General features: G+C 40.6%; 58 protein-coding genes, 1 pseudogene and 1 riboswitch (1 of these 60 running past the window's edge). Of the genes and pseudogenes, 45 read left to right on the top strand and 14 right to left on the bottom strand.

The features are described from left to right. The 10 genes from DET59_RS08250 to DET59_RS08205 all read left to right on the top strand — a co-directional run. Positions 1-44: the 3' portion of a DUF294 nucleotidyltransferase-like domain-containing protein gene (locus tag DET59_RS08250; RefSeq protein ID WP_113969220.1), read on the top strand. Its footprint begins 1,852 nt before the window's first position; the window shows 44 of its 1,896 coding nt (coding positions 1,853-1,896); its start codon lies beyond the left edge, outside the window; its stop codon occupies positions 42-44. Positions 45-51: 7 nt separating this feature from the next. Then, positions 52-711, top strand: a complete 660-nt coding sequence (locus tag DET59_RS08245; RefSeq protein WP_113969219.1) for a 3'-5' exonuclease — start codon at positions 52-54, stop codon at positions 709-711. Positions 712-1,097: 386 nt separating this feature from the next. After that, positions 1,098-1,358 carry a sporulation transcriptional regulator SpoIIID gene (gene spoIIID, locus DET59_RS08240; protein ID WP_032086905.1) on the top strand — a complete coding sequence of 87 codons (261 nt, stop codon included), beginning with the start codon at positions 1,098-1,100 and terminating at the stop codon, positions 1,356-1,358. A gap of 521 nt (positions 1,359-1,879) precedes the next feature. Continuing rightward, positions 1,880-2,890: a rod shape-determining protein gene (gene mreB / locus DET59_RS08235; RefSeq protein ID WP_113969218.1), complete on the top strand. Its 1,011-nt coding sequence runs from the start codon at positions 1,880-1,882 to the stop codon at positions 2,888-2,890. Positions 2,891-2,956: 66 nt separating this feature from the next. Further along, a complete protein-coding gene (locus DET59_RS08230) occupies positions 2,957-3,778 on the top strand; it encodes a flagellar hook-basal body protein (RefSeq protein ID WP_113969217.1) in 822 nt (273 codons plus the stop codon). 60 nt (positions 3,779-3,838) lie between these two features. Beyond that, a complete protein-coding gene (locus tag DET59_RS08225; protein WP_113969216.1) occupies positions 3,839-4,681 on the top strand; it encodes a flagellar hook-basal body protein in 843 nt (280 codons plus the stop codon). 15 nt (positions 4,682-4,696) lie between these two features. Next, positions 4,697-4,975 carry a DNA-directed RNA polymerase subunit beta gene (locus DET59_RS08220; protein WP_113969215.1) on the top strand — a complete coding sequence of 93 codons (279 nt, stop codon included), beginning with the start codon at positions 4,697-4,699 and terminating at the stop codon, positions 4,973-4,975. Positions 4,976-5,360: 385 nt separating this feature from the next. Beyond that, on the top strand, positions 5,361-5,792 hold the full coding sequence (fabZ, locus tag DET59_RS08215; RefSeq protein ID WP_113969214.1) for a 3-hydroxyacyl-ACP dehydratase FabZ: 432 nt from the start codon (positions 5,361-5,363) through the stop codon (positions 5,790-5,792). A 201-nt stretch (positions 5,793-5,993) separates the two neighbouring features. Then, complete coding sequence (locus tag DET59_RS08210; protein WP_113969213.1) at positions 5,994-6,290, top strand: hypothetical protein; 297 nt, start codon at positions 5,994-5,996, stop codon at positions 6,288-6,290. Positions 6,291-6,885: 595 nt separating this feature from the next. Further along, positions 6,886-6,979: riboswitch (cyclic di-GMP riboswitch) on the top strand. 107 nt (positions 6,980-7,086) lie between these two features. After that, positions 7,087-7,224, top strand: coding sequence for an anti-repressor SinI family protein (locus DET59_RS08205; protein ID WP_181778095.1), 138 nt, complete (start codon positions 7,087-7,089; stop codon positions 7,222-7,224). Between the two features lie 34 nt (positions 7,225-7,258). Here the strand turns inward: DET59_RS08205 and DET59_RS08200 are convergent, their stop codons facing one another. Continuing rightward, the gene (locus DET59_RS08200; protein WP_113969211.1) at positions 7,259-7,579 is read right to left on the bottom strand and encodes a helix-turn-helix domain-containing protein; all 321 of its coding nucleotides are present in this window, start codon (positions 7,577-7,579) and stop codon (positions 7,259-7,261) included. 96 nt (positions 7,580-7,675) lie between these two features. Beyond that, positions 7,676-8,116 carry a YwpF-like family protein gene (locus DET59_RS08195; protein WP_113969210.1) on the bottom strand — a complete coding sequence of 147 codons (441 nt, stop codon included), beginning with the start codon at positions 8,114-8,116 and terminating at the stop codon, positions 7,676-7,678. Positions 8,117-8,383: 267 nt separating this feature from the next. Here DET59_RS08195 and DET59_RS08190 point away from each other — a divergent pair, with 267 nt between their 5' ends. Together DET59_RS08190 and DET59_RS21625 are read left to right on the top strand one after the other, a co-directional pair. Further along, entirely contained in the window at positions 8,384-8,761 is a 378-nt protein-coding gene (locus DET59_RS08190) for a single-stranded DNA-binding protein (protein ID WP_113969209.1), read from the top strand. Positions 8,762-8,785: 24 nt separating this feature from the next. Next, positions 8,786-8,959 carry a hypothetical protein gene (locus DET59_RS21625; protein WP_181778094.1) on the top strand — a complete coding sequence of 58 codons (174 nt, stop codon included), beginning with the start codon at positions 8,786-8,788 and terminating at the stop codon, positions 8,957-8,959. A gap of 293 nt (positions 8,960-9,252) precedes the next feature. Here DET59_RS21625 and DET59_RS08185 read toward each other — a convergent pair whose 3' ends face one another. The 6 genes from DET59_RS08185 to DET59_RS22015 form a co-directional block, all read right to left on the bottom strand. Next, positions 9,253-12,078 carry a DEAD/DEAH box helicase gene (locus DET59_RS08185; RefSeq protein WP_113969208.1) on the bottom strand — a complete coding sequence of 942 codons (2,826 nt, stop codon included), beginning with the start codon at positions 12,076-12,078 and terminating at the stop codon, positions 9,253-9,255. Beyond that, a complete protein-coding gene (locus DET59_RS08180) occupies positions 12,071-13,714 on the bottom strand; it encodes an SWIM zinc finger family protein (protein ID WP_113969207.1) in 1,644 nt (547 codons plus the stop codon). The genes DET59_RS08185 and DET59_RS08180 overlap by 8 nt, the downstream gene beginning before the upstream one ends. Before the next feature lie 482 nt (positions 13,715-14,196). Further along, positions 14,197-15,816: an alkaline phosphatase gene (locus DET59_RS08175; RefSeq protein WP_113969206.1), complete on the bottom strand. Its 1,620-nt coding sequence runs from the start codon at positions 15,814-15,816 to the stop codon at positions 14,197-14,199. Between the two features lie 155 nt (positions 15,817-15,971). Then, positions 15,972-17,207, bottom strand: coding sequence for an efflux RND transporter periplasmic adaptor subunit (locus tag DET59_RS08170; protein WP_113969205.1), 1,236 nt, complete (start codon positions 17,205-17,207; stop codon positions 15,972-15,974). A gap of 22 nt (positions 17,208-17,229) precedes the next feature. Then, positions 17,230-17,895, bottom strand: coding sequence for a hypothetical protein (locus DET59_RS08165; protein ID WP_113969204.1), 666 nt, complete (start codon positions 17,893-17,895; stop codon positions 17,230-17,232). 129 nt (positions 17,896-18,024) lie between these two features. Continuing rightward, a complete protein-coding gene (locus DET59_RS22015; protein ID WP_258549614.1) occupies positions 18,025-18,153 on the bottom strand; it encodes a hypothetical protein in 129 nt (42 codons plus the stop codon). A gap of 284 nt (positions 18,154-18,437) precedes the next feature. Here DET59_RS22015 and DET59_RS21620 point away from each other — a divergent pair, with 284 nt between their 5' ends. Then, complete coding sequence (locus DET59_RS21620; protein WP_181778093.1) at positions 18,438-18,593, top strand: YwzD family small protein; 156 nt, start codon at positions 18,438-18,440, stop codon at positions 18,591-18,593. Positions 18,594-18,739: 146 nt separating this feature from the next. Here DET59_RS21620 and DET59_RS08160 read toward each other — a convergent pair whose 3' ends face one another. After that, on the bottom strand, positions 18,740-19,153 hold the full coding sequence (locus DET59_RS08160) for a helix-turn-helix domain-containing protein (RefSeq protein ID WP_113969203.1): 414 nt from the start codon (positions 19,151-19,153) through the stop codon (positions 18,740-18,742). Positions 19,154-19,350: 197 nt separating this feature from the next. On the opposite strand from DET59_RS08160, the gene DET59_RS08155 reads away from it, so the two are divergent. The 11 genes from DET59_RS08155 (at position 19,351) to DET59_RS08105 (ending at position 30,007) form a co-directional block, all read left to right on the top strand. After that, a complete protein-coding gene (locus DET59_RS08155) occupies positions 19,351-19,572 on the top strand; it encodes a hypothetical protein (protein ID WP_113969202.1) in 222 nt (73 codons plus the stop codon). Positions 19,573-19,741: 169 nt separating this feature from the next. Further along, complete coding sequence (locus tag DET59_RS08150) at positions 19,742-20,335, top strand: transposase (RefSeq protein WP_258549613.1); 594 nt, start codon at positions 19,742-19,744, stop codon at positions 20,333-20,335. Between the two features lie 90 nt (positions 20,336-20,425). After that, positions 20,426-20,908 (top strand): hypothetical protein, encoded by a 483-nt coding sequence (locus DET59_RS08145; protein ID WP_113969201.1) that lies wholly within the window; start codon positions 20,426-20,428, stop codon positions 20,906-20,908. 253 nt (positions 20,909-21,161) lie between these two features. Further along, entirely contained in the window at positions 21,162-21,608 is a 447-nt protein-coding gene (hutP, locus tag DET59_RS08140; protein WP_258549612.1) for a hut operon transcriptional regulator HutP, read from the top strand. 271 nt (positions 21,609-21,879) lie between these two features. After that, entirely contained in the window at positions 21,880-23,412 is a 1,533-nt protein-coding gene (gene hutH / locus DET59_RS08135) for a histidine ammonia-lyase (RefSeq protein ID WP_113969200.1), read from the top strand. Further along, a complete protein-coding gene (hutU, locus tag DET59_RS08130; protein ID WP_113969199.1) occupies positions 23,405-25,075 on the top strand; it encodes a urocanate hydratase in 1,671 nt (556 codons plus the stop codon). The genes hutH and hutU overlap by 8 nt, the downstream gene beginning before the upstream one ends. A gap of 1 nt (position 25,076) precedes the next feature. Next, positions 25,077-26,363: an imidazolonepropionase gene (gene hutI, locus DET59_RS08125; protein ID WP_113969198.1), complete on the top strand. Its 1,287-nt coding sequence runs from the start codon at positions 25,077-25,079 to the stop codon at positions 26,361-26,363. Further along, positions 26,341-27,285 carry a formimidoylglutamase gene (gene hutG, locus DET59_RS08120; protein WP_113969197.1) on the top strand — a complete coding sequence of 315 codons (945 nt, stop codon included), beginning with the start codon at positions 26,341-26,343 and terminating at the stop codon, positions 27,283-27,285. The genes hutI and hutG overlap by 23 nt, the downstream gene beginning before the upstream one ends. 290 nt (positions 27,286-27,575) lie before the next feature. Beyond that, positions 27,576-28,142, top strand: coding sequence for a sigma-70 family RNA polymerase sigma factor (locus tag DET59_RS08115; RefSeq protein WP_258549611.1), 567 nt, complete (start codon positions 27,576-27,578; stop codon positions 28,140-28,142). Then, complete coding sequence (locus tag DET59_RS08110; protein WP_113969196.1) at positions 28,135-29,448, top strand: hypothetical protein; 1,314 nt, start codon at positions 28,135-28,137, stop codon at positions 29,446-29,448. Before DET59_RS08115 ends, DET59_RS08110 begins: the two co-directional genes overlap by 8 nt. Before the next feature lie 238 nt (positions 29,449-29,686). Next, entirely contained in the window at positions 29,687-30,007 is a 321-nt protein-coding gene (locus tag DET59_RS08105) for a hypothetical protein (RefSeq protein WP_113969195.1), read from the top strand. A gap of 65 nt (positions 30,008-30,072) precedes the next feature. Here the strand turns inward: DET59_RS08105 and DET59_RS08100 are convergent, their stop codons facing one another. Next, positions 30,073-30,396 (bottom strand): hypothetical protein, encoded by a 324-nt coding sequence (locus DET59_RS08100; protein WP_113969194.1) that lies wholly within the window; start codon positions 30,394-30,396, stop codon positions 30,073-30,075. A 738-nt stretch (positions 30,397-31,134) separates the two neighbouring features. Next, the gene (locus DET59_RS08095; RefSeq protein ID WP_113969193.1) at positions 31,135-31,383 is read right to left on the bottom strand and encodes a hypothetical protein; all 249 of its coding nucleotides are present in this window, start codon (positions 31,381-31,383) and stop codon (positions 31,135-31,137) included. A gap of 204 nt (positions 31,384-31,587) precedes the next feature. On the opposite strand from DET59_RS08095, the gene DET59_RS08090 reads away from it, so the two are divergent. Together DET59_RS08090 and DET59_RS08085 are read left to right on the top strand one after the other, a co-directional pair. Further along, a complete protein-coding gene (locus tag DET59_RS08090) occupies positions 31,588-32,466 on the top strand; it encodes a helix-turn-helix domain-containing protein (RefSeq protein WP_113969192.1) in 879 nt (292 codons plus the stop codon). A 51-nt stretch (positions 32,467-32,517) separates the two neighbouring features. Next, a complete protein-coding gene (locus tag DET59_RS08085) occupies positions 32,518-33,207 on the top strand; it encodes a hypothetical protein (RefSeq protein ID WP_113969191.1) in 690 nt (229 codons plus the stop codon). Positions 33,208-33,291: 84 nt separating this feature from the next. Here the strand turns inward: DET59_RS08085 and tagU are convergent, their stop codons facing one another. Further along, positions 33,292-34,230, bottom strand: a complete 939-nt coding sequence (tagU, locus tag DET59_RS08080; protein WP_113969190.1) for a polyisoprenyl-teichoic acid--peptidoglycan teichoic acid transferase TagU — start codon at positions 34,228-34,230, stop codon at positions 33,292-33,294. Positions 34,231-34,431: 201 nt separating this feature from the next. Here tagU and DET59_RS08075 point away from each other — a divergent pair, with 201 nt between their 5' ends. Next, positions 34,432-36,171 carry a cell wall-binding repeat-containing protein gene (locus DET59_RS08075; RefSeq protein WP_142675574.1) on the top strand — a complete coding sequence of 580 codons (1,740 nt, stop codon included), beginning with the start codon at positions 34,432-34,434 and terminating at the stop codon, positions 36,169-36,171. Between the two features lie 43 nt (positions 36,172-36,214). Here DET59_RS08075 and DET59_RS08070 read toward each other — a convergent pair whose 3' ends face one another. Further along, the gene (locus DET59_RS08070) at positions 36,215-37,465 is read right to left on the bottom strand and encodes a C40 family peptidase (RefSeq protein WP_113969188.1); all 1,251 of its coding nucleotides are present in this window, start codon (positions 37,463-37,465) and stop codon (positions 36,215-36,217) included. Positions 37,466-37,564: 99 nt separating this feature from the next. Then, positions 37,565-38,362 (bottom strand): SGNH/GDSL hydrolase family protein, encoded by a 798-nt coding sequence (locus DET59_RS08065; RefSeq protein WP_113969187.1) that lies wholly within the window; start codon positions 38,360-38,362, stop codon positions 37,565-37,567. Positions 38,363-38,566: 204 nt separating this feature from the next. Between DET59_RS08065 and DET59_RS08060 the strand changes: the two genes are divergently transcribed. From DET59_RS08060 to DET59_RS07980, 18 genes and pseudogenes are all read left to right on the top strand, one after another. Then, a complete protein-coding gene (locus tag DET59_RS08060; protein WP_113969186.1) occupies positions 38,567-39,316 on the top strand; it encodes a YveK family protein in 750 nt (249 codons plus the stop codon). After that, entirely contained in the window at positions 39,309-40,004 is a 696-nt protein-coding gene (locus tag DET59_RS08055) for a CpsD/CapB family tyrosine-protein kinase (protein WP_113969185.1), read from the top strand. Before DET59_RS08060 ends, DET59_RS08055 begins: the two co-directional genes overlap by 8 nt. 104 nt (positions 40,005-40,108) lie before the next feature. Further along, complete coding sequence (locus DET59_RS08050; protein ID WP_113969184.1) at positions 40,109-40,876, top strand: tyrosine-protein phosphatase; 768 nt, start codon at positions 40,109-40,111, stop codon at positions 40,874-40,876. Between the two features lie 320 nt (positions 40,877-41,196). After that, on the top strand, positions 41,197-41,337 hold the full coding sequence (locus tag DET59_RS21615) for a hypothetical protein (RefSeq protein ID WP_181778092.1): 141 nt from the start codon (positions 41,197-41,199) through the stop codon (positions 41,335-41,337). Between the two features lie 88 nt (positions 41,338-41,425). Next, the gene (locus DET59_RS08045; protein ID WP_113969183.1) at positions 41,426-43,246 is read left to right on the top strand and encodes a polysaccharide biosynthesis protein; all 1,821 of its coding nucleotides are present in this window, start codon (positions 41,426-41,428) and stop codon (positions 43,244-43,246) included. A gap of 12 nt (positions 43,247-43,258) precedes the next feature. Then, a pseudogene (gene galU, locus DET59_RS08040) lies at positions 43,259-44,098 on the top strand (UTP--glucose-1-phosphate uridylyltransferase GalU). 161 nt (positions 44,099-44,259) lie between these two features. Continuing rightward, positions 44,260-45,498 carry a DegT/DnrJ/EryC1/StrS family aminotransferase gene (locus DET59_RS08035; protein WP_113969182.1) on the top strand — a complete coding sequence of 413 codons (1,239 nt, stop codon included), beginning with the start codon at positions 44,260-44,262 and terminating at the stop codon, positions 45,496-45,498. Continuing rightward, a complete protein-coding gene (locus DET59_RS08030) occupies positions 45,491-46,120 on the top strand; it encodes a sugar transferase (RefSeq protein ID WP_113969181.1) in 630 nt (209 codons plus the stop codon). Before DET59_RS08035 ends, DET59_RS08030 begins: the two co-directional genes overlap by 8 nt. Before the next feature lie 13 nt (positions 46,121-46,133). Further along, positions 46,134-46,856: a GNAT family N-acetyltransferase gene (locus DET59_RS08025; RefSeq protein WP_113969180.1), complete on the top strand. Its 723-nt coding sequence runs from the start codon at positions 46,134-46,136 to the stop codon at positions 46,854-46,856. Positions 46,857-46,984: 128 nt separating this feature from the next. After that, a complete protein-coding gene (locus tag DET59_RS08020) occupies positions 46,985-48,217 on the top strand; it encodes a glycosyltransferase family 4 protein (RefSeq protein ID WP_113969179.1) in 1,233 nt (410 codons plus the stop codon). A gap of 23 nt (positions 48,218-48,240) precedes the next feature. Then, positions 48,241-49,425: a glycosyltransferase family 4 protein gene (locus tag DET59_RS08015; protein WP_113969178.1), complete on the top strand. Its 1,185-nt coding sequence runs from the start codon at positions 48,241-48,243 to the stop codon at positions 49,423-49,425. A gap of 27 nt (positions 49,426-49,452) precedes the next feature. After that, a complete protein-coding gene (locus tag DET59_RS08010) occupies positions 49,453-50,001 on the top strand; it encodes an acyltransferase (protein WP_113969177.1) in 549 nt (182 codons plus the stop codon). Between the two features lie 106 nt (positions 50,002-50,107). Beyond that, complete coding sequence (locus DET59_RS08005) at positions 50,108-51,490, top strand: nucleotide sugar dehydrogenase (protein ID WP_113969176.1); 1,383 nt, start codon at positions 50,108-50,110, stop codon at positions 51,488-51,490. 1 nt (position 51,491) lies between these two features. After that, a complete protein-coding gene (locus DET59_RS08000) occupies positions 51,492-52,466 on the top strand; it encodes an SDR family oxidoreductase (RefSeq protein ID WP_113969175.1) in 975 nt (324 codons plus the stop codon). Positions 52,467-52,617: 151 nt separating this feature from the next. Then, the gene (locus tag DET59_RS07995; protein WP_113969174.1) at positions 52,618-53,841 is read left to right on the top strand and encodes an O-antigen ligase family protein; all 1,224 of its coding nucleotides are present in this window, start codon (positions 52,618-52,620) and stop codon (positions 53,839-53,841) included. A 21-nt stretch (positions 53,842-53,862) separates the two neighbouring features. Then, positions 53,863-54,789, top strand: a complete 927-nt coding sequence (locus DET59_RS07990) for a glycosyltransferase (RefSeq protein WP_113969173.1) — start codon at positions 53,863-53,865, stop codon at positions 54,787-54,789. Positions 54,790-54,886: 97 nt separating this feature from the next. Continuing rightward, positions 54,887-56,017: a polysaccharide pyruvyl transferase family protein gene (locus DET59_RS07985; RefSeq protein WP_113969172.1), complete on the top strand. Its 1,131-nt coding sequence runs from the start codon at positions 54,887-54,889 to the stop codon at positions 56,015-56,017. Positions 56,018-56,268: 251 nt separating this feature from the next. Continuing rightward, positions 56,269-57,671 (top strand): oligosaccharide flippase family protein (locus DET59_RS07980; protein ID WP_113969171.1); only part of this gene is annotated, 1,403 nt, incomplete at its 3' end.

Raw genomic sequence — 57,671 nt, 5'->3', positions numbered from 1 at the left:
GTGAATTTCAACAAATGATGTTATCTCATTACTCCTTAACGTAGAAGGGATGTGAAGGTTTTCATTTTTTTAAAGAAAAAGATCCAATGTCCGCTCCACTATGATTCCGTCCCTCTGAACACTAACATTGAAGACCTTACGTTTGTTGTCTTTGATACCGAAACGACAGGCTTTCGCGTCGGAGCGGAGGATCGGCTGCTTGAAATCGGGGCGGTTAAAGTAAAAGGGTATGAGGTAAAGGAAAACATCACATTTCAGACATTTTCCAATCCTCATCGACTCATTTCTCAGGAAATAATCCAGCTGACGGGAATTCAGTCAAAAGATGTCGAACAAGCGCCGGAAGCAAGGGATGCCATCGATGACTTCTTCGCTTTTTTAGAAGGAAATACCGTGAATAGTCTGGTTGGGCACTATGTAAGCTTTGACGAACTCGTGATGAAGAGTGAACTGAAGCGGGCCGGACTTCATCTACAGATGGCACCGAGCCTGGACACCCTTAATCTAATCGGATACCTTTCGCCCTCATATGATATGAGAGATCTCGAGCGGTATGCCCAGTTGTTCGGGACCAGGTTGTATCCGAGACATCGGGCGTTGAACGATGCTCTTATGACGGCTTATTTGTTTGTAGAATTATTGGAGCTGTTAAGAGATCGGAAGGTGGAGACCTGGGGGGAATTGGTTCGGGTCAGCCGGGGAAGTGGGTGAAAGGACACCTATCGGATACATTCACGTGGATGATTTCCCTCCTAAAACCAAGTGAAGGTCCGTCCCTAAGAGTGATTTTTCAGAAAATTCACCCCAAACCTTGTCCTTATTGTGCTTTTTGTGCATATATGTGGGCACAAGCTAATAAAATGATACAAACCTATTAAAATAGAGAGTGTTTGAGGTGAGGAATCGTCGTTATATCATTGATCATTAGCTGAATATTTGTTTATATGTTGTAACATCAGGAAGCTGCCGTGAATTAAATAAGGCTTTCTGCCGCTTGCACATGGGTTTTTATACGCAAGCGGTCTATACTATTTCATTGATGCGAAAGCGAGTCTCATTTCACACTTCTCACATCCAATTTAGGGAGGTCGAGTGGTGTGCACGATTACATCAAAGAGAGAACAATCAAGATTGGTAAGTATATCGTGGAGACGAAAAAAACTGTTCGTGTAATTGCGAAGGAGTTTGGCGTGTCCAAAAGTACTGTCCATAAAGATCTAACAGAACGACTGCCAGAAATTAATCCAGAACTCGCAAATGAAGTCAAAACAATACTTGATTATCATAAATCTATCCGGCATCTACGAGGTGGAGAAGCGACGAAGCAGAAATACAAAAAAGAAGAGCTCCACAGCTAACCAAAATACGCCAAGCCCCAGAAAGATGGGTCATGCTTGGTGTGTTTTTGTTTTATGGGGGAATGAGTTGTGGTTTTGACTGTTGAAATTTCGTCATTTTTTAACAGTTGAATATTGATTGGAATTCACCTGTTAAAAATCCACATAAATTCAACAGTCTAATAATGACAGTATTTTAACAGGTGAAAGAAAATATATCCCTGTACCAGGTACCATTCTGCTCCGATGTACCAGGTACAAACAATCAAGAGTGTACCTGGTACAAAACCACCCTATCCTACCCAACTTCACTAAACCTTAACACTCTTGTAATACCATCCTCCAATACTCCTATACTTTTCCAATAAAATAACAAAATCAATACATTTTTTTGACAAATAATATCTACCTTCGACATATTTATGGTAAAATAATTAATTAGGTGAAAGTTTTGACTTAACGTTTTTGCGTAATGACATTAAGATGAAACCATAGATGAAATATGATGATGAATTTGTAAAAGAAGAAGGGAGAAACACAAGATGTTCGCGAAAGATATTGGGATTGATCTTGGTACGGCTAATGTTTTAATTCATGTTAAAGGAAAAGGGATTGTCTTGAATGAGCCATCGGTTGTGGCTTTGGATAAGAATACAGGTAAGGTATTAGCGGTTGGAGAGGAAGCCCGTCGCATGGTTGGGCGTACTCCTGGAAATATTGTGGCGACTCGTCCGTTAAAAGATGGGGTCATTGCTGACTTTGATGTAACAGAAGCAATGCTGAAGCATTTTATTAATAAATTGAATGTCAAAGGGTTTCTTTCTAAACCAAGAATCTTGATTTGCTGCCCAACGAACATCACGAGTGTCGAGCAAAAGGCGATCAGAGAAGCGGCTGAAAAGAGCGGTGGGAAGAAGATTTATTTAGAAGAAGAGCCTAAAGTCGCTGCGATCGGTGCAGGGATGGATATTTTCAATCCAACAGGAAACATGGTCGTGGACATCGGTGGAGGAACGACGGATGTTGCGGTTCTTTCCATGGGTGACATTGTGACGAGTCAGTCCATCAAGATGGCCGGGGATAAGTTTGACCATGAAATCCTGAACTATATTAAAAAAGAGTACAAGCTTCTGATCGGGGAGCGTACAGCTGAAGATATCAAGGTGAATATCGGGACGGTATTCTCGGAAACCCTGGATGAAGACCGGAAAGAAATGAGCATCCGTGGCCGTGACATGGTGTCCGGTCTTCCACGCACGATTACCGTGACATCAACAGAAATCGAAGGGGCTCTTCGTGAATCAGTGGCCGTGATCGTACAAGCTGCTAAGAATGTTCTTGAAAAGACTCCACCGGAATTATCAGCGGATATCATTGACCGCGGCGTTATTTTAACAGGAGGGGGAGCACTTCTTCACGGAATGGACACCCTCCTTGCAGAAGAGCTGAAAGTACCGGTTCTCATTGCTGAAAACCCGATGGATTGTGTTGCAATTGGAACAGGCTTAATGCTTGAGAATATCGATAAAATTTCAAGAAGATCAATTATATAGATTTCTTTCATTAAAATATTGCCCCACTCGTCCGATATAAAAACGGCAAAGTTATGAGGTGAAAATATGTTTCGCGGATTTTATACAGTGGCATCAGGAATGCTTTCGCAGCAACGCAAGACTGAAATGTTAACGAATAATATGTCGAATGCGAATACACCGGGTTTTAAAGCCGATCGGGCATCGATGCGGGCTTTCCCGGAAATGCTCATGGAGCGGATGGATTCCACGTCGATTCCGACAGAGAAGACACTCTCCCTTCCTTTCAATCAGAAGGTGGGAGCCCTCAATACGGGCGTGTATATGCAGGAAACGATCCCTTCATTTCTACAGGGTGATCTGCAGGAGACAGGAAGAAGCCTGGACGTTGCTCTATTGGACGTGTCGATGCCGGCCAATGGATCGGTGTTTCTGGCGGTTGAAGGTGCGGATGGAAATCCACGCTATACTCGAAATGGGAACCTGACTGTGAACGGAAACGGATTTCTCACGACGAACAGTGGTTTTTATCTTCTGGATGAAAATGGCGAGCGTATCCAGTTAGACAGTGACCAGTTCACTGTTGAGGAGAAGGGTCAGATTCTTGTTGATGAAAATGTTGTCGCTACTCTGGGTGTAGGCTATTCAGAAGATCCCAACCGACTGGTGAAACAGGGAGACGGACTATTTGCAACAGAAGGTAATGTGGCTCTTCCCGATGCCTATGAAGAAGCCAATGTTTCTTTTACCACCAAGCAGGGTTTCCTTGAACGGTCCAATGTCGATGCATCCCGTACGATGACGGATATGTTATCAGCGTACAGATCCTTTGAAGCAAATCAGAAAGTACTCCAGGCCTATGATCGAAGTATGGAAAAAGCAGCTAACGAAATCGGTCGTGTCAACTGATAGTTAAAGATTGTAAATGAATTTCGTCACTGAATACCTTATAATAGGGGGGAACACGTCATGAATCGAACGATGATTACAGCAACCAACACATTAGGTCAATTGCAGAAACAAATGGACATGATCGGTCACAATCTGTCGAACGCAGATACAAATGGATACAAGCGCCGGGAAGCGACATTCTCAGAGCTGCTTGTGCAACAGGTGAACAATCAGCGTGTGAAAGAGTTTGAAACAGGCAGACTTACCCCTCTTGGAGTAAGGGAAGGCAGTGGCGCAAAGCTTTCACAATCTCAACTGATCCTGAATCAGGGGTCTTTGAAATCAACGGGACGCTCGCTGGATTTTGCTTTAACCGGTGGGGGGCAGTTCTTTAAAGTCCTTGCTCAGGATGACAATTCAAGTGCCGTGCGCTATACGAGAGACGGAGCATTCTTTGTCAGTCCAACCGGGAATGGGGAAGCGATGCTCGTGAACGGAAGCGGATTACCGGTCCTGGACGAGAACGATAACTATATTACATTTTCAGAAGATGCGTCTTCTTTTCAGTTAGGGGATAATGGAATCCTCACGATTACGAGTGCAGGCGGAGTAGAAGAGCGATTCAACTTAGGTATCGTCACGGTTGAAAAGTCTCAGTTTCTGCAGCAGTTTGGCGGTAATCTGTTAGGTTTTGCAGAGAATCTGGACGAACTCGGCGTTACGGAAGATGAAGTCGTAACGAATGTCGTTGGAGGAGCACGCTCTGATATTTCAATGGTCCAGAACTCATTAGAGGGATCGAACGTTGATATCAGCAAAGAAATGACGGACATGCTGAATGTCCAACGATCATACCAATTTCAATCCCAATCGATCTCCCTTGCAGATCAAATGATGGGCCTTGTAAATGGGATACGCTAAAAGGAGTTAAATGCTATGAGTGAAAAAGAGCTACTACAAGAAGAAAAAACGACAAGAGAATCAGTGAAAACAGAAAAGAAAGCCAAGCAAAAGGGCGAATCCAAGCCTGCTCGCTGGGTACGCGTCCGCATGCTGCCAATCTGGCTCAGAATCCTTCTGTTCATCCTCCTTCTTGCAGGAAGCCTCGCACTCGGTGCCGTCATTGGCTTCGCAGGCATCGGAGACGGCAAAGCAGCCGACGTCTTCAAAGCAGAAACCTGGCAGCACGTTATTGATATCGTCATGAAGAAATAACTTTTTGTGTATTTTTTTGAGGGACGGACCTCGAAATATTTAGCTTTTCGGCAATGAATCCTGATATAACGGGGTTTCGTTGTGATGAAGCTTTGTATTCGAGGTCCGTCCCTCTTTTCGAAAGCAGAATCACTGCCAGCCCATCAATCATCCAGTATACCCACCACCAACGCAGGATTGCTCTCTTAAAGGGGCGATCCTTTTTGAACGGGGTTTGGAGAGGGACGGACCTCGAGTTCGTTCTCTTTTGGACAAAAAACCCTGCTATACAAGGATTTGCATGGCAAAGTGAGTTGTTTTCGAGGTCCGTCCCTCTCCTGTTGCTATTCCAACCACAATTTCTGTACAATAAGGTGTACATACATATTGGTAGGAGGAGTTTTGAATGCTGGATATTAATCAGATTAAAGAGATTATTCCCCATCGTTATCCGTTTTTGTTGGTGGATAGGATTCTTGAAGTGGAAGATGGCAAGAAAGCGGTTGGGATTAAGAATGTGACGGCGAATGAGGAGTTTTTCAATGGGCATTTTCCTGATTATCCTGTTATGCCTGGGGTGTTGATTGTGGAGGCACTTGCTCAAGTCGGAGCTGTGGCCATGCTGAAGGTGGAAGATAACCGCGGGCGTTTAGCTTTTTTCACTGGTATTGATAAATGCCGTTTCAAGCGACAGGTCAAACCGGGAGATCAGCTGAGACTTGAAGTCGAAATGATCCGTTTTAAAGGGCCGATCGGTAAAGGAAAAGGCGTGGCGACGGTTGATGGTGAGGTTGCGTGCGAATTGGAAATGATGTTCGCTTTAGGAGATAAACAATAAAAATGTGCCAACTGGGCTTGTTGTGATTCGTTCACTTCAGGCCCTTTTTTTTGGTTTCAACTCTTCACATGCTCAAAATCCAATTTCCCCTAAAAATTTCACTCAAAATGCAAGTAAATTCATTTTCAGGGAATGCTAACGAAAGACCAAAGTAACGGTCTTACATTAACTAACATACACGTTAGAAAGGAGTAATACATCATGAGCAAAAAATTATTATCCATTCTTGGTGGATCAGCACTTGCTGCCATGCTTCTTGTAGGATGTAACGCAAATCAGGAGCCACCTCCGGAAGACGAGGCTCCAACAGAAGAAGAAGTGCCTGAAGATGAGGGCATGAACGAAAATAACGGGGACATGGGTGAAGAAAATTACCCTGAGTCAGAGGACAAAAACAAGCAAGGCGACAAAGATGCAGCGAAGGATAACAACACGCCTGAGGAAGACGCTGTAGAAGATGATATTGATATGCAGGATCAGGATAAGAAGGACGAGTAATGGTAGAGCGCAGAGGCTAAAAGCTTCTGCGCTTTATTTTTTAGAATGAGATATTCTTTATTAAGAACGATAAAGTTAGGGATTTTAAGAAAATAAAAGATTTTTCAAGAATAGTACTTATTTTCAGCGTATTTTATGGAAAAATGAAGTTGAATTACCTATTATTTGGTATATAATTAATTTTGTTCACTATAATGAACAAAAAACTCTATAGGGGTGTTGTATGTATAAAAAAGTATGTAGTAGATGTACACGTTCCTCTTTTAGTAGCACTGAATTAGGCGATTGGATATGCCCCTCATGTGGAAATAATTTAACAAACTCACCTTTTTATGCATCTTCTCTAAGGCTTGGCAATATACTTCCTTTAAGAAAAAAACTAGAGGCTTACAAAAAAGGGATGGGTCAAAAGTATTTCTGAGGACCGACGAATCATATTATAGAATAGCAAGAATCCTCTCTTTATTTAAAAATTATCAGAATATATGTCGAAAATAGTAACCTATTGTAGGAAAAAAGTGTAAAAAAGATATCAGAAAAGACAAAAAATTTTAACAAAAAGTGGTACTATTGGTATATCAAAGATAAAGACAGGATCAGAAAAAGGCAAACCCATTGAAAAGTGGGGACGCAAAGTCACAGGTCTACAGTATTAATAGTATATATCACTAGTCTGTAAGACTTACATAATTCTTTACACATACTTGGATTAAGTGATAGTTAGATGCGACATATTAATACGACGGCGGCTGGATTGCCTGGAATACGTTTAGTGTATTTTAGGAGGGGAAACAAATTGGGGAACAAAGTATTGGATCAAGAATGGGTAGATTTGGTCAGACAAGCTTTAGAAGCAGGTATTTCTAAGGAACAGATTAGGGAGTATTTACAAAAGCGACCCCAGGAAGCAAAAGCCGAGTATAAATTGATTTAATATAAATAAAGTCTTGCGAATCCCTCGCAAGACTTTATTTATTACCTAACTTCCACTTATTAAATTCAATGAACTCCCTGAACTGCTCCTTGGTAATTCCAGAATCCATAGCTTCTTCTGCAATCCTAAGCCACTCATGATCGATATTTTGATCTTCCGGTAGATCATGTAAAAGCGCATCCATCGGAATTCCCAAAGCAGCTGAAACTTTTTCAAGAAATTGAATGGAAGGGTTTTGTTGAAGGTTACGCTCTATTGAACTCAAATATGACTTTGCTACACCGGCTTTATCAGCAAGCTCTGTCATGGACATGCGTTTTTCTTGTCTGTATTTCTTTACTCTTTCTCCAATCACAGGGAACACCTACCTAAGAACTTCATATAAGAAGTCACAATATTAAATTCAATTATATCATAATGAATCATACGGATATTACATAATTTCGCATAATTAAACGCTAGGTTTTGAAGTGACCGGAATCCTTGGCTTCGATACCATCTTCTCGCGGAACTCCTGGATTAATTCTTCCCCAGAATATCCTTTTTGCACTAAGTCATCAAGGAGTAATTCTGCATATTCATTCCTCTGTTTCTTCAATTTCCCCTCAAACATAATACTGATATGCTCATCCATTTCTTTAATACAACGGATAGAAGTCATGAAAGCAGCAGGATCATTGGCTTTATGGGAAATCACGACCTGGATTTCCAAATCTCCCTTGCGTTGCTGAGCCTCTTGAAAGAACTCAATATATTCATTCGACAAGTACGTTTCGACAAGCCACGTACTCTGCCCATCTTCTTTATTGATAATCAGACCGTCCACTATCTCAAAGTCACGCAGTTCATCGTTCTCCACTACTTGCAGTGAAATAACTTTAAAGGTTTTCATGAACGAACATCTCCCATTTAAAGGTTTTATAAAATTATATCATAGTAGGATTTGTTTCCCTAACAAATTCCTCAATGAAAAAAAGGACGAAAGATGCAATTTTGTGATTTCGACCCCTATTTTGAGTAAAAAACGTAAAATCTCCCTAAGCGAATTTCCGAAATTCAAGCCATTTTTGCCTCGAATTTCGGAAATTCACGATTTTACAAGATGAGACAGAAGATTGTAAGATGAAAACAGCTTAAGAGAAAGGAGGAAAGAATACAATTGATTAACCAAGTGACCATCGTTGGAAGGCTGACCAAAGATCCTGAAGCAAGAAAAACATTGGAAGGAAAATCGATACTTAACGCTACGATAGCTGTGAATCGTAACTTCAAGAATCAAAAAGGCCAAATTGAGACCGACTTCGTGCTCTGCACCGTATGGAACCGGGCTGCAGACAATATGGAGAAATATTGCCGAAAGGGATCTGTCGTTGGAGTGACCGGTCGCATCCAAACCCGCTATTATGATAACGATCAAGGAAAACGTACGTATGTAACAGAAGTCGTCGCTGAAAATGTCCGCTTTATGGATAGCAGGCGGGAAAGTGTGGAAGCACCCGAGCCAAGCAAGAAAGAGCCAATCGAATTACCGTTTTAATATTTTTATAAGGGAGATGGAGTTGTGGCCACACTGCAAGATCTTGAACAAAGAATCGACAGAATGGAAAAATTAACAGAAGACCTCATCAAAAAAGTAGCAAGAGCAAACGTCGAAAATTTCTATTTATCTCAACGGGTGACAGCCCTTGAGCAAGGGTACGAATACCCAAGTCCAGTCTTGAAAACCTCGTCGTAAGTAAAAAACCCCACCAAGAATTCTTTCCATACGAATAATCCAACCAACCTTATAAGCAGCTGTCTCAAATTTCAATGGTCATCGCAACATGCCTCAAACATACCTCATTAGAAATATACATGTGTAGCAGTGAGTAAAGTAAGCAGTAATTCCCCTTATTGTCTTCATATTGAGCCGGTTTCCTTTTGGGGGGCCGGCGTTTTTTTTGATTGGGAAGGGAGCCAGCTCAACCAATTTCACGCCACACCTACAAAAAAACCTCTTCCCCACAAAAGGAAAGAGGTCACACACAATTATTCCAACACCAACAACGATTCCAAATCCTGATCCGACAATTCCGTCACCCATTGATCACTGCGGATGATTTCATCGTTCAATGCCTGCTTTTTCATCAGCATGGCATCGATTTTTTCCTCAAGGGTACCGGAAGAGACCAGCTTATGGACATGAACGAAGCGCTGTTGTCCGATCCTATACGCACGGTCGGTTGCCTGGTTTTCTACCGCCGGGTTCCACCAGCGATCGTAGTGGACGACGTGGTTGGCGGCGGTCAGGTTCAATCCGGTTCCGCCGGCTTTCAGTGACAATAGGAAGACTGGAAATTCGCCATTTTGGAATTTTTCCACGAGTTCATCACGTTTTCCTTTGGCCATGCTGCCGTTCAGGAATGGAACAGTGACGTTGAATTCTTCTTTCATCACTTCCTGGATCATTTCACCCATTGAAATATATTGAGTGAAGATCAGGCAAGCTTCACCGGACTCCAGAGCGGTTTCCACGATATCCTTCAGCTTCTGCATTTTTTCAGAGCGGGAAAGGATCGACTTTGGATCCGGTTCTTTTAAGTAGAGAGCAGGGTGGTTGCAAAGCTGCTTCAGCTGATTGAGCATTTGCAGGATCAATCCTTTGCGCTCAAATCCACTCAATGTTTCAATTTTCGCGAGAGTGTCTTTCACCAGCTGCTCATACAGTGCCGCCTGCTCAGTGGTCAGGTGACAATATTCTTTCTGTTCCAGTTTTTCAGGCAGATTCAATTCCACTTCGGGATCTTTCTTCGTACGACGCAATAAGAAAGGCTTGATTTTTGCCTGAAGCTCTTTGACTTTTTCTTCCGATTCATCCTTTTCAATCGGAGCGATATAGTTTTTCTGATACTGCGTGAATCCACCGAGGTACCCGTGGTTAAGGAAATCAAAGATCGACCACAGCTCGGATAATCGATTTTCCATCGGAGTCCCGGTCAACGCAATATGATGCTTACCGCTGAGTTTGCGGATGGCACGTGATTGCTTCGTATTAGCATTCTTGATATTTTGTGCCTCATCAAGAGAGATCGAAGTCCACACCACTTCTGATAACTCATCAAAATCAATATGGGACAAGCCGTAAGAGGTAAGCACCACATCTACGCCTTTGATATCCTTGGCAAATTGTTCGCCTTTCGCCCTAGTCGGTCCATAATGAAGGTGGACCTTCAAGTCCGGAGCGAATTTCTCCAACTCCCGCTGCCAGTTTCCGAGAACGGAGGTTGGGGCAACGATCAGGGAAGGGGTTTCCGGTTTCTCGGTTTCTTTTACATGCTGCAGGTACGTGATCAGCTGGACTGTTTTTCCGAGTCCCATGTCATCGGCCAGACAAGCGCCAAAGCCGAATTTTCGTAAAAAGAGCATCCAGCTCATTCCCAGCTGCTGATAAGGACGAAGCTCGCCGATAAACGTGTCAGGTGTTTCCGTTAAAGGAATCGATGACACATTTGTCAGCTGATGAATCATCTTTTTCATCGATCGATTGAGTTCAAGCTGGATCTTGGCATATTTATAAGGATCATGCTCGTCGTCATCCGGCTCAAGGTCTGATTCATCAGAATCCCGGGGAACCAGCTCCTGCTCCAGCATATCCTGGATCGAAATCCCTTCCTGCTTCGCTTTCGTCATCATCTGCTGAATCCTTCTGATCATAGCGGGATCAAGCTTCATCCATTGACCGCGGATTTTCACCAACCGTCGCTGATTATCGACGAGTTGATTAAAGTCATCTTCTGACAGATTGACTCCGTTCATCGATAATCGCCAGTCGAAATCGAGCATGGCATTGAGGCCAACGAAGGATTTACGATAGCTTGTGTCCGTGTTTTTCAGCTTTGCTTTTACCAATACCTGAGCATCCTTCATCGCTTCCCACCATGACGGCAGAAGGATTTCAATGTCCAGGTCGATGAGCTTCTCACTTAATACGGATAGGAAATCCCAGGCATCGTGCTCACCAAGAGCCGTGCGAAGGGAACCATCAGTGTCACGAAGGATCGGCATCATCTTCATCCAGCGTTCCTGTTCTTCGGATACATCCGGCAGATGCTTTTTCCAGGAAGGAGGGACTGTGTCTTCAGCCAGTGAAATCACGCGATTCATCTTCTTACGGTCTCTGAGGATCGTCTCAAGCTCCCATGACTCATCTTCATCAAGCGGCTCAGAGATCCTAAGGCCGATAGAAAACGGAAGTTCCTCATCCTCACCGGCAATCCACTCACTCCAGCGCTTCTCATCAAAGTACGCATCCAGCTCTTCAGACGTAAGCGTACTTTCCTTCAGCTTCTGAATCCTCTTCATCGCACTCGATCCACCCGAAGCCATCGCCTCATTCAACGCACCTTGAAACCAATTTTCCGTGAGACTTTTGAGGGACGGACCTCCAGCGGGAAGCTTTTCCTCCCAGAATTCATCGTTGAAATTCGACCAAACTTCATCGGGGATATGAAACTGTAACCCTTTTTCCTGCCATTCCTCGAAGCGGGGCAGCCAGCGACCGGCTTCCACCGATTCGTAGATCACAGGGGCTATCGCTATGCACGCCTGCCCGGTCTCATCCCAGTCCCACTCGATCATGCTGCTGAAATGCTCACCGGCAAGCAATGTGAGAAGCTGCCACTGAGTCACTGCAATCCCGTTGGTGGAATCCTCAAGGAGTGTCCCGTAGTAACTTTCTTCATGCCAAAGAAACAGCTGACCTTTCCATTCTTTTGGAGGCAGAATTTCACCTTTGTCGTTTTCCGCAGTAATGAAGAAACGGTCTTCATATTCAGTTGTGTTGACGTTGATTTTTACGGAAGACAGTTTAAGCATCGATTAACTTACCCTTTCTGCACTCTTCTTGGAACGCGCGTAATCGCTTGTATTTATCTAAAATGTAGGGGAGATAGACATCCCATTTGTCTGTTTTCTTCGTTTTCTTATAAATCGTCCGGATTTTTTTCATATAGCGAACCGCAAGCTTGTAGCTGTCGCGATTCTTCTGATCGATCGCTGTGATGACCCCGGCGTAATAGATCGGAAGGGCAAGCTCAGGCGCTTCCTTCGTCACATCGCGGAGTCCCATGCCTTCCATCTCCTGAATGCTGTAGCTCATGTACCTTTGAAGCTCAACCCATTCACGATAAGCCTTCGCACTGATGAGATACTCATTGTACGAGAAGAAGCTGTACGGAAGCATGGAAAGGAGGAGTTCATTCACAAGGGAGCTGTCCTTTTCCATCAGCCAATCCATCGGGAGAATCCGCACAAACCAGCGCACGAATCGGGTCGCTTCATAATAGTCAAGGGTCTCTAGGTGATCCGGCATTCTGGACAAAATATTTCGGACCAGGAAGAAGCCGACTTCGTAACGCTTCCCGACGAAAAATTTGCGTAGCCAGAATTCACTGAACGCGACCAGCTCGGTACCGAGTTCATCCACCACTTCACCCGCCTTGTTCAGGTCTTCAAGGAGTAAATGTTGATGGAGGATGGCGACGTTGTAAAAAGTGGCGTCCTGCGCGCTGCTTTCTTCTAAACGCGCCACCTCTTCACGGCGCCACGACTTCTGTTTGAACAAGTAATACCACAGGAAGCGGTACACTTCGGCTTTCATCATCGTACTGTTTTCTGCCGAGTCACTCATCTCGACCGTCTGCTTTTTCAAAAAGGCAATGTACGGATCGAAGCTGAATGGCATGGCGTGAATCGACAGTTTTTCAACCGCGTCTTCCATTTCCCCTAACAGAAAATCATACATGCTGTACTGCTCGCGACTCAGCTCTACATTCCTCTTTTGTAAATAAAGATCGATGTGAATCGACAAATAAAAGGTCGCAAACAACTGATAAAGAGGCTTCCATTCCCGTTCAAATGGAGCTTCCTTCATGAAGCGTTTCGTTATATTTTGAACGAGGACATCCATCAAATAGGGCTGTCTTTCAAGTAACTCCAAGTCTTCCTGCTTGAGGATAGAGTCAAAGAACTGCCACCATTCCTCCGGCGTGTTTCCCCGCGTTTTCCGTTCGTTCAATAGATCACTGGCTTTTCGGAGAGCCCCAGTGCTGTTGTGTTTCTTCAATAAATCATCCAAAGACTGTGTTTCCTGACTTGAAGGCTGAGACTGACTCCGCCAATTCTGGATCCACTCACTCACCCGTCCAACCTTGTTATATAACATAAAAAAGGTCGCCATTTGATGCCGGCACCATTTATCCTGAGGGCATGAGCACTTACTTAAAAGGGGAAACGAAAAATTCAGCTCAAGGGTGACAGGCGTCACATCCTGCACCTCGGCCGTCACTTCCTCATCACGGACCTTAACGTTCGAAACCAGATTCTGACGGAACAAAAGAAGGCCCTTCGATACGACATTCTTGCTCTCATCCTGATTCGGGTCCAATTCACCCTGTATCGACTGACTCATGGGAAGTAACCTATCCTTCAACTCCTGAATACGAATCGACATCAACCAACCTCTCCAATCTATAAAATCGCATTCTTTTATTATAACGCAAAAGGAGGGGGAAAAGGAACATGGAGCGGGGGAAGTGGTGGAAGAGGGGGAGATGAGGGTGGAGGAGTTTGTCGAATGGTGTAGTGAGGCGGGGGCTGGTATGGATTGTTTAAGGGCAGAGTGGGATTGGGGCGGTTGGGAAGTAGAGTCGATAATATAAGTGGCAAAGTCGATAATAAGAGTGGCAAAGTCGATAATATAATTCAAAAGTCGATAATATATGGTTCCAACTCGATAATATAACCTTCAAAGTCGATAATAAAATTTGAAACGGAGTGAAAAACCTACAAAAAGTTAGCTGGCACCGGTCGCTGGAGGTGGATTTGAAAATAAAAGGTGCGTTTTTGAAAATAAATACCGAAAGTTGAAAATAAAATGCTTGAAGTTGACAATAAACAGTACAAACTCCAATCAAACCCTACCCAATCCCCGCCTTACTCCTCCACATGCACATAAAATGTCTCCCCATCACACACATTCACGCTCTTCAACCTCACCATTTCACCATTTCTCCAATAAAAATCCTTATTTTCAGGAAAACGTAGCTCTTCATCCCCACGCTTCACCACCATCACAGGATTTTTCGAGGTCCGTCCCTCAATCTTCACATCAAATCCTTTTTCACGATAAAATTCTGCTCCGTCCACATACCAGGAGGCAAATTCCCCGGAAGTTAATGAAAATCCGAGATACTTAGAGATCACTCTGGGGATATCGGTATTTTCAATAAGACCCACAGGCTTACCGGGGCCATGCGCATATAAAAAGACATCCTCCCCAGTGTGACCATGTGTGGTGAAGCCAAGATTAGCCTGCTTTGCCATCAGCTTCACCATTTCATCCTCTAAATCCTCTACTTTTTTAGAGGCATGCTTCATGGCACAGAATTCTTTCTTGCTCAAATTCCCCAACCCATAGTTTGAAAGGACCTCTTTTAAATTTGAACGGTCCTCCTTAAGCTGAGAAACGGCACCCTTTACAGTTAGCTCAGCTTTTTTTAAAGGCTCCACAAACTTCTCAACAGGTTGATGTTTATAGTCCCCATTTGTCCCCTGATTTCCAAGGGTGAGGCCGCTATTTCCATGGTCGGTCACGGCGATCACCATCGTATTCCCGTCCTCACGGGCGAATGCCAAAGCCTCTCCCACGGCATCGTCAAAGCTCAATACCTCGCTGATCATCCCTACAGGATCATTTTTATGCGCGGCCCAATCCACCTTGCTGCCTTCGACCATGAGAAAGAAACCTTTCTCGCTTTGAGAAAGCCTGTCGATCGCCGCCTCAGTCATCTCCGCAAGGGAAGGTTCATCAGGCTTTAACGTCTTCCTGTCCAGTTCATAGGCAATGTCCTCTTCAGCAAACGCACCCCATAATTTAGAAGAGCCTTTTCTTTTTGGAAGTCCGTCCCTCTTCAGAATCAAATCGTAGCCGGCTGAGCCGATGACCTCCTCGAGATTTTCTCCATCCTCACGACTGACTTCTTTCGTTTTGAGCATGCCGTCATCGTTCTTGACGTGGTCTTGGGATTTCGGTTTCAACCAGGCGGCACCTCCACCTAAGATAACGTCGAGACCCTGGTACACCTGCTGTTCGCCGATATCTCCAAATTCATCACGGTTCAGGACATGGGAAGTGAACGCAGCCGGAGTGGCATGCTGGACAGGGGAGGTGGACACGATGCCGGTCTCGTAGCCGGACAATTTGGCCCCTTCAAGGACGGTCAAAACGGGTTGTCCATCCGGGTTCATTCCGATGTAATCAGCTTTCGTCTTCATACCGGTGGCCATGGCCGACCCGGCTGCAGCGGAATCGGTAATCGCTGACTGAGCCGAATACGTCCGGACGCCGCCGACCAGAATCTTATCGAGTTGAAGGTCCGTCCCTCGGTACCACCGTGACAACGTGACGATGTCGGAGTTGGTGCCGTCCATGATCAGGAGGATGACGTTTTTCTTGGGTGGGTTTGGGGCTGCGAATAGGCAGGTGGACGGGAAGGAGAAGGCCAGGAGGGAGAGGAGGGTGGTAAGGATGATGAGGCGTTTGAGTGTTTTCATGGTGAGTGCTCCTTTACGTCGGTGATTACCCAATAGTATTTGTTGGTTGGGAAGGAGTATGTATAGAAAAATGATTTATACAGAGGTGGGCGTGTCACAAGAAATCGTCAAAAAAAGTCGCATCCAAACCATTCCGGTTTAAGATGCGACTCCCATTATTTTCGTTCCAATATTCCTACCAACAGGTTTTCTAAAACTGTCGGACGATCTACTTTCTTTAAATCCCGCAACCTGATCCTATTCCAGTCAATACCCGTTATGAATGGAGTACCATTCTCTAACGCAGGAATGTCCCCGGGATAGACAATGTAGTATTCTCCGGCTTTCACGCCTGACTTGATTTGTTGTTGCCCATTTACCTGGAGACCCGTTTTAACCTTCCGCTGTTCAACGGTTCCTTTTTCTGTGAGAATCCAGATGAATGTAGAAGTGCCTTCTTTTTCAATCGCAGTGACTGGCACGACCAATGCACCTTTTACTTCCTCCGTAATGATCGACAGGAAAACATGGTGACCGGGAAGAAGCTTGTTTTTAGTATCCTGAAGCTTCACTTCTAGAGGATACATGCTGTCCGTTTGCAAGTGTGGATCGTTTTTTGGAAGGGTGGCCACTTTGGTCACGATTCCTTTTTGACTCTCTTTTTCAATGTCAGATTGAATAATCGCGCTCATATTTTCTTCCACGGTCACGATTTCTTTTTCCGTAAGATCAGTCGTTACAATCGTCGCCTGGGAGGCAATCGTAATCAATGGATTATCGATCGCATGGGAGAGGTCCTTGATGGTCCCGTCCACACTGCTTTGCACCGTTAACGTTGTTTCATACGATTCGATATCAGAAATTTGGCGCTCAAGATTATCGATTTGATTTTCTAAGCGGTCAATCTCTAATTCCTTAGCGGCAATTTCTTTTTTTATTTCGTACTCCGACTGAAGTGCACTGGCGTCAATCGGAATTTCTTTGTCGTCCGTTGAAGTTGAAGGAAGGGACGATTCCAGGCTTTCCAGGTCATCGATGTTGTCTTCGATGCTGTCAATCTCATCTTCCAATTGTTCTACCTCTGATTCCAGAACACTTTTCTGCTGGGTTTGATCAGTAACCTCGTATTCATAAAGTGGCGTTCCGGATTTCACCTGGTCACCTTCTTTAACAAGGAACTTCTTGAAAGAGCCGAATTCGTCGTTGAAATAGATGTAGCTTTCTTCTTCAGCTGTGACAACACCCGATTTCGGAAGCTCTTTAGCAAGATCCCCTGTTCCACTGATTTCCCAATTGGCCACCCGGACTTCGCGGTCGACTTTGCTGTTCGCTTTTTCAATCAGGTATGTATTTGCACCAACAAACAGAAGAGAGAGCGTTAAAGTGGTATAAAAAATGGTTCTTCTTTTCATTATGTTCACAGCCTTTGGAAAGTTAAATTAAGGTGGATATGTTTAAGAATGCGAGTAGTGCGTTAATAGACCACAAGAATAAATTGGTTAAGAGAATCACTAACCAGATGATCCAGTTTTTTTGATGGGTCAACTGTTTGATGCCTTTGTATTGAATGTAGAAAACCCAAATTTTAAAAAGGGAGAAGCTTCCCATTAAGTAGATCACATACGATTTTGACGTTATGTATTGGGTGATTACTCCTAACGAGAGCGGTGAAGAGTACCATTCAAGTGAAGAGAATAGGGATAATGGTATATAGGTGAGTTTTTCAAGTAATAAAATGATTAAGACCAGACCTTGAGTGATCACCAGTTTACGGTACTCACCTTCATTTGAGATGGTCCAGAAAATGAGTGATGAAAAAAAGAGAATAATGGCTGCATAAAGCATTCCGGCTAATAGCCTTCCTAAGAAAAATAAAAACTTCTCCAACTCGAATACGGTTGGGGATAGCTTCGTCATGTCTTTAGACAAAGGGTCCATTCCTATTCCGAAAGACGATATCAAACCAAATATAATAATGGATAATAAGAAGAGAAAGGAGACTCGTTTCTTATAACCTTTTAGTGCCTCCATCTCATTGAGTTGATAAAAGAAGATTGATGGCTGTTTCAAACCCCTGAAAAGTCTGACTTCTCTATGCATAAAATATTGTCCTCCAACTTGAATAGATTCCATCTCTTATTCTATAGAATATCATCGAACTTTTCCATAAATTGTAGAACGAATTAAAAAATAATATAAAAAAGCGTCGAATGGACGCTTTCTGTTAGGTTATGCTTGATATGTTAAGTAAGTAGTTCCTGCGATAAGTAGAATTGTAATGATAATGAAACTTACATATGTCACTACTTTCTGCGTTTTCTTCTTTCTCATTGCCTCTTCAGGCGTTAAAAATGCCATTATAAATTTCCCCCTTTTCCCGACTTGAAGCTGCTGGACTATAACGAACGTATTTTTTATTTTTCTATCGATCGTTAATTTTCTTCCCCATACCAACATTTTATCGGAAATATATGCTAATCATTAATAGGTCTTAAAGCCTAATTAAATTGACGGATGTCGAAAAATATTTTGTGGAATCTTGTATATATATGGTAATATATCTAGTAATTGATGTTTGAACTTTCGTATAATAGTGTAATAAAGTGATAGAAACTGTTTTTAATTGTAGGAGGGTGTCTTTTTTGAAAGGAAATGTTAATAAGGAACAATACGTTCTCTCTGTTATCCAGAAAGCTTATGACAAGGGTCAGCAAGGCGATATGAATACAGATAAAATGATCGATTGGCTAAAACAAGAATTACAAACTGGATATGCTATAAATCAAAAAGCGCTGTAGAATCCTCATTGGGAATCTCAGCGCTTTTTGTTTTTATTTTATTGAGGGACGGACCTCCATTGATAGGAGAATAAAGGTAAAATGCCGATTTGTTCACATATATTATTCTATTGGAGTTCCTCGAGGTCCGTCCCTCCAGATATGCTTTACCAATCCTTCATCGTCTGGTAAAGGTGATTGACCTGGGTGGTGAATTTTTCTTTGCGTTTTTCTGTGAAGTAGGTGAGGGAGGATAGGGTACGTTTGAATTTTGGGAAATCTTGAAGGATCTTCAGGATTTCCCTATTTTCTTCGTCTTCGAAGTTTTCTCTTAGGATCATTGGATTTTGACTGATACCAAGTCCGCCACTTTCCTCGCCGTACATGATTCGGTTCATCTCATGGGTGGGGATTTTATAGACTTCCTTAAAGGTAAGGAGCATTTTATACGGGATGTCCCTTGTGCCATTTTCATAGTTTGATAACGTACTCTGATTGATATTTAAACGAATGGCTGCTTCTCTTTGGGTAAGCTCCAATACGTCATTCCGATAATGCTTCAACTCTATGTGTAAGTCCATTCTATTCACCGACTATCCCTTTTTTCTTCAAGATAAAGGTTTTGAAAGATATCAACGGGAAATTACACAATATGAAATACGATTATTGATTACAAATACAGATATTTTGGAAAAGGTATACAAAATTACACAAAAACGTATTAAAATGTAAATATAATTGTAATTTTGTCGAATTGGGGGTAAAGGTGGAAGATAGGATGGGAGATCAGAACAAAGGGAGAAAGATTAGCGTTATAGGAGACACGAAATCCAGTTTAACGGGAAAGGTCAAATGGATACCTTTGAGACAAGAGTCAACCCTGGTATTCAGCACTAAAAATAACGGCAAACAGCGTGTGATCTACTATTCTCAAAACAGCTTTACCAGCGAGGGAACGGACAAAAGAGATTTTCTATTAATAGATAGAATAGAAAAATAAAGATGAGGGACTAAAAATGAGGGACGGACCTCAAAATGGTGAAATGGAAGACAAGCAGCCTGATTTAAGGCCGTTTGTAAATTTCCAGAGGTCCGTCCCTCAAAAAAGAGGATTTTGCGGAGTTGTGTCGAATAGGTTAGTGTACGAATTTGAGAGAAGGAGTGATGTTATGGTACGAACGCCTCGGGATTGGCGTCCGGGAGCCACTTATCATGTGACAGCGAGAGGGAACCGGAAGCAAGACTTGTTTCATGACATTGAAGACCGGAAGAAGTATTTATCCTACCTGCAGGACACGAAAGACAAGTACCCTTTTACTATCCACGCTTACTGTTTAATGTCCAACCACATTCATCTTCTAATCGAAACCCACGACGTTCCACTAGAACAGATCTTCAGAATCCTTCATACCCGCTATGCCATATATTTCAACAAAAAGTATGATTATGTCGGACATGTTTTTCAAGGAAGATATGGTTCCACTAAGATCGATACCCCTGCCTATTTCATTAAGGTCAGCAGATATATTCATCAGAATCCTGTCAAAGCCAAACTCACCATCGTCCCCGAGTATTATCCCTGGAGCAGCTACCCCTCATATGTTCATTCCATCGACAACCCGCTTCTCTCAAAGGAGAGGACGCTGGCATATTTTCCTGATTCTGAAGTGAAGCTTTATAAAGAATATGTAGACAAAGTAGAAGAGAAGGAAGACGCAAACGAGGATTTTGCCGAAAATACAAATAAAATGGTAAAAAAATAAATTATTTTTGTAAAAATAAAAAGGAAATTAGATGTTTATGTCGAAATTTATTTTTGTAGTACCAAATTCCTATATCGAGGAGGAGGAAGTATGAAAAAAGACTTTATTTTGGTGTTTGAGGATTTTCACGTTTCAAAGAGGAGTATCACGACATCCAAAAAGCATTTAGTTGTGTTTCAAGGGCAACATTATTACAACAGGCTCGTTGTCGTAAATCGACCCCCGGGATTCTCCCACGCATTGGAAAGCATCATGTACTCTGATAAGATACTCGAAACCTATGGATTTTCAACTTTGTTTGCGGTTCCGATTGACAGAAAACATTCAATCCCGTTTAAATTTGTCCGTATAGGAGACAAGGAGCCCAAGGATTGCAAAATTGTGCTGGAAAAACGGAATGGCATGGAGCAGTTAAATATCAAACCTTTGTATACGATGGATGGTCCAATTACACATGAGGATAAACATGACATATTATCCTATCTCAGCATGAAAAATGATGAAGGCACGGTCACCTATCTCATGAACAACCCCCAAGTGTTCAAGGGAAAAGGTAAAAAACAAGAAGAGTAAAGGAGGAATGAGGCGAACCTAAATCAAATAGGTACGTCTTTTTTTAAGCTCTTTTTGAATATGAGGGACGGACCTCCAACCGTTTAAACTAGCCCCCTGGCTGATGCTCTCCAAAACCCTTTACCACACTACCAAACTACCTCTCTAAGTTTCTAAAATCAGCACTTTTTTCGTTGACCTCTTATGAATCAGACCATACAATATAAGTAGTTATTAGTATTTTTAGAATTTTCACGTAAGGTGCGAATGCCACTTGGATAAGACAGATCATACTCGTATCGGAAAGAATGCCATGCTTCTTCTCCTCGTAGATAAAGAGGAAGAAGAATGGAATCGTCATTTCAATGAACTGAATTGGAGTTACTGCACCGGGAAAATCGGCTCCATGGACAGTCAAAAAATCGTGGCTGCGATTGAAACAGCAGCAAAGCGGAGTGACCTTGTCCGGGAAGATCTGTACCGTGAAATGCATGCCTTATATCACGCCATCATGGAGGCTTTAACGGGTGTGACCCGCGGCCATACGCAATTAGGTGAGGTCCTGCGCACCGTGGGATTGCGCTTCTCGGTAGTACGGGGGACTCCATATGAGAGTGAAGAGGAAGGCGAATGGATCGCAGTAGCGTTGTACGGAACGATTGGTGCGCCCATTAAGGGGCTGGAGCACGAGACAATTGGACTTGGAATTAATCATATTTAAATAATTTAGAGCCTAGAGATATTAGTTGAAAGGAGGCTCGACCAACGGCAGAAGTCTGTCTTTGGTCGAGCCTCTTTTTGTGTGGAATTTTGGGGTCAAGATGATTCTTTGGGGATTGGACAGTGAAGATTTGGAGGTCCGTCCCAGAGTGGTTTAAAGCGGTAAAGAACGATACAACAAAAATAGCGAACTAGAGGGGTTTGGCCAGAATGAGGTTGTGAAGAGGCAGCTTATGGAGGTCCGTCCCTAAAAATATGAAGAGGTGAGTGTAATGGTGGAGTTGACGGGTTGTGGTTTGACGTTGGATGAGGCGAAGAGGGTTATTTATGGGAAGGAGCAGGTGGAGCTTTCGCCGGTTAGTATGGAGCGGGTGCGGAAGAGTCGTGAGGCGGTTGAGCGGATTGTGAAGGAGAAGCGTGTGGTGTATGGAATTAACACGGGCTTTGGGAAGTTCAGTGATGTGTTGATTGATGCGGATGATGTGGAGGAGCTTCAGCTTAACCTGATTCATTCTCATGCTTGTGGAGTGGGGGATCCATTCCCTGAGAAGGTTTCCAGAGCGATGCTTCTGCTCAGAGCCAATGCGTTACTAAAAGGATATTCAGGAGTGAGACCAGTTATCGTCGAACGTCTTACTGAATTCCTCAATAAAGGGATCCATCCGGTCATCCCACAGCAAGGATCACTTGGAGCAAGCGGAGACTTAGCACCACTTTCCCATTTAGCACTCGCTCTGATGGGAGAAGGAGAAGTTCATTATCAAGGAGAGGTACATCAAACCCTTCCTGTCCTATCAAAAGAAAACATCTTCCCGATCCAGCTTCATGCAAAAGAAGGATTGGCCCTCATCAATGGAACGCAGGCCATGACGGCAATGGGAGTCATCGGATACTTAGAAGCAGAGGAACTTGCTTTCCAAAGTGAGATGATTGCAAGTCTGACCTTGGAGGGACTTAGAGGAATCAAGGATGCCTTCGACGAAGATATTCATTTAGTAAGAGGCTATCCTCAACAGGTCGCAACGGCCAAAAGAATCCGGGGTTACCTTGAAGACAGTAAACTGACAACGAAGCAAGGAGAACTAAGAGTCCAGGACGCATACTCGTTACGATGCATCCCGCAAGTACACGGGGCATCCTGGCAGGCACTTGACTATGTAAAAGAAAAGCTGGAAATCGAAATGAACGCAGCGACGGATAATCCACTGATTTTCGATGAAGGAGAAAAGGTCATTTCAGGCGGGAACTTCCATGGACAGCCGATCGCCTTCGCAATGGATTTTATGAAAATTGCCATAGCTGAGCTCGCCAATATCTCAGAAAGACGTATTGAACGACTCGTGAATCCGCAGTTGAATGACCTGCCACCGTTTCTGAGTCCACAACCAGGGCTCCAATCCGGTGCCATGATCATGCAATACTGCGCGGCATCACTCGTATCGGAAAACAAAACCCTCGCCCACCCAGCGAGCGTTGATTCCATCCCGTCATCAGCCAACCAGGAAGACCACGTCAGCATGGGAACCATAGGGTCACGACATGCCTACCAAATCCTGCAGAACTCAAGAAGAGTCCTTGCAGTCGAACTCATCTGTAATCTGCAGGCAGCAGAACATCGAGGGACGGACCTCATGGCAAGCCAGACACGACAATTTTATGAAGCAGCGAGAAAGGTTATTCCTTCTATTACAAAGGACCGCATCTTCTCGAAAGATATAGAAAAAGCCAACCAGTGGCTGCAACAGATCTCGTTAAGCACACTCATCAAACCTAACAAAACAAAGGAGGAAACGACAAATGGTTAAGGCAAACAAACGAATCGTACAAATCAAAAGAGGGACGGACCTTGAATGTAAAGGATGGGAGCAAGAAGCTGTCCTTCGCATGCTCTATAACAATCTTGATCCTGAGGTAGCGGAAATTCCGGAAGAATTAGTCGTTTACGGTGGTATCGGGAAAGCGGCCCGTAACTGGGAGTCCTTTGACGCAATCGTTCACACGCTCAGAAACTTGGAAAGCGATGAAACCATGCTTGTTCAATCCGGAAAGCCGGTCGGTGTGTTCAAAACCCATAAAGCGGCTCCTAGAGTTTTACTTTCCAACTCGGTCCTTGTACCAAAATGGGCAAACTGGGAGCATTTCCATGAGCTCGATCAAAAAGGCCTCATGATGTACGGCCAAATGACGGCTGGTAGCTGGATCTATATCGGGACGCAAGGAATCTTGCAAGGGACGTATGAAACATTCGCAGCACTTGCGAAGAAACATTTCAACAACTCACTTAAAGGTACGATCACTCTCACAGCGGGACTAGGCGGAATGGGCGGTGCTCAGCCACTTGCCGTTACAATGAACGGTGGAGTCGTGATTGCAGTCGACGTTGACGCAGAACGCATCCAAAAGCGCCTCGACACGAAATACTGTGACGTGATGACAGATTCCATCGATGAAGCATTGATGATGGCCTATGAAGCACGGGACCAAGGCAAGCGTCTTTCCATCGCATTACTTGGAAACGCGGCAGAGGTTCATCATGAACTTTTAAAAAGAAACGTCCAAATCGATATCGTAACCGACCAAACATCAGCCCACGATCCTTTAAACGGCTATGTTCCTGAGGGTTACTCGATCACAGAAGCGGCAGAGCTTCGCAAACAGGACCCGAAAACCTACACGGCACTTTCCCAAAAAAGCATGGCCAAACACGTGGAAGCCATGCTCCAGTTCCAGAATAGAGGCTCCATCGTATTCGACTACGGAAACAACATCCGTCAGGTAGCAAAGGATGAAGGAGTCGACAATGCCTTTGACTTCCCTGGATTCGTTCCAGCCTACATCCGTCCATTATTCTGTGAAGGAAAAGGACCATTCCGCTGGGCGGCTCTGTCTGGAGACCCAGAGGATATCTATAGAACAGATCGCTTGATCAAGGAGCTTTTCCCTGAAAATGAAGCCCTCAATCGCTGGATCGATATGGCACAGGAGCAAGTGGCATTCCAAGGGCTGCCTTCACGTATCTGCTGGCTGGGCTATGGTGAGCGTGTGAAGATGGGTCTTGCCATCAATGAACTTGTTCGAAACGGAGAACTGAAAGCGCCGATCGTCATCGGCCGTGACCACCTGGATTGTGGATCGGTTGCTTCACCAAACCGTGAAACCGAAAGCATGAAGGACGGAAGTGACGCAGTAGGCGACTGGGCGATCCTGAACGCCCTCATCAACACAGCGGCGGGCGGCTCCTGGATCTCCTTCCACCACGGCGGCGGAGTAGGAATGGGGTACTCACTACACGCTGGAATGGTGGTTGTGGCAGACGGGACGGACCTTGCACAAGAACGTCTGGAACGCGTCCTGACAACAGACCCGGGAATGGGCGTCATTCGCCACGTCGACGCAGGCTACGACATCGCAGAAAAAACAGCCGAAAAACACAACATCCACATCCCAATGAACAAAGGAGGAGAATAATATGACCACAGAAAAACACTTCGATACCATCATCGACAACATCGGACAGCTCCTGACAATGGATCACGGGGACGGACCTCTAAAAGGAGAGGAAATGAGTAAACTCAAGGTTTCAGAGCATGCCGCCCTTGCCATCAGGGACGGACTTGTCGCGTGGATCGGGACACATGAAGAAGCTCAATCCCTAAAAGCAACGGAACGAATCGATGCAGAAGGAAAGCTCGTGACACCAGGTCTAGTAGACCCGCATACACATCTGGTCTTCGGCGGATCACGTGAACACGAAATGGCCCTTAAACAGCAGGGAGTTCCATACTTAGAGATCCTGAAGCGCGGAGGAGGAATCCTATCTACAGTCGGTGCCACCCGCGAAGCATCAGAAGAAGAGCTGCTCACGAAAGCGCGCTTCCACTTAAACAGAATGATTTCATACGGAGTCACAACGGTCGAAGCGAAAAGCGGATACGGTCTTGACCGCCCAACCGAACTAAAACAGCTGAGAGTAGCCAAACAACTGAACGAATCGCACCCGGCAGACATCGTTTCCACATTCCTTGGAGCACACGCGATCCCACCGGAATTCAAAGGACGCTCAGACGAATTTTTAACAGAAATGCTCGACCTGCTGAACGATATCGAGAAAGGACAGCTGGCTGAATTCGTCGATATCTTCTGTGAAACAGGGGTATTCACAGTAGAACAATCCCGCGAGTTCCTGAAAAAAGCCAAAGAAAAAGGCTTCTCCGTTAAAATTCATGCCGATGAAATCGATCCACTGGGTGGAACGGAAATGGCGACGGAGATAGGCGCAACAAGCGGTGACCACTTAGTGGGAGCGTCTGATAAAGGCATCCATGCACTGGGTGAAACAGACACTATCGCTGTCCTCCTGCCAGGCACATCCTTCTACCTGAACAAAGGAAAATTTGCGAACGCAAGAGGCATGATGGATGCGGGAGCAGCAGTCGCCCTGTCAACAGACTTCAACCCGGGCAGCTCACCAACAGAAAACCTGCAGTTCATCATGAACCTGGCATCCTTACAACTCAAAATGACGCCTGAAGAAATCTGGAACGCCGTAACCATCAACGCAGCCTACGCCATCAATCGGGGAGACTCAGCAGGAAAGCTGGCACCAGGAAGAAAAGCCGACATCGTCCTATGGGATGTACCAAACTATCATTACGTACCATATCACTACGGGGTGAACCACACCCACACCGTCATGAAAAACGGCCGGATCATCTACCGCAAGGAGAAGCTTCATGAGCACATTTCAGCACATTAAGCCTGCAGGGAAGGCGCAGTTCAAAGACCGCTACACAACCAAAGCGGCAGAGCTTCTCACGCCTTGGAAAGAAGGAAAGAAAGGGGACATCGCCATCATCGGCGCCCCCCTCTCCAAACCTTCCATCTCACACTCAGGAGCAAGCTTCGCACCCGATGCCATCAGAAGATGCCTTAATTCGTTTACGACCTACAACATCGAAAGAGGGACGGACCTCGCCGACGACAGCAAAACCATCATAGACTTCGGCGACATCACCATGCACCCGACCTCCATCGAAGAGTCGCATCAACGAATCTATGAATCTGTCAAAGAAGCAACGAACACAAACGCAGCAGCCTTCACCATCATCCTTGGAGGCGACCATTCCATCACAACATCAACGGTCAAAGCCATCAAGGAAACCAAAGGCACAGTCGGCATCATCCAATTCGATGCCCACCATGACCTCAGAAACACCGAAGACGGAGGCCCGACCAATGGAACACCATTTAGAAGGTTAATAGAAGAGGGGCACATCAAGGGTGAGCACCTGATCCAAATCGGCATCCGCAACTACGCGAACGCCAAAGCGTATCATGACTATGCAATCGAGCAAGGTGTTACGGTATATACGATGAAGGACGTCAGACAACAATCCATAACAGAACTAATCAACCATGCACTAAATCAACTACAGGACAATGTCGACACCATCTACCTCTCCGTAGACATGGACGTCCTCGACCAGGCATACGCCCCAGGATGCCCGGCGATTGGTCCCGGTGGGATGCACCCAGATACTCTGACAGAGGCGATCCAAGTGGCCCTCAAGCATCCTAAAGTCCACACCATGGACATCGTTGAAATCGACCCGACCCTCGACATCAGGGATATGACAAGCAGAATAGCAAGCCTCTTGATCATAAATTCATTAATCTAACAAAGGTCCGTCCCTCACCGCTTTAACGCATTGAGGGACGGACCTTCATTTTCAGTGCTGATTAAGAAAAATACTTGTAAAAACGTATCCCAGTATAAAGGATGCGTTTTTTCTATTAAACTAAATATAAGAAAAATCATCCAAAATTGAGACACACTTCCTACCTACGGCGTCTAATGAATGAATAACTTACAAAAATGTAAAAAAACACATTAAACTTACAAAAGGAACCCGGCTACAGTGTGGAAACAGAAAATCGGGTGTCCGGTCCACTCAGGGGAGGATAACAAATGGATGAAGTGATACAACATGAGAAGGGGGGAGTGATGCAGATGGAGGTAAGTGAGGAAAGGTTGATTGAGAGTTTAATTGATGAGTATGAAGTGCAGGTGACGAAATTGGTCTATCTGTATGTGAAAGACTGGCCGGCTGCCCAGGATATTACTCAGGAGGTGTTCATTAAAGCATTCCATGCCCTCCATCAGTTCAATCATAAATCCTCTTACAAAACATGGATTTATAGAATTGCCATTAACTTATGTAAAGATTATAAGCGTTCGGCTTATTTCAGGAAAAATACAATCGTAAATAAATTCCATACCATTCTTAAAAAAGAGACGTCCGTTACACCCGAACAAGAACTCATAACGAACGAAGACAATGACTCGGTGGCCTCTCATGTATACTCACTCCCCCTGAAATATAGAGAAGTCATATTATTATATTACTATGAAGAATTAACGACTGGGGAAATCGGAGATATGCTTGGGATCAATCCTTCAACGGTTCGGACGAGGCTGGACCGTGGAAGAGAAAAGTTGAAGAAAACAATGGGAGGGAGGATTCCCAATGAATAAGGACCCTTTGCACAATATAAAGGATGAAATAGAACGGGAAGTATTCAAGAACAGCGACCCTATCAGTCAAAAAAGAGCCATCATGACGAAAATAAGGAATGAAAAACAAAAGAATTCATCGGTCAAGTCCATCTTCATCAATCTGGGCGTCCCTTTATGCATCATCCTGATCCTTTCTATCCTGGGCAGCAGTTATCTATTTAAGGAAGAGCTGGTGAAGGAAAATGAAAAAGAAAAAGAAGAGCCTGCAGAACTAACATATGTACCAACTGACGAGTGGGATGACAAGATAACAGATGAAAAAGCATTGATCAGAAAATCGGCGACCCCCACAGAAGATGTGAAAGAGAATCAAGAGAAAGAAGCAGAAGCACTGCCGGAGAAAAAAGAAGAGGAAGACAAGAATGAACCGGTGGATGCGCCACCTCTACCTGCCTTTGACTTTTCTATGATCCTGATCAACCCAAATGATTTCAAGGAAAAAGCAGCCAATGGAACGTTCGTCGGATCTCCCTTTACGATTGGAGACTCCATGGATGAGATACAGGAGGCATACAAGGACAGGTATGAGGATCTCAACATCATGAAGGGTCACAGAAGTTATGACCAAATTGAGAACTATCTTCTCCACTTTCAAGCTGAAAAGAAGCTAGCACAGGTCCGTTCCGATATCAGCCCGTCTTATAAATTGGATAAGGTCATTTCGATCTTGGGTGAACCGTATTATTTTATGAATGCTTTAGAAGGTGTATATTCAGCGAATTATCTGTATGGTGAATATATAGTGGAAATGGAGTTCCAAGGTAATAACACACTTAAGCCATATTCGATGGAAGAGATTCAATTCATTGATCGTGAATCCATCATTACCTCAGTAGCTCTTTTTAAAAATGACGGACGTACCGGGTCCCTGAGTAAGGATGTAAAGTATCTAGGAGAAGAAGAACCAATGGAATTCCGTCCTGAGTGGTTCAATGAAGCGAGAGACTATATCGTGCAAAATACAGTATCTCACGCAGTCATTCTTCATTCCCAACAGGACCCATTGGAATTTAACATCGTAGTCCCTCAGGAAACACCGGAGGACGAAATGAGAGCCATAGCAAACCAATTCCTGAAGAGGTTGACGGATGTTTCGAACAAAGCGATCAAAGAAGGAACAATATGGAATGATTACACCTATGTTATTCATATTGAGAATAGTATAAATGGTTATTACGATACGGGATTGAGCAATTCGAAAAGTACTCATGAAGGGGGTTACCCAGATATCAATTGGATGGGCGATTTAAGCTCCATTGAGTAAGGTCCGTCCCTCATACCAAAGCGGTTCAAATTGCACTGCAGCATCTCATCTTGTCATCGAGACACTTGGATGAAAGCTTTGGCCAATGCCAAAGCTTTTTCCACGTACATTTGGGATGAAGGCCAAGCAGGCACTATAACACATCAAAGGAAGAATAGTCTTTTAAATAGAAGGAATTTATTAAAGAAAAGGTGAAATGAAACAGAGGTAAGATTCTATTGAAATAAGAGGAATCCATATGATAACAGCGATTATAGGAATGATATATGCGATACTATTCCTGCTCCTTACATCGGTCATCGTTGCAGTGCTCCCTACATTACTCTGCAAAAAGAAAATGACGTTCGAGGGTAGGGTGGTAATGGAGGCCATATTATGGAGCTTATGTTCGATAGTAGTAGTAATACTCAACTTGCAATACTTCTTATTGAACTCATTTGCCTATGCAGCCCTTCTAATCAGTGGTATGAAGGTAGTGGCACTGCCGGTCTTAGTTAGGTTAAATCACACAGATAGAAAAAAGTATATCGTTTTGAAAAGGCTGATGAGAAAGTTTTAAATTAAAAGGTGCAAAAAGAGGCTGACCCCATTTCAGGGGGCAGCCTCTTCAATCTAAACAAAACCTTAATGACTAATTCTCTCCCGCGTCATGTCATAACCCGAATGAATTTCTTTCATCCCGATCACTTTCAGGAAGTGGCGGAGCTTGTTCATACAGGGTTCTCCAAGGTCACCTGCAATCTCAAACTGATCAATGACTGCACACTTTTCAATTTTCGCAGCTGTCACGCTTTGCGATTTCCGATACACCACGTTGTTGTTGATGGCATAGGTGGATACCATGGCTTGCCCGACCTTACAATCACCTTTGGAAAATTCAAATTGGAACTGGATCGACATATCCAAATCCGAGTATAGAGGATTTACTTTCATGCTTATGTTGTTCATCATGAAGCCCCCTTTCTTTTATTGTACTTTTATCCTACCAAAGTTCTTAGAATAAGGTATTTGGCACCACAAAGCAATACAGGGGATATTAGTTTTGAAATCTCCACCAAGGATCACTTTATCTCCATTTATATAACTCCGGGCATATTCTTAAAAGAATATTTATGGTGGAGAATCGCTATGCAAAAGAAGGATAGTTCCAAAATCCCATTCCGTTCAAAGTACTCAAATAATGAAGGGAATGGACACATAAGAAGAGAATTATATATAAGAAGGAAGCGAATTTCAAGAACATCAGGATAGATGAAAGTTTGAAACGGTATAGTCAGTGAGGATTCTTACGTTTATACTGGTAAAGTTGTCCTATTAAAATGCACTATATAAAAATATTGTTAAGTAATGAGAAAGAATGGGGAAAAGAAAACGAAGTCGTTAAAGGCTCATGGTTACTTTTCATTCTGGTGATATGAATGTATAGACCCTTTTAGGATGGTTACATAGCGTCGAAAGTAAAGCAATGATGTAAAAGTCAGGGAGGCCATATAAGATCGTTCGCCCTTTTCGACAATACCTTGATTATCAAGCAACAAAAGTGAAAAATTCCTCGCTTTTTGTTTGATGGTAGGGAAAACTTTCTAGACATATGCTTAAAAGAATATAGTGAGAGTGTCAATTCATATTATAATGAAAAAAAAGCCTCCTGCGTTTGAAGGCTTGTCATCACTCTAAGTTGGAGTATTAGTAAACCGATGGAAGTTCTTTAGAATAAACAGAAGGTAATTCAGCTGCATTCTCAGTAGGGGCTTTGTACACAGATGGAAGTTCTGCTACAACTTTAGAGTAAACAGAAGGTAGTTCTGCCACTACATTTGGAGTTGAGTATACAGATGGTAGTTCAGCTACATCATTGGATGGTGCTTTAACTGCTGCGAAAGCTCCAACAAGTAAGACAGAAGCAGTGACAATTGTAAGAAAACGTTTTTTCATAGGTATTTCCTCCCTTTTTCAAAGTGAAAGTTTTTGGGTATGATTGATTAAAAGATTGTTAACTATATTAAAGCATATTTAACAAATGCATACATCCCGATTCTAGGGGCTTATTCACCAATTTTAGTGATGAAAGATAAGCCATACGGCTGATTATAATGAAAAATATAATTATAGGAATATTTTTTCTTAGGGGAGATTCACATGGACTTTAGTATCGTAGGTCAAAAAATAAAAGAACTACGTAAGAATATAGGTCTTTCACAGGAAGAGCTGGCGGAAGGGATTTGTACCCAGGCTCAAATAAGTAAAATCGAAAAAGGAGATGTCTTTCCTTACGCGTCGACGTTGTTTTTAATATCCAGGAAGCTGGGGGTAGACGTTAACTACTTTTTTGATATAGGAATGACTCCTCGACTTGATTATGTTCTAGAGGTTGGAAGACAGTTGCAAATCGCGAGAAGAAATATGGATTATAAAGAAATGAAGGAAGTGGTCACAGCTGAAGAAGAAAATCCTTTATTCTTTAATAATAACAGAAATTTGCAACTTCTGAAGTGGCATAAAGGAATTTATCAATTTGAGCTTGATAAGGATCTCGAGAAAGCAGAAGCAACACTTCGTAAATCCATATCGTTAACCCACACAACGGATAAAATTTGGACAGAAAGAGAAATTGAAATTCTGTTGACGATTGGGGTCATGTATTTCGAAGAAGGGATCTTTGAACGGGCATCAGAGATTTATCAGGAAGTGAAGTCGCATATTGAAGCCCTGCCTCACTTAACGGACTATACGATCAAAACGAGACTCTACTATAATATTGCCAGGGTTTTAACCAGACTCGGAGATATTGATCAATCCACGAAGTATTGTAAAGATGCCATCGACTGGTGCATCTTGAAGGACAATATGTACCTCCTTGGAGAACTTCACTATCACATCGGCTACAACTATGAACTCCAAGGGAAATTGGCAGAAGCAGAGAAATACATGCAAAAAGCACTCATCGTCTTCGAACTTCAAGGAGACGACAAATTCATCCAATATATCCGTCGGAAAATAGAAAAATTAACGATTTAGGGACGGACCTCCATTCATTCTTTTAAATAAACAGGATTTGAGTGACGGACTATGAACAAAAGACAAAAGTTGTGGCTAAAGATAAGCGGATCTTTCTTCATCATCGGACTTGTCATCATGGTGATCGCAGCTTATTTTCTTATCCAAACGGTAAGAGAGAACTTCTACCAAAAAGCATTTGATAAGAGATATGATCTCACTTCATTGGAAGAGGATGGGGTAGTCGATTCAGTCCAAGTCTTTCATGGGGTGAAAATCAATACCTTTGTACAAAATGAAAGCGATCCTTCAACGATTATCCTGGAAATCAATGATGAAGTGGAAGCTAAGTTGAAAGGCTATAAGGTAAATCCTGATGAAGAAGGCATGAAACCTTACTCCGACGCGATTCTATATAAGCAGATGACAGATAAACAAACAGGAAAAGAAGAGTTCATAGTCAGCTTACAAACAACTCCTGCAAACGAGAACGACTCGACCACCAAGTACAGAACGTACACAATCAATGAAAATGGAATCATAAAGAAGAGTGATTTTACGTCAGATACCAAATCAAAGCTTGAGACCCAGTGGATAAGAGGCATATCGAAAGAAACACAGGGATATTATACAGACTTACCTTACCAGGACGGTGGAGCATCATCATTACTGTTTCTCTCACTGATCGGCGCCCTGTTTATGGCAGGTGGCTTCTGGGTGGGGAGATCCATAATAATCAAGGATAAAGGAGCAGCCGCTTAAACATGGGCTGTTCTTTTTATTTCCGTGGATGGAGAGTACCGATAAAAAAACCAGCCCCGCAAACCAGGGCTGGCATCATCATCATCATTCATTCAAATCCAAATGATCCTTCAAATCACTCTGAACCTTCTGTTTCTCTTCTTCAGGGACGATGTAGTAGTATATACCGCCCAGTTTGGTTCCCTCACCGGCGATTTGGCTTTGAGAAATATCCGCAGTCGCACTCTTGTAATTTTTTTGGATATTAACCATTTCATCAAGTGTTAAATTGGTCTTAACATTTTCACCAATGGCTCCGAAGATATCACCATAGTTCCAAAGGGAAGATACGCTCGCACCTTCTTTAATAACCGCCTCGATGACCTGTCGCTGTCTTGCCTGGCGCCCGAAGTCCCCGCGGGGATCTTCATAGCGCATACGGGAATAGGCAAGTGCTTTTTTTCCAGTTAATGATAAAGTGCCTTCATTAAACGTATATCCATCATGAGTAAAAGTAAATTCATTCTGTACCGTTATCCCGCCGACAGCATCTACAATATCCTTAAAGCCTTCCATGTTTATCTTTGCGTAGTAATCAATCGGGATATCCAGGAATCCTTCCACTGTATCCATGGCCATTTCGACACCACCGAACGCATAAGCATGGTTGATTTTATCTTCCGTTCCTCTACCTACGATATCGACAAGTGTATCACGAGGTATACTTATCATTTTAGTCGTTTTCTCGTGAGGGTTCACAGTCACAACGATCATAGAGTCAGATCGGCCTCTATCACCGTCTCTTTCATCCACACCTAAAAGTAATACAGAGAATGGGTGCTTCTCATTGAACTTTACTTCCTCTGTCCGCTTCTCAGACTTCGGCCGGTCAATCTTCTCGTTCATCGTTTCAGCCGTTTTATTCAGTGAATGATAGATGGAATAAGCATATCCTCCACCAGCTAACAGTAAAAGGATGAAGACAATTCCAACGACTTTCGGCCACTTGCGTTTTCTTTTTTGGTTATGTTTATCTGCTCTCAAAATGTTTCCCACCTAATAAGTAATGAATTTTACACATATGAAAAATATACTAGAAATAACGTGAAAAGGGAATACATTAGTAAAATTTTGTCTCTTTATGTCAGAAGCATCAGAAAACGGGAATGAATTTTTCGGGTGATCCTCAAAAAGTTGGATTTATTTGGTACTATTAGAAGGGAGAAAACAGAAGGAGGGAATCAATTGATCAAAAAAACCGCCAAAACCATTTTACTCATCATCCTTGCATTCAGTCTGGTAAAACTGGACACAGCAAAGGCAAATGTAGGCCGAATAAGTGGAGAAAATCGCTTTGATACCGCCGTACAGATTTCGTTAAGAGGATGGAATCAGTCCGACACGGTTGTGCTGGCAAACGGACAAACGTTTCCCGATGCCCTTGCAGGGGGACCGCTTGCCTATAAAATGGGCGCACCAATTCTACTAACCTACAAAAATCGTCTGCCTTCTGAAACAAAAGAAGAAATTGAGCGTTTACAGGTGAAGCATATATACATATTAGGTGGAACCGGCGCAATTGATGCAACCATTGAAAATGAATTGAAAAAGAAAGATATGAAGGTTACAAGAATCGGAGGAGACGACCGTTTCCAAACAGCCGGCAAAATCGCCAGCTACTTACCTTCCAAGAAGGCAATCGTAGCCAACGGACGGAACTTCCCGGATGCATTGGCAGTGGCTCCATACGCCGCCAAGAATGGGATTCCGATCGTACTGACAGAATCCAACACTCTACCGTCATCCACCAAAAAGATAACAGATCAAAAAGCAGAGACCATTATAGTCGGAGGTAAAGGTGTGATCTCTGCGAAAGTCGAATCAAAGCTCCCAGGTACCACAAGGTATGGCGGAATCGACCGCTATGAAACCGCCAGGAACATCATAGAAGGGCTTCCGATGGAAAAGGAAAGGGCTTATGTAGCAACGGGGACAAATTTCGCGGATGCCTTAACGGGGTCTGTACTGGCTGCGAAAGAAAACGCACCTATATTATTAGTGAAAAAAGAAGCTATACCTTCACCAATAAAAAAACTGCTAAACTCTTATGACTCATTCCGCATTCTTGGAGGGGGCAACGCCGTTTCATCAGGTGTCGAGGAGAAACTAACAGGAAGCTTGGAAGAGTTCCGTTTCCAAGGAGTTCATGTCAATGCTACCGAAGAATTGCTTCGCTCTTCCTTAGGTGATCCCGAGAGAATCGATGAAAGCAGATTCAGCTTTGATTGGTATGTTTATAATCAGGATCCCAAGAAGTACATCCAATACGGTGTATTTAAAGGGGTCGTTGTGGCTGTCTATTCAAATTCGGATAGCTGGTTATCCCAATCAGGACTTAAGCTTGGTCTGAGCAAAACAGAAATAGAAGCCAAAATGAATCAAATAGGAGCCAGTCATAATCAGGCCAACGATTATGATTACGATGAAATGCTTATACGTACCTACTATGATAAAAATAATGGGAATACCCTTTCCGGCATCTTACTCATGAGAGAAGATTTCACGATCACAAATCCGGACGTGAACGAAACAGAACTAAGGAAAAGCATGGAGAAGCAGATTCTCGACCAGGCAAATGCATTACGGGCTAGACATCTAGTGGCTCCTCTTCAGGTAGACCCAAAAGCTCAAGAGGTAGCAAGAGCCCACAGCAAAGACATGGCCACAAGAAATTTCTTTAGTCATGATAACCCGGATGGTCTATCATCCTTTCAAAGGATGGATCAGGCTGGCATCTCCTACTCATCAGCAGGGGAGAACATCGCAGCAGGTCAATTCAATGCCATCGCTGTACACGATGCCTGGGTCAATTCACCCGGCCATCGTCAGAACATCCTGAGTCCCCTCTTCAAAAAGCTGGGTGCAGGCGTATACTTCGGCGGTGAGTATGGAGTTTACTATACACAGGATTTCTTCACGCCATAAAAAGAAGACCCCGATGACGCAAATGTCATCGGGGTCTATCTTTCTACAATTCATAAAATCTCTTAAATCCATCAAACTTTGATTTCCAATAAGAGTTACTCAAACTGGTAACCTGTACACCGTTGTCCCCGGCATGAATGAATTCATTATTTCCGATATAAATGCCTAAGTGAGAAATGCCTTTTTTATATGTATTTTCGAAGAATACAAGGTCACCCGGCTGTGGTGTATTCACGTAGTAGGAGCGACTGTAGTAACCTTCGCTGGATAGACGCTTTACACTTTTGGCACCGGCTTCTTTAAAGACATAATAGATGAAGCCGCTGCAATCAAAGCCTCCGACCGATGAGCCTCCCCACACATAAGGGGTTCCCATATGAGACGTTGCCTCACTTAATAATCTATCAACGGAAAAGGACGAAGATTGATTTGGGGACGGAGCTGGCGGCTTGATCGTCTGAGCCGTTCCCTTCACCTTCAGGACCTGTCCGATACGCAGGAAATCACTTGAAAGGCTATTCCAATTTCTTAAGTCACTTACACTCACACCGAATGTTGCACCAATATGAGAAAGGGTATCCCCTGACTTAACGGTATAGCTTGTCATAGAGCTAGCCGGTTTAGGCGGAGCAGGCTGTGCCGGTGCCGGACTGACAGGTGCAGGCTTGGCGCCTGATTTCGACACTTTCAGGACTTGTCCAATCCGAAGGAAGTCGCTCGAAAGTCCATTCCAACTTTTTAATTGGGCTACCGTCACATCAAACTTCATCCCGATATGGGACAGCGTATCCCCCGACTGAACCGAGTAGCTTGTCATCGAACTGTCCTGCTTCGGCGGTGCCGGAGCGGGTGCCGGACTGCTTGGAGCAGGCTTTGAACCAGATTTTGATACTTTTAACACTTGTCCTGGATAAATCAGATGATTACTCAAACCATTCCAGCTCATTAAGTCAGAAAGGGAAATCGAATGCTTACCGGCAATCTGTCCCAGTGTATCCCCGGACTTGATCGTATACGTTTTAGCGTTCGTTTGCCCAGTGTTTTGCTTCGGAGGCGCCGGCGCTTGTGGAGCCTGGGCACCGCCAGCGGCAACCTTTAATACCTGATTAGGAAAGATCATTTCCGACTGCAGCTTGTTCCAACTCTTTAAGTTGGAAACGCTTGTGTCATATTTGTTTGCGATCAGCCACAGGGAGTCGCCTGATTCCACCTTGTGAGTGCTTGCCGAGGCATAGCTAACAAACGAAGAGGAGAGAACAGCCGTAGCTGCTACAGAAACCAATGTCTTTTTCACGTACACTTCTCCTTTATTGTCGTAGTTTGATAGATAATACCGTCATTTTATCACATAATTTGGTGAAAAAAACTAAATTATTCCTTAAATAGTAAAAAATTAATCCTTTTCCACTAGAAAGTCAGTAATTCCTTTGGCCCAGGCTGTGTGTCCCTGCTCATTCGGACTGCTGACATCATCCAGATATGTTTTGATTTCTTCATCTTCTACATCGGGCCAGTTGGACCAGTGGTCGATAAACGGAATATCATTCTCTTCCGCGTACTCCTGAATCTCGGTAACCTGTGCAGCATAATTCGCCGGCTGATAAATAGGCTGAGGAGGGGTAAGGACGAATGTGGATCCTGGTGATGACTCTTTTACTTCATCTATAATTGTTCCGATGCTCTGAAGTGTGTCTTCAATCGTAACGTTTCCATTATCTGTGAAAACAAACGGCTCAAAAATGACGAGTCCGGGCTGTAATTCCCCAACTTCTTCATATCGCTCCTCAAGTACAAACTCAAGTGTATTGGTTTCAAAGGAAAGACTTTCGATTGAAACAGTGTCCCCGTACTCTTCTTCTAAAGCACCCGCCACCTTGTCATTCCATCCCTCTTCAATGGAATCCATTTCGGTTGACCCCATCAGAACGATAGTAAAGGGTTCTCCGGCTTCCAGCTTCTCTTTATAACGGGAACGGGCATCTTCCGGCCAATTGACTGTAGTAGACAGATACTCCCCTTCTTCTGTTCCAAGCGATGATAAATCATCCTTCTGGGATTGCTGTTTTCTCTCAGGACCTGAAGACGAATCGGCAGACGTGGAAGCCGTTGTCATCGACTTCCAGTGAAGATTTCCATACACGATAACCCCACCACATAATATAAGTAGCAAAAAAATAAAGACTTTTTTCATTACGAACCTCCTATGAATAATGAACTTGGAAAATGGAACCAAATTTGAATAGACCCTTCCAATAATAAATAATCTGTTGTTTAATAGATAAGTAACAAAAGATTTCAATTCTATTAAAATTATGACAAGATTCCCTAAAAATAACAAGAACTTATGATATAATATGACGAGATTTTTATTTTTGAAGAAATTTAGGAGGCTATCATGGAAGAAACCATCAGTTTAAAGGAGCTCATTCAGACGTTGAAGAAACGCATGAGTCTCATCATCATACTGACCCTTATGGCAGTATTGGTTAGTGCGGCCATCAGCTATTTTGTCCTCACACCAATCTATCAATCGTCCACTCAATTGCTCGTGAATAAATCGAATCAGGATCAACAGAATTCATTTAATGTAGGGGAAGTGCAAACCAACCTGCAGTTAATCAATACGTATAATGTCATTATGAAGAGCCCGGCTATTCTGGATATTGTGATTGATGATCTTAAGTTAGATATGACCACTGGAGCACTGAATGAAAAAGTAACGGTTCAAAGCGAAAAGGATTCCCAAGTCGTGAACATCTCAGTTCAGGATGAAGATCCTAAACAAGCGGCGGCCATCGCGAATAAGATTGCCGAAGTCTTTCAAACAGAAATTGTGAAAATCATGAACGTGGATAATGTGAGTATCCTTGCAAAGGCGGAACTTGGAGAAAACCCATCTCCCATCAAACCGCAACCATTATTAAATATCGCCATTGCGCTTGTAGTGGGATTAATGGCCGGTGTAGGACTTGCTTTCTTATTAGAATTCTTGGATAACACAGTGAAAACAGAGCAGGACATCGAGAAAGGTCTCGAGCTTCCAGTTCTAGGGGTAATCCCGACGATTACCGATAGTGAATTTCAGAAAGTAGCTCATCGCCAGGAAAGAACGTCAAGACGCAGAGGTGAAAGTGTCGGTGTTTAATAAACAGAAGAAATCAATGAATGCAAATATACGTAAGCTTATAGCGAAAGCGAATCCGAAGTCTCCCGTATCGGAGCAATTCCGTACGATCCGTACGAACATCCAATTCTCATCCGTCGATCAGGAATACCGTTCGATCATGGTATCATCTGCAGGCCCTGGGGAAGGGAAGTCCACAACGGCTGCGAACTTAGCCGTAGTCTTTGCTCAACAGGGGAAGACTGTACTCCTAGTTGATGCAGATATGAGAAAGCCAACCGTTCACTATACGTTTAACTTCCCGAACACGACGGGATTGACGAATGTTCTTTCAAGACAAGTAATATTAAAAGAGGCCGTTAAAGACAGCGGCGTGGACAAGCTTCATATTCTCTCAAGCGGTCCGATCCCACCGAATCCAGCGGAGCTATTAAGTTCAAGGGCGATGCAGCAATTCTTTGTCGATGCTTATGAAGAATATGACCTGATCATCTTTGATACGCCACCAGTACTAGTAGTAACAGATGCGCAAATTATGGCGAACCAATGTCACGGAAGCATCCTTGTCGTTTCAAGCGGGAAAACAGAAATGGAACCGGCGAAGAAAGCGAAAGAGCTTTTGCAAACAACAAAAGGAAAACTTCTTGGATGCGTGCTGAATAATAAAAAAGCGTCAGAAACAGATTATTATTACTATTACGGAAATTAATCCGCATTCGACAAAATTCACCCCTTTACAAATATACCTAGTGGTGTAAAATGGAATACGTTGTAAAAATAAGTCGAAAGAACTACAAAAAGGAGGAGTTAGTAATGATTGACATTCATAGCCATATCCTGCCTGGGATAGACGATGGAGCCAATACGATCTACGACAGTATCGACATGGCAAAGCAGGCTGTCTCAGAAGGGATCCACACAATCATTGCGACTCCTCATCACCGTAATGGAAAATACGACAACGTGAAGTCGGACATCCTTCCACTTGTAAAAGAAGTGAATGATCGCCTAAAAGAAGAACATATCAACTTGGAAGTTCTTCCGGGGCAGGAGTGCCGCATTTATGGTGAAATTTTAGAAGATTACCAAAAGGGTGATATTCTACCTTTAAACCAAATTTCCCATTATCTTTTCATAGAATTTCCGTCAAGCTCAGTTCCACGATACACGGAAAAGCTTCTCTACGATATTCAAGTAGCAGGGCTGACCCCTGTCATCGTTCATCCCGAACGGAATGCCGAGTTGATCGAGAGACCGGAAAAGCTATACAAGCTTGTACAAGGAGGAGCAGCTACGCAACTGACAGCGTCCAGCCTTACAGGATACTTCGGCAAGAACATCCAGAAGTTCTCTCAACAAATGATTCAAGCCAACCTGACACACTTCATCGCATCAGACGCACATAACATACGCAATCGCACTTTCAAAATGGAAGAAGCGATGGACTATATAGAGAAAAAGTACGGAATAGACATGGTCTATTACTTTACGGAAAATGCAGAATTGCTGATAGATGGAAAAAATATTTATAAAGAAATACCTGAATTGATCAAAAAGAAGAAGTTCCTTGGAATCTTCTAAAATAATCAAGACACAGGTAATCCTAAGGTGCTATTGTCGTTGGTATATCAGAAACAAAAAGTTGCACAAAGACAACAGTAGAATTTTGGGAATGTCTCCTTACCGTTATCATTGGAGGCACTCGGTCACGCCGTGGGTGAAGAGTAAGATACTTTAACCTTAGACGCTTGTCGTCATTGGTGGGATGTGAGGAAGGGTTGGATGCCCACAAATACTATAATAATAGAAAATAGTAAAGTTTTTAAATGAAAACGCTTTATGTAACTTATTCTAATAGTGGAATGAAAAAGGTTAATTGTAAAATCAAGGAGAAAATAGAATTGAAAGATTTTAATACATTGTCCAAAAGCATGAAAAAAGCCATAAGGTACATCTACCAGGATGCACCGATAGAACGACTGGAAGAAATAAGAACGCTAATCAACCAAGCCATTGAAAAAAGATTAAATGATCAAAAGTAAATCTAGATACCTAAGGAAAAGGTATACGGTTGTATCTTTTCCTTAGGTATTTAATTTGTCAAAATAACGTAGAAAAGAAGGGATTTATATGAGTTATACAAAACGGGTATCATTGCTGATGCTGTTGGATTCATTGATCGTGTTAACAGCAATTTATTTTGGTTATTATCTTCTCCATCCAACATTCAGCCTGTATACATTGCCTACACTCGTCTTTAGCTCATTTGTACTACTGGCAAGTCACCACGTATTCGCATTTATTTATCGTCTTTATCAGAAAGCATGGGAGTATGCGAGTGTAGGAGAAATGGTTGCCATCATTCGTGCGATTACGTTTTCCATTGTGACGACAGGTGTCCTTCAGTTTCTAATGAATGGGGATATATATGTTCGGGTACTGGCAGTCACTTGGATGCTTCATATCATCTTAATAGGTGGATCACGATTCTCATGGAGAATGTACAGACATTATTACATAAAGCCTAAACAGGAAAAGAAACGTGCCTTGATCATCGGGGCGGGGTCAGCCGGGTCCATGCTTGTCCGTCAGTTAATCAAGAGCCAGGATACTGATTTACTTCCAGTCGGATTTATTGATGATGATCCTAAAAAAATGAAGCTTCAAATATATGGTGTAACGATTCTTGGTCGTACATCTGATATACCGATATTGGTTGAAAAGCACCGAGTGGATAATATCATCATTGCCATTCCTTCTCTACGTAAGGGTGAAATACAAGAAGTCTATCAACAATGTAGTAAAACTTCAGCAAAGGTGCAGATTATGCCGATGATCGAGGATATCGTATCTGGTAAAGTATCCGTCAATCAATTCCGGGAAGTGCAGGTAGAAGACTTGCTTGGTCGTGAGCCTGTAGAACTTGATACTGATAGTATTTCAAAGAAATTATCAGGGAAGACAGTACTGGTTACAGGCGCTGGAGGTTCAATAGGATCTGAAATTTGTCGTCAAGTGAGTAAATTCAAACCCAAAAAGCTTTTATTATTAGGTCATGGTGAAAATTCTATTTACACGATCGATATGGAACTAAGAAGCAGATATGGAACAGAATTGAAAGTTGTCCCTATCATCGCGGATATACAAGATCGAAACCGGATTTTTGAAGTGTTTGAAGAACATTCCCCCGAGGTTGTGTATCATGCCGCGGCTCATAAGCATGTACCGTTAATGGAATATAATCCGAAAGAAGCCGTGAAGAACAATGTCATCGGTACGAAGAATGTAGCGGAAGCAGCCGATACATTCGGAGTCAAAACGTTCGTGCTTGTTTCTTCTGATAAGGCAGTGAATCCAACGAACGTAATGGGATCGACAAAGAGAATCGCTGAAATGGTGATTCAGAATCTGGATAAACAAAGCCCGACGAACTTTGTTGCCGTCCGTTTTGGTAACGTACTTGGAAGTCGTGGAAGTGTTATTCCATTATTTAAGAGACAGATTCAAGCCGGTGGTCCGGTTACGGTGACCCATCCTGATATGACGAGATACTTTATGACGATTCCAGAGGCATCGCGATTGGTTATGCAGGCTGGTGCTTTGGCCCGTGGTGGAGAGATCTTCGTACTGGATATGGGTGAGCCGGTCAAAATCGTGGATCTGGCGAAGAATCTGATTAAGCTATCGGGTTATACAATAGAAGAAATCGGGATTAAGTATGCGGGGATTCGTCCTGGTGAGAAGATGTATGAGGAATTATTGGGTGAGAATGAGGTTCATGGGGAGGCTGTGTTTCCGAAGATTTTTATTGGGAAGACGGTGGAGTTTGACTATGAGCGGGTGTCGAACCTGGTTGAGAATCATACGGAGTTTGAGCCTCAGTATCTAGCTGACTATGTGTTAGATCTTGCGAATAAAAAAGAACGGGTATTAGTACAGAACGTAAACTAAGGGGTGGAAGATATGCAAAAAGTGAGAAAAGCGATTATTCCTGCGGCGGGGCTAGGAACACGTTTCTTACCAGCTACGAAGGCTCAGCCGAAAGAAATGCTACCGATTGTGGACAAGCCTACGATTCAATATATCATCGAGGAAGCGGTGGCTTCCGGTATTGAGGATCATTTTGATAAGTCTTATGAGTTGGAGGAGACTCTTGCGAAGAAGGGTAAGTATGAGCAGCTGGAAGAAGTGCAGGGGATTTCGAAGCTGGCTAACATTCATTATATTAGTCAGAAGGAGCCTCTTGGATTAGGGCATGCGATTTCTTGTGCGAGTCGGTTTATTGGGGATGAGCCGTTTGCGGTGTTACTTGGGGATGATATTGTTCATTCTCCGGAGAAACCTTGTTTGAAGCAGTTAATTGATGTTTATGAGCGGTATAATTCTTCGGTGATTGGGGTGCAGGAAGTTTCTAAGTATGGTGTAATTTCGATTAATGAGAATGGTATTGAGGATGGGGTTTATCATATCAATGACTTAGTTGAGTAGCCTAAGCAGGAAGAGGCACCTTCTAATTATGCAATTATGGGTAGATATGTACTTCATCCAGAGATTTTCTCTATTCTAGAGAATCTTACGCCAGGGGCTGGTGGGGAGATTCAGTTGACGGATGCGATTAAGGAGCTTAACCAATTACAGATGGTGGTTGGGTATGAGTTTGATGGTGAGAGGCATGATGTTGGGGATAAGTTTGGGTTTATTAAGGCGACTGTAGAATTTGCTTTGGAGCGTGCGGATTTAAGAGAGCAGGTTCTTGAGTATTTGAAGGATACTGTGAGTGAGAATAAGATTCCGCAATCATGATGAGAATACGAGGTGCTGGATGGTTGGGTTCAGCACACCTGTTTTATGTATTTATACTTTAGTGAATTAGTAGTTAGTTGGAATCTCCCCTACTCCAATCAGGTCCTAAGTTACTAAAGTGAAAATCAAAAAAATTATTAAACTAAAGTGAGGAAGCAAACATGAATGAAACTCAAGTAAGAAATATTCCTTTCTCTCCACCGGATATTTCAGATGCAGAAATTAATGAAGTAATAAAAGCAATGAAGTCTGGATGGATTACTACTGGACCAAGAACGAAAGAACTTGAAAAGAGAATAGCTAACTATGTAGGTGTTAATAAAGCAGTATGCTTAAATTCGGCCACAGCCTCTATGGAGCTTACACTTCGGATCTTAGGTATTGGACCAGGTGATGAAGTCATTACTTCAGCTTATACCTATACTGCGTCAGCCTCAGTTATAGAGCATGTTGGGGCGAAAATAGTTTTAGTTGATACGGCACCAAATTCATTTGAAATGGATTATTCTAAATTAGCAGACGCAATTACTGAAAATACTAAAGCCATAATTTCAGTTGATATTGCGGGGAAGATGTGTGACTACGATACTTTATTTGAAATAGTAGAAAGTAAGAAAGAACTCTTCCAACCAAATAATGAACTGCAGTGGTTATTTAATAGAGTAATGGTTATGACGGATGCGGCTCATGCTTTTGGGGCTGAGAGACAAGGAATGAAATGTGGGCAAGTTGCGGATTTTACTTGCTTCTCTTTCCATGCGGTGAAGAATTTTACAACTGCTGAAGGTGGAGCTGTAGTATGGCGTAACTTTAATGGTTTAGATGATGAATGGCTTTATAAACAGTTCATGCTATATAGCCTTCATGGTCAATCGAAAGATGCGCTTGCCAAAACTCAAAAAGGTGCATGGGAATATGATATTGTTTACCCTGCCTATAAATGTAATATGACGGATATTATGGCAAGTATTGGTTTAGTACAGTTAGATAGATATGAAGGATTGCTAGAAATGCGTAGAGAGATTATAGAAATGTATGATAGAGCACTTTTACCATTAGGTACTCAAAGTCTGCAGCATTACGGTGAAGAGTTTTCTTCTTCAGGTCATCTTTATTTATTGAGAATACCTGAATTAAGTGAAGAGAAGAGAAATGAAATTATCGTTAAAATGGCTGAAGCGGGTGTAGCATGTAATGTTCACTATAAGCCATTGCCTTTGTTTACAGCATATAAGAATTTAGGGTTTGATATAAAGGATTATCCTAATGCTTATAAGCAGTATGTTAACGAAATTACGCTTCCTTTACATACCTTGTTGACTAGTGATGATGTTGAGTATGTGGTTGAAAATTTTAAAAAAGTATTAAGCGAAGTTTTAGGTGGTTTACAAGATGTATAAGAGAATTTTTAAAAGAGTGTTTGATTTAATCATAGCATTAGTAGCCCTACCATTTTGGTTTGTTATTCTAGCGATAATAGGGCCAATTATTTATTTTCAAGATAAAGGATCTATCTTTTATAATGCTCCCCGTCTTGGTAAGAACGGAAAAATATTTAAAATGTACAAGTTCCGTTCTATGAAAATAAACGCTCCTGATTTAAGAAATGAGGATGGTTCAACTTTTAATGCAGAAGATGATCCAAGACTAACACGAATAGGAAAGTTTATTCGTAAGACAAGTTTGGATGAGACACCGCAATTATTAAATATTGTTAAAGGTGATATGAGTATCATTGGTCCTAGACCTGACTTACCAGAACATCGTGATTTATATGAGGGTAATGAGGAGAGAAAACTTGATATTAGACCGGGTGTTACTGGATATAATCAAGCATACTTTAGAAACACTGTTCCTTGGAAGGAAAGGATCCAAAATGATATTTACTATATTGAGCACCTTTCTTGTTGGCTTGATATTAAAATATTTTTCAAAACAGCTATATCCGTTCTAAAGCGTGAAGATGTATTTGTATCTGAAAAGAGTACGAATTCAAATAACAATACTGGGGTAGGAATGTGAGGGGTGAACTTTTTTGGGAAATCATGGAGCGGTGACTTTTAATGAATTAAAGTGGGATACAGACTTTTTTGGTGTTACTAGTGCTAAAGCTATTTTGCATAAACCTCTTACATTAAATGAATGGGATGAATTAAAGAATAGGTTTAAAGACTATCAGTTTATATCAATCACTAATAAAAATTCTGAACCTATTAATGCACAGTTTATTGGGAAAGACACATCAGCGTTTTTAGCAGATGTAAATATACAATTTGAGAAAAAACTATTAGGTTTAGATGAAAAGCCAAATAATGTAACAATTCACCAAGCGTTAGAAAAAAATGATCAAATCACTGAAATAGCAGATTTTCAGTTCTCGAAATTTACAGAGGACCCTGAATTAGCCAAACGAGGTGGAGATCATGTCTATCGAGAATGGCTTGTTAATTCTTTTGGAAAGTCAGATAAATACTTTGCCTTATCTACTGATGAAAATGGTGACATAAACGGATTCTTGCTCTTTTCATATCTTGGTAATGACTGTGTAATAGAGCTTATTTCTGTATCTCAAAAGAAGTCTAGAGGTGGGGTAGGAACTAGTTTATTTAAAGCGGTAAAATATACTGCTCACCGAAATGGGTGTATTCATATAATAGTAGGAACTCAAGTAACAAACATAGGAGCTATTAATTTTTATCATAAAGTTGGATGTGAACAATTTGGATGCCATCAAGTTTACCATTTGTGGAACTTTTAATGGCGATTCAGCACACAACTATAAGTGAAGAACGTTATAAGAAACATTTATATGAAATCTTTTATCTCTTATGCGTTTATCTTTGAAAATATTAAGCCTTAAGGAAATTTGTATAGAGGGTGAATTCTTTGGTAATTTGGATAGTTTGTGAAGGAGAACCGTTACCTTCAGATAAAGGAGAAGTAAGACTAAGAAGAATGGGCTTGCTTTCAAAAATACTAGTGGAAGAGGGCCATGAAGTACACTGGTTTAGCTCATCTTTTCATCATTACAAAAAGACTCAACGATCAGAAAAAGATGAAGATATAGTGTTAAATAAAAGGCTTAATATACATTTACTTAGGTCTAAAGGATATAAGAAAAATATATCAGTGAGTAGGATTACACATCATAAGAGAATTGCAAAAAAATTTTCAAACCGTTCAGTTAACTACAACCTACCTGATATTATAATAGCAACTATGGCCCCACTGGAGTTATCAGAAGCTGCCGTTAATTTTGCAAATAAAAATAGTATCCCAGTAGTTATAGATATTAGAGATTTATGGCCAGAAATATATGGCGAGTTAGTTCCGGAATGGGGGAAAACTTTAATTCAACCATATATAAAATACTCTAAAAGAAAATTAACTGCAACACTTTCAAATTCAACATCTTTAATTGCGGTGACGCAAAAATTTTTAAAATATGGTCAAAGTTTAATAAACAATGAAAAAAGCGAAAATGATAAAGTTTTTTATACGTCTTACCCCCCGATGGATTCTACTGGTGAAAAAACTATAAATATTAATTGGTTAGACTCTAAGATAAGTAGAACAGATTTTATAGTGACATTTATGGGGAACTTCGGAAAGCAGTTTGTGTTAGATCCAATAATAGAAACTGCAGAGATGTTAAAAGAATATAAGAATATAAAATTTGTTTTATGTGGTAATGGTGAAAATTTAGAGAGAATAAAAATAGACGCACGTAATTTACCCAATGTATTACTTCCAGGATGGATTGAAAAAAGAGAAATCTCTTCTTTGTTATCATTATCTTCGGTGGGAATTGCACCATATAGAAATAGTATAAATTTTACACACAATATCCCTAATAAGTTTGGTGAATATTTGTCTTTTTCTTTGCCTATATTGTTAGGCGTAAATGGGAGTATGGCTGAATTAGCAAATGAGTATGATTGCGGAATGTTGTATAAAGATTCTAATGATTTAAAGGATATTATTTTAAAACTTTATGATAATGAAAATTTAAAACTAGCTATGTCACAAAATGCTAAGAAACTATATAATGAAAAGTTTAATTCCGATATTGTTTATAAAGAAATGGCCGATTATTTAATAAATATAGCTGAAAACTAAAATGGTTATAAGCTGGAGGAATTATGAAAAAAGATGAAATTATTATATTTACAGGTATGGTTTTCAAAAAGAAGAAAAATGAATATTATTGTAGTGGGGCTTTAGGTAGATATGTTGATGAATTGTCATTAAAGTATGAGAGAATGTACCTTTGTGTCCCAGTGCAAGAAGTGACTAATGACGAAGAGGTAAATGATTATAAAATTAAATCCACTAAAATTATAATACAAGAGCTGCCTGTCTATAAAGGGTTTGTTGGGGCTATAAAGAGAAAAAAGATTATCACAAATTCAATAAAGATTTTTTCAAGTGAGTGGAATGGAGTTATTTATGTTAGATGGCCAGTGCCGTTTAGCTATACTTTATTTAAAATCGCTAAAAAAAGAAATTTACCAATATGCTTTCACCTGGTTGGAGATACTAAAGCAATTGTTTCTCAGGGAGATAAATATAGGGGTTTAATCAAGTTACTTGCAGTCTTCTACGCTAATGTAAATGAATTGCTTATGAAAAAAATGTTGAAGAAATCTGTTGCACTTGTAAATGGTAGTGGGTTGAGAAGGCTATATCAAAAAAATAAAAGTAATAGAATTAAAGAGATCCGAACTAGTACCTTTAAAAAAGATGAGATTTATTATAAAGAAGATAGATTAAGTCAGGAGAATATTAAATTATTATATGTTGGCTATATGCGACATGAAAAAGGTATACCGTTTCTAATAGACGCGATAAAAGATTTAATAAATGAGGGTTATAATATTTCTCTTACTTTGGTAGGCGATGGTGACAAACTTCAAAATTATCGAACTTATGCTCACACGCTAGGAATTGATAAGAATGTGTCATTTAAGGGGCACATCCCTCTAGGTAATGAACTTTTAGAGAAATATAGAGAAAATGACATATTTATATTACCTTCAATTTCTGAAGGGACACCACGTGTTCTAATTGAAGCAATGGCAAATGGAGCGATTGTAATAGCTACTAATACGGGTGGAATACCTTATACCATTAAAAATGAATTTAATGGATTATTAGTAGAACCGAAAAGTTCTGAAGCATTAAAAATGGCGATATTACGGGTTATTGAAGATAAAGGATTAAGACAAAGTTTATTAGAAAACGGCTATCAATTTGCTGAAATGAATACATTAGAGTCACATGTTGATGAGGTTTATCAGTTTATTAGTGAAAATTGTAGTAAATAAATTATCTATGGGAAAAGAGGAAGCTAATTGAAAAAATTGAATAAAAGAGGACCACTGTCAAAGATAAGTTATTTTTTATTTGTCTCAACTCCTATTCATATAATAATTTTACTAACTTCCTTATTACCAAATTCGAGTATAGCTAATAGAATACGTGGGTTATTATTAAGGCCATTCTTCAAAAGGTGTGGTAAAGGTGTTCAGATTGCTTCAGGAGTGCTGATTAATAATATTAACAAAGTTTCACTAGGAAACAATGTATATATAGCACACAATGTATGGATTAATGGTGCTGGAGGTCTTGAAATTAATGATAATTCAATAGTAGGACCTTACTCTGTTATTGCAACAACCCAACATGTGTTTATAGATAATATGGTAAGTAATAGAGAGTCCAATGTTGGAAATATTGTTATAGGACAAGGAACGTGGTTAGCAAGTCATGTTGTAGTAACTCAGGGTGTAACTATAGGTGATGGTGTGTTGATAGCTGCTGGCTCAACTGTAACCAAGAACATTTCTTCTTTTACCATGGTAGGTGGAGTACCTGCAAAATTTATAAAAGATATGAACTAACCTCATTAATTTAATAAAAGTAAGTTATGTAGAAATGAAAGTTAAAACATTTTAAGCTCAACTAGTTAAGAGTTTAATTTATATATTTGGAGGAGAGTACAAATACATGAATTTATATGCAAAGATTGTTAACAGAGAAGAAAAAATATCAATACTAGGTTTAGGGTATGTTGGGATGCCTATAGCAGTAGCTTTTGCGAAAAAAATAGAAGTAATTGGATTTGATGTCAATCATGATAAAATCAATTTGTATAAAAATGGTATTGACCCTACGAAAGAAGTAGGAAATGATGTTATTAAGAATACAACTGTCGACTTTACAGGAGACGAAACAAGATTAAGGGAGTCAAAATTCCATATCGTCGCAGTGCCAACACCTGTAAAGGGAGATCGTACACCTGATTTAACTCCTATAGAATCGGCGAGTCGCACATTAGGTAGAAATTTAACTAAAGGGTCAATTGTGGTCTTTGAATCTACTGTGTATCCGGGAGTTACAGAGGATATTTGTGTTCCTATCTTAGAGAAAGAATCTGGCTTGAAATGTGGTCAGGATTTTAAAGTGGGATATTCTCCCGAACGAATTAACCCCGGAGACCAAGAACATAGGCTAGAAACAATTATTAAAGTAGTTTCAGGTATGGATGAAGAAACTCTAGATATCGTAGCGAAGGTATATGAGTTAGTTGTAGATGCTGGGGTATTTAAAGCGGAGAGCATTAAAGTGGCTGAAGCAGCTAAGGTAATTGAGAATGCACAACGCGATATAAATATTGCTTTTATGAATGAATTATCAATTATATTTAATAAAATGGAGATAGATACTAAGGCTGTTCTTGAAGCGTCAGGTACAAAGTGGAACTTTTTGAAATTTCACCCTGGGTTAGTAGGAGGGCATTGTATAGGTGTAGATCCATACTACCTAACATATAAAGCAGAGCAAATGGGTTATTATTCACAAATTATTCTTTCCGGAAGAAAGATAAATGATGACATGGGTAAATATGTAGCTGAAAGTACTGTTAAGAAAATGATAAAGGCAAATAAGCAAATAAATGGAGCAAAAGTTGTTATTTTTGGAGTCACTTTTAAAGAAAACTGTCCTGATGTTAGAAATACAAAAGTAGTAGATGTTATAAAAGAACTAGAAGAGTATGGGATAGAAGTTAAAGTCGTTGACCCTGTAGCTGATAAAGGGGATCTATGGCATGAGTATAGAATTAATCTTTCTGAATTAGAAGAAATAAAAGAAATGGATGCAGCTATTTTTGCAGTGCCTCATGAAGAATTCAAAACTATAAGATTAAATGAGATCAAAGCGATGTTTAGGGAAAATAGATATATAGATAACTCTGCAATGAGAGAAATTGCTGCTACCGTAGATATTGAAATAGATAAAGAGAATGATAATTGTGTCCTTATTGACTTAAAAGGGATGTTTAACAGGAAAGAGGCAGAACAGTTAAGCTTCTTGTATTGGAGGTTGTAAAATGGGGTATCAGAATATAGTCTTTCCAAAAGGAGCTACCTTCTTAGTTACTGGTGCTGCAGGATTTGTAGGATCTAATTTAGTAGAGGCAATACTTAAACTAGGATATAAAGTTAGAGGGCTAGATAATTTTTCAACTGGAAAAAAAGAAAATGTGGAAGAGTTTTTGCATAATAGTAACTTTGAATTTATTTTTGGTGACATTTGCGATTTTGATATATGCCTGAAAGCTTGTAAAGGTATTGATTATGTATTACATCAGGCAGCTTGGGGAAGCGTACCTAGAAGTATTGAAATGCCATTATTATACGAAGAGATTAACATTAAAGGTTCATTAAATATGATGGAAGCTTCTAGACAAAATGCTGTTAAGAAATTTATCTATGCATCTAGTTCATCTGTATATGGTGATGAGCCAAATCTACCCAAAAAAGAAGGGAGAGAAGGGGATTTATTATCTCCTTATGCTCTAACAAAAATGGTAGATGAGGAATATGGTAAGTTATATTCGAAATTATATGGACTAGACACATACGGATTACGTTACTTTAATGTTTATGGAAGAAGACAAAATCCTGATGGTGTATATGCAGCCGTGATCCCAAAATTTATTAAACAGTTACTAAGTAATGAGCAACCTGTAATTAATGGTGATGGAAGGCAAAGTAGAGATTTTACTTACATTGAAAATGTCATTGAAGCAAATTTAAAAGCTTGTAATGCTTCTCGAGAAGCAGCGGGACAAGCATATAATATTGCTTATGGTGGAAGAGAATATCTCATTGACATTTATCATCAATTATGTAAAGCGCTAGATAAAGACATCCAGCCCAAGTTTAGTGATGAGAGGGTTGGAGATATTAAACACAGTAATGCAGATATTTCTAAAGCAAAAGAATTACTAGGTTATTCACCAAGTTGGAATTTTGAAAAAGGAATTGAAGCTGCAATAAAATGGTACATTCTACATTTATAGTTTGTTATTGCTATAAATGTAGAATGTACAAATTAATGAAATTGTTTTGAGATATTAAATTATGAATTTGAGATGAATATTTTTTGTGTTTGCTTCTACTTTATGGAAAAAGCGGCAGACCTTTTATATACCCTAGAGGGAGTTTAATTTTATGAATAGAGAAAAAATAATACACCCTTATATTATTTATGTTTTAGCCTTTTTTTCTTCCTTCAAAAACGCCAATATATATCTATTTGGTAATAGACAGGATTTATTAGTTAAATTCGATTACCTTTTTTTTATTTTTGTTGCAATGTGTTTATTATGGATTCTATTACAACTATCAATGAGTCAAAGCTTTAAGATAGATAGAAAGGTAGTTTATTTTTTCCCACTGTTATCTTGGGTGATTCTAATATCTACAATAACTACAATATTTATAGCGGGGAACTATATTCCTAGAAATCTAATAACAGCTTTTCTATCAATGGCAGCTATTGTGTTGGGGATACAAGGTAGAGAGAATTTTATAAAGACTGTATGGGCGTTTGGTGTTGGTGGAGGTCTGTCTGCGGTTATACCTTTAATGCTATTTCCTGAAATGATAGGAGTTAGATCGGCGACAATAGGAGGAGTGTTTTATCGAGGTGGTATTTGGAACTTTACACTCATTTCTTTTGTTTCAGTTTCATGGCTTTTAATTGCTTTAACTAGAAGGAATAGTTATAAAATCTCTAAGATTTTTGCATATGTTATTTTTGTTGTAACCTGGGTTGCTGCATTTTCAGGCTTATCTAGATCACTTATAATATTAACTTTAACTTCTATTTTAGTGTACACTCTTGCTAATAGAAAACTTAAGTCTTTTATACAATTAACCACTTTTGTTGTGATGGCAGTACTTATGGTTAATCATTTTATGCCCAATGTTGTTAATGGTATTGAAGAAAGAATCTTATTAACTAATGATGCACTAAACAATGAGTCAAGAGTAATCATTTGGAAGGGTTATTTAGAAAATATACCAGAGTATTTTTTAGTAGGAGCTCAGGGTAACTATAGAGGTCTTATAACAGCTTATGGAGTAATGGGAGCAGGTCCTCATTCAGTTTTTCTAAACTGGCTCGTGCAGTATGGAGTCTTTGGATTAATAGGATTCATATACTTACTTTGGGGGCTTCTTAAAGAAATAAATAAAGTTAAAAAAGAATCACGTTATGAAGCAAGTTGCTTATTTGCTTGGTTAGCATCATATTTATCTTTAGCTTCAATCAATCAAACAGGATTTATTGAAACAAGCTTCTTTGTGGCATTTGGGTTAATATTGACATGGTCAAAAATGCATAGTGGTTCTTATGGAAAAAATGAAATTAAAGGTCGTTTCAGCCACTAAAAATATAGGAGTGGAAAGAAAATGTCTCAAGCATTAGTTTCTGTTGTAATACCATGCTTTAACAGTGAAAAGTGGATTGAAGAAACGTTAAATAGTGTCTTTAATCAGACTTATTCTTCTATGGAAGTAATCACTGTTGATGATGGTTCAAATGATAATACTAAAAGTATTATTCTCAATTATGGAAAACCAATTAAATATGTTTCCCAAAGTAACAAAGGTCCCTCTGTTGCACGAAATACTGGCATAAAGGAAGCTAGTGGAAAATATATTGCATTTTTAGATTCTGATGACCTATGGGAAGTAGATAAATTATCTAAACAAGTGAATTTTCTTGAGAAAAATCAGGATGTGGCATTAGTCTTTTCAAATGTGAAGGTTGTTAATGAAAAGGGTGATTATCTTTATACACACTTTAACAAAGTGCCTAAAGATAAAAAGGAGTTAATAAGAGCTTTTTTTCTAGGAAAAATAGGGATGAACACACCAACAATAGTTGCAAGGAAAGCAGCTATTGTTGATATTAATGGGTTTGATGAGGACCTACCGGTAAGAGAAGATCATTTTTTTCTTATGAGTATTGCAGAAAAGTATTTAATACATCATTTTGAAGAACCACTTGTAAAGAGAAGAATAAATGAAACTAGTATGACACAGAGTGTAAAAGCAGAGAAACTATTTTCTATAAATGAACCATTCATAAAAAAAAGTATAGCTAAATTCCCTTATTTAAAGAATTACAGTAAATTTGTTTATTCAAATATAAATATGTCGGTAGGAAATGCATATTGGAAAAAAGGTGATCGTAGAGAAACTTTGAAATATATGGTTAAATCGCTTAAATACGAGCCATTTGTACCAAGAAAATATTTTATATTATTACTCGTGATAACTGGAATTAAAAATAGAAGCTTTCAAAAAATAAAGTTAAAGTTAAGGTCAAAATGAGGAAATTAAACGTATTTTATATTTAATAAGTATAATATCCCTCAGAAAGAAAAGTGTCTGGGAAAGACATTTAATTAAGTTTGAAAGAAGGGCAAATATGAATAAAAAGGTTGGAATCATAACATTAAATGGATACAACAACTATGGTAATAGGTTGCAGAATTATGCTTTACAGGAAACAATAAAAGATTTCGGGTATACAGTAGAAACTGTTATTGTTGATGTGGAAAAAAGCAGAAGGAAGAAAATATACACCATAGTAAAAACTCTAAGGAAAATCAGAGACATGTTTAGTCCGTTGAAAAGGCTCGATAACAAAATTCAAAGAGGGCGGATCGAGAATTTTAAATTATTCACAAACAAATATATAACTGAAACTAGTTATAGCATTAATGAATCTAGTGTACCGAGAGATAAAATTATTCAGTATGAATTCTTTGTAGTTGGAAGTGACCAGGTTTGGAACCCTCATTATATACAAAATAATAGTATGTATTTTTTAACATTTGTACCACCTAATAAAAGGGTTGCTTATGCACCTAGTTTTGGCACATCGAAGATACCTAATCAAAATAAAGATGATTACAGACTTTGGTTATCTGAAATGGAACACTTATCCGTAAGAGAAGAGGCTGGCGCACAAATCATTAAAGAACTCACTGGCCGTCAAGCACCTGTTTTAATCGATCCGACGCTATTAGTGACTAGAGAAAAGTGGTTATCTATTATAAAGCCCGCAGAAAGTAAACCTTCAAATAAATATTTATTAACATATTTTCTTGGTAATATTTTAGAAGAAGATGACATTAAAATTAAAAAAATGGCAGAAGAGCATGGACTTGAAGTTGTAAATCTATCATCCTTGGTTGATAGAAAAAGATATGATGCTGACCCAAGTGAATTCCTTGATTATATAAACTCCGCGTCAATTTTCCTAACAGATTCTTTTCATGGAACGATATTTTCAATTTTGTTACAGAAGCCATTTATAGTATTTAATAGGGTAAGTAAAATCCCTTCTATGTATTCACGAATCGATACTCTTTTATCTAAATTTAACTTAAAAGATAGAAAATGGGAAAGTATGCAGAACAAAAGAAATATTTTTAGTATTAATTTCGCACACATACCTGCCATACTAGAAGAAGAGCGAAAGGTAGCTCTAGATTATCTGAGAAATGCATTAGTAACTGGTAACGAAAATTCAAAAGAAAAATATGACAAATAGTAATGGAATCTTCATAAGCCATATATATATCTAGTAGGGCTTAATAGCTTAAGCGAGTAGTAATAGTTCTTGTTGTATGTTTAATGCTATGACTTCAGAAAATAAATTATTATAAATACAAAGCACACAACTAATACCATCGGCCTAAACTATAACATGTTTTTATACTCGATAACTTTTATGAGAATTTCAAATTCCTTTGATTGAATATGATGTTAATTCTAGCAGGTTTAAGAAAGAAGTTGTTCAAAATGAGTGAAATGAAGGCTGGAGCAATTCTATCATATTTATCTCTCTTCATTACGATTACGATTGCTCTGACATACACACCCATAATGTTAAGGCTGTTGGGGCAATCTGATTTTGGTCTATATGCCCTTATTGGTTCAGTTGCCGCATACTTTAGTGTTATGGATATGGGATTAGGTAATGCAGTTGTAAGATACACTGCAAGAAATAAAGCTATAGGTGATAAGGGATCCGAGGCTAATCTTAATGGGATGTTTTTGATACTGTATACTATCATTGGTCTCCTTACTATAATAATTGGCGCTATATTCTTAAAAATGATAGACAATATTTTTGGGGCTAGTTTGACAGTATCAGAGTTAAATAAGGCAAAAATTATGGTCGTAGTTTTGATTGTTAACTTTGCACTTTCATTTCCATTATCTATATTTGGTTCTATAATGAATGCTTATGAAAAGTTTATTATTGTAAAGGTTGTTGGTATTACCCGCTCTATAATGATCCCGATTATTACTTTGTCAGTCTTATTTTTGGGGTATGGACCTATAAGCATGGTTGTAATAACTACAGTTATTAATATCTCTTGTTTATTATTTAACGTGTTTTACTGTTTTAAAAACTTAAAAATTAACTTTTACTTTGGAAATCTAGACTTTGGGTTGTTGAAAGAGATACTAGGCTATTCATCTTTTATTTTTTTGAATATTATTGTTGATCAAATATATTGGAATACTGACCAGTTTATTTTAGGGGCGTTAACTGGAACATTATCAGTAGCTGTTTATGCTATAGCTATGCAATTTATAACTATATTTAAAATGTTTTCAACCTCTATTAGCAATTTATTCTTGCCAAGAGCGTCAGCAATGGTAGCTAAAAACGCAAGTAACGAAATTCTAACTGAAACGATGATAAAATATGGTAGAGTCCAATATATAATAATGTCTTATGTTTTATCTGGATTTATCTTGTTTGGCTATCAATTTATAACTATATGGGCAGGAGATAATTATAGTAATGCATACTATATTGTTTTAATAGTCATGATACCATTAACGATTCCTTTAATACAAAACTTTGGCATTTCTATATTACAGGCTAAAAACTTACATGGATTCAGATCAATAGTCTACTTAATTATTGCAATACTGAATATTTTAATAAGTATCCCTTTAGTAATTAAATATGATGGAATTGGTAGTGCGGTTGCTACGGGATTATCTCTGATACTAGGTCATATTATAATAATTAATATATATTATAATCGCAAAATTGGAATTAACATAATTTTATTTTGGAAGAATATTCTCCAGATGTCTATACCAGCAGCTTTAGCATTATTAACAGGATTTTTGATTAACAATTTTATATCTGAAAGTGAAGTAATATATTTAACACTTAATAT

This window comes from Rossellomorea aquimaris (assembly GCF_003315075.1).
Classification (GTDB): Bacteria; Bacillota; Bacilli; order Bacillales; family Bacillaceae_B; genus Rossellomorea; species Rossellomorea aquimaris_C.
Note: the sequence above shows the minus strand (reverse complement) of the source record. Positions and strands in the feature narration are given on the sequence as shown.

What these genes read in the sequence shown, in the direction of transcription:
- hutI (WP_113969198.1), top strand. Translation starts at nt 25,077, where the DNA reads ATGACCACAGAAAAACACTTCGATACCATCATCGACAACATCGGACAG.
- fabZ (WP_113969214.1), top strand. Translation starts at nt 5,361, where the DNA reads ATGCTGGATATTAATCAGATTAAAGAGATTATTCCCCATCGTTATCCG.
- DET59_RS08170 (WP_113969205.1), bottom strand. Translation starts at nt 17,207, where the DNA reads ATGAAAAGAAGAACCATTTTTTATACCACTTTAACGCTCTCTCTTCTG.
- DET59_RS08050 (WP_113969184.1), top strand. Translation starts at nt 40,109, where the DNA reads ATGATTGACATTCATAGCCATATCCTGCCTGGGATAGACGATGGAGCC.
- DET59_RS08100 (WP_113969194.1), bottom strand. Translation starts at nt 30,396, where the DNA reads ATGAACAACATAAGCATGAAAGTAAATCCTCTATACTCGGATTTGGAT.
- DET59_RS08195 (WP_113969210.1), bottom strand. Translation starts at nt 8,116, where the DNA reads ATGAAAACCTTTAAAGTTATTTCACTGCAAGTAGTGGAGAACGATGAA.
- DET59_RS08065 (WP_113969187.1), bottom strand. Translation starts at nt 38,362, where the DNA reads ATGAAAAAAGTCTTTATTTTTTTGCTACTTATATTATGTGGTGGGGTT.
- DET59_RS08035 (WP_113969182.1), top strand. Translation starts at nt 44,260, where the DNA reads ATGAATGAAACTCAAGTAAGAAATATTCCTTTCTCTCCACCGGATATT.
- DET59_RS08210 (WP_113969213.1), top strand. Translation starts at nt 5,994, where the DNA reads ATGAGCAAAAAATTATTATCCATTCTTGGTGGATCAGCACTTGCTGCC.
- DET59_RS22015 (WP_258549614.1), bottom strand. Translation starts at nt 18,153, where the DNA reads ATGGCATTTTTAACGCCTGAAGAGGCAATGAGAAAGAAGAAAACGCAG.
- DET59_RS08015 (WP_113969178.1), top strand. Translation starts at nt 48,241, where the DNA reads ATGAAAAAAGATGAAATTATTATATTTACAGGTATGGTTTTCAAAAAG.
- DET59_RS08230 (WP_113969217.1), top strand. Translation starts at nt 2,957, where the DNA reads ATGTTTCGCGGATTTTATACAGTGGCATCAGGAATGCTTTCGCAGCAA.
- DET59_RS08095 (WP_113969193.1), bottom strand. Translation starts at nt 31,383, where the DNA reads ATGAAAAAACGTTTTCTTACAATTGTCACTGCTTCTGTCTTACTTGTT.
- hutH (WP_113969200.1), top strand. Translation starts at nt 21,880, where the DNA reads ATGGTGGAGTTGACGGGTTGTGGTTTGACGTTGGATGAGGCGAAGAGG.
- DET59_RS08225 (WP_113969216.1), top strand. Translation starts at nt 3,839, where the DNA reads ATGAATCGAACGATGATTACAGCAACCAACACATTAGGTCAATTGCAG.
- DET59_RS08105 (WP_113969195.1), top strand. Translation starts at nt 29,687, where the DNA reads ATGATAACAGCGATTATAGGAATGATATATGCGATACTATTCCTGCTC.
- DET59_RS08115 (WP_258549611.1), top strand. Translation starts at nt 27,576, where the DNA reads ATGGATGAAGTGATACAACATGAGAAGGGGGGAGTGATGCAGATGGAG.
- DET59_RS08145 (WP_113969201.1), top strand. Translation starts at nt 20,426, where the DNA reads ATGAAAAAAGACTTTATTTTGGTGTTTGAGGATTTTCACGTTTCAAAG.
- DET59_RS08030 (WP_113969181.1), top strand. Translation starts at nt 45,491, where the DNA reads ATGTATAAGAGAATTTTTAAAAGAGTGTTTGATTTAATCATAGCATTA.
- DET59_RS08045 (WP_113969183.1), top strand. Translation starts at nt 41,426, where the DNA reads ATGAGTTATACAAAACGGGTATCATTGCTGATGCTGTTGGATTCATTG.
- DET59_RS08160 (WP_113969203.1), bottom strand. Translation starts at nt 19,153, where the DNA reads ATGGACTTACACATAGAGTTGAAGCATTATCGGAATGACGTATTGGAG.
- DET59_RS08180 (WP_113969207.1), bottom strand. Translation starts at nt 13,714, where the DNA reads ATGTCGATTCGTATTCAGGAGTTGAAGGATAGGTTACTTCCCATGAGT.
- DET59_RS08000 (WP_113969175.1), top strand. Translation starts at nt 51,492, where the DNA reads ATGGGGTATCAGAATATAGTCTTTCCAAAAGGAGCTACCTTCTTAGTT.
- hutU (WP_113969199.1), top strand. Translation starts at nt 23,405, where the DNA reads ATGGTTAAGGCAAACAAACGAATCGTACAAATCAAAAGAGGGACGGAC.
- DET59_RS08110 (WP_113969196.1), top strand. Translation starts at nt 28,135, where the DNA reads ATGAATAAGGACCCTTTGCACAATATAAAGGATGAAATAGAACGGGAA.
- hutG (WP_113969197.1), top strand. Translation starts at nt 26,341, where the DNA reads ATGAGCACATTTCAGCACATTAAGCCTGCAGGGAAGGCGCAGTTCAAA.
- mreB (WP_113969218.1), top strand. Translation starts at nt 1,880, where the DNA reads ATGTTCGCGAAAGATATTGGGATTGATCTTGGTACGGCTAATGTTTTA.
- DET59_RS08090 (WP_113969192.1), top strand. Translation starts at nt 31,588, where the DNA reads ATGGACTTTAGTATCGTAGGTCAAAAAATAAAAGAACTACGTAAGAAT.
- DET59_RS08175 (WP_113969206.1), bottom strand. Translation starts at nt 15,816, where the DNA reads ATGAAAACACTCAAACGCCTCATCATCCTTACCACCCTCCTCTCCCTC.
- DET59_RS08150 (WP_258549613.1), top strand. Translation starts at nt 19,742, where the DNA reads ATGGTACGAACGCCTCGGGATTGGCGTCCGGGAGCCACTTATCATGTG.
- DET59_RS08005 (WP_113969176.1), top strand. Translation starts at nt 50,108, where the DNA reads ATGAATTTATATGCAAAGATTGTTAACAGAGAAGAAAAAATATCAATA.
- DET59_RS07990 (WP_113969173.1), top strand. Translation starts at nt 53,863, where the DNA reads ATGTCTCAAGCATTAGTTTCTGTTGTAATACCATGCTTTAACAGTGAA.
- DET59_RS08165 (WP_113969204.1), bottom strand. Translation starts at nt 17,895, where the DNA reads ATGCATAGAGAAGTCAGACTTTTCAGGGGTTTGAAACAGCCATCAATC.
- DET59_RS07985 (WP_113969172.1), top strand. Translation starts at nt 54,887, where the DNA reads ATGAATAAAAAGGTTGGAATCATAACATTAAATGGATACAACAACTAT.
- DET59_RS08185 (WP_113969208.1), bottom strand. Translation starts at nt 12,078, where the DNA reads ATGCTTAAACTGTCTTCCGTAAAAATCAACGTCAACACAACTGAATAT.
- DET59_RS08085 (WP_113969191.1), top strand. Translation starts at nt 32,518, where the DNA reads ATGAACAAAAGACAAAAGTTGTGGCTAAAGATAAGCGGATCTTTCTTC.
- DET59_RS08220 (WP_113969215.1), top strand. Translation starts at nt 4,697, where the DNA reads ATGAGTGAAAAAGAGCTACTACAAGAAGAAAAAACGACAAGAGAATCA.
- DET59_RS07995 (WP_113969174.1), top strand. Translation starts at nt 52,618, where the DNA reads ATGAATAGAGAAAAAATAATACACCCTTATATTATTTATGTTTTAGCC.
- DET59_RS08155 (WP_113969202.1), top strand. Translation starts at nt 19,351, where the DNA reads ATGGGAGATCAGAACAAAGGGAGAAAGATTAGCGTTATAGGAGACACG.
- DET59_RS08060 (WP_113969186.1), top strand. Translation starts at nt 38,567, where the DNA reads ATGGAAGAAACCATCAGTTTAAAGGAGCTCATTCAGACGTTGAAGAAA.